Genomic DNA, 52,625 nt, shown 5'->3' with positions numbered 1-52,625 from the left:
AGGCGAGGGGCGACACTCGGACATTGGGTGACCGGCGGCGACATCGCCGCGCGCATCGTCTGGGCGCAAGACATCGTACACGGCAAGGCGATCAGGGATGCGATCCGGCTGATCACCGATCTGGTTGGCACCGGCGTCGCCAGCCAGGAATCCGTTCCGGCGGCCTTCGCCGTGCTGGAAGTCGCGCGTGGCGACCCATGGCAAGCAGCCGTCATCAGCGCCAATCTCGGCGGCGACACCGATACGATCGGCGCCATCGCTGCCGGCATGGCCGGCGCCTGCAGCGGTTTTTCCCGATTGCCGCAACAGCATATCGCCCGGCTTGTCGGCCTCGACATGTCGGAGGTTCGCGCGCTCGCCGCCGATCTCGTGGCAGCAAGGATGGCGAAAATCGGTTCCGGCAAGGACGCGGCGGAATGAGCGGCCGTCTCGTCCATGTCGGCAGTGCCGTGGTCGACTATGTCTACCGCATCGACGCCCTGCCGGCGCCCGGCATGGAAAAGACGGCATCGAGCTTTGCCCAGGTCGCCGGCGGCGGCTTCAACATGATGGTGGCGGCCAGCCGCACCGGCATGCAGGTGGTGTTCGGCGGCCAACTCGGCAGCGGGCCCAATGGCGATTTCCTGCGCGCTGCGTTCATAGCCGAGGGTATCGAGACACTGACGCCGCCATCGCCCGTGATGGACAGCGGCAACTGCGTCGCCATGATTTCGAGCGACGCCGAACGCACCTTCGTGTCGTGGCCTGGTGCGGAGAGCGTTCTCAGCCTCGACATGATGGCGCCGGTCGCGGTGGCACCGGGTGACTGGGTGTTCACCTCCGGCTACACGCTGAGCTACCCCAAGAGTCGCGATGCGCTCACTGATTGGATCGAGGCGCTGCCGACAGGTATTCCCTTCGTCTTCGACCCGACGCCGGTCATCACGGACATTCCGCGTCCCATCCTGTCGCGGGTGCTTGCCCGCACCACATGGCTGAGCTGCAACACGACGGAAGCCGCCGAGATTGCCGGCCCAGGCGATGTCGAGGGCCTCGCGGTACGGCTGCTGGGCGACCACTGCCCGAAAGCAGCGGGCGTGGTCATCCGCTCCGGGGCAAAGGGTTGCCATATCAGGTTGGCCGACGGCACGGCGCAGACCGTTGCCGGCTTCAAGGTCACCGCCATCGACACCAATGGCGCCGGCGACACCCATATCGGTGCTTTCGTCAGCGCGCTGGCGCGCGGCATCCCGCCCTTCGAGGCAGCGCGCTATGCCAATGCGGCAGCGGCCATATCGGTCACCCGCCATGGCGGCTCGTCGGCGCCGACCGACCACCAAATCCAGACATTCCTGAGCCATGCCGCCGATCCGTCGGGAGCAGGCCGGACACAGAAGGCCAATGCATAACAGCTGGAAAGCCTGACAAGCCCGGGAACCGGGCAAACCCACAGAGAGGAACCAACCATGCGCATGCCCGACTTGACTGCTCTGCTGACGGCGACTGCCGTCTTTACCTCCGCACTCGCGTTCGCCGCCAAGGCTGACGAAGTGCATGTGCTCAACTGGAAGGGATACGGCGCCGACGAACCATGGGCGGTGGAGGCTTTCGAAAAAGCGACCGGCAACAAGGTCGTCAACGACTTCTTCAATTCCGAACAGGAAATGCTGACCAAGATCCGGACCAATCCCGGTCTCTACGACGTGGTCATGATCAATGCCGCCTTCAACGACCAGGCGATGGACGGCAAACTGATCCAGCCGATCGACGTCTCCAAATTGCCGAACTACGCCGACATCAGCAAGGACAAGGCGGGATCGCCGATGCTCGTCCATGACGGCAAGGTCTATGGCGTGCCGTGGGTGTGGGGCCTCACCGCGCTCGCGATCAACGACAAATCCTTCGACAAGCCGCCGACGAGCATCGCCGAGATGTGGGATGCCGCCCATAAGGGCCGCGTCGTCATTCGCGACGATGCCGTCGAAGCGGTGCAGTTCGGCGCCATCGCAACGGGCCAGAACATCAACGACATCAAGGATATGGATGCGGTCAAGGCGAAGCTCACCTCGCTGATGCCGCAGATCAAGACCTTCTGGAGTTCGGAGAACGACTGGAACCAGATGGTCGCCTCCAACCAGATCGACATCGGCACCTACTGGAGCGGCTCGGCCGATCGCGCCAAGACGCATTTCAAATTGCCGGTCTCTCTGGTCGTGCCGCAGGAGGGTGCCGTCGCCTGGCTCGACGCGTTTTCCATTCCGGTCGGCGCCAAGAACGTCGCCGGCGCCGAGGCTTTCATCAACTACATGATCGACCCGAAATTCTACGTCGAATGGGTCACCAAGGTCGGTGCTCCTGTCTCCGCCAACACCAAGGCGGTGGAAGCGCTGCCCGAGGATGCCTTCAACCGCAAGGTCATGGGCGACCCCGAGGTGGCCAAACGCATCCAGTTCCAGGCGCCGATCACCGATGCCCAGCGCGAAGCCTATCTGGCGCTGTGGCAGCAGTTGAAGGTCGACGTGAAATAGAGCCAACATCCCGGCCAGCCGGCGGTTCGCGCCGGCTGGCGTTTCAATCCTGGGGGAGGGTATCATGGCAGCTGCGACAGCGTCGCGAAGCGGGCTGAGATCGGCATTGCCGCTGCTGGCGCCAGCCTATCTCTGGCTGACGGTGGCGATCTTCCTGCCGCTCTCGGCCATGGTCTTTTTCTCGTTCATGACCGAGCTGCCGCTGTCGGGAAAGCCGTGGACATTCACCCTTGGCAACTATGCCACCTTCTTCTCGCAAAGCCTCTATCTGACACTGCTGCTGGCCTCGCTGCGGCTTGGCCTCGAAGTGACGCTGTGGTGCGTCGTCATCGGCTATCCCGCCGCTTACGTGCTCGCCAAAGTGCTGAAGGGGCGCAGCCGCGAGGCGATCTTCCTGCTCGTCATCTTGCCGTTCTGGTCGAACGGGCTGGTGCGCATCTTTTCCTGGGCGATGGTTTTGCGCGAGGGCGGCATTCTCGACACCGCGCTCAACGCCGTGCTGCCGTTCAAGATCAACATCGACCTGATGTATTCCTATCCAGCCGTCATCATCGGGCTGGTGCATTCCTACGTGCCTTACATGGTGCTGACCTGCTATCTCACGCTGCAGGCGATCGATGACTCCCTGATTGAGGCCGGGCGTTCGCTTGGCGCTTCACGGCTACAGGTGCTGAAGCGGGTGATCATCCCGCTGTCGATGCCCGGATTGGTCGCGGGTGCGGCCCTGATCTTCGTCCCCGTCGTCGGCTCGTTCATGGAGCCGCGCATCCTCGGCGGTCGCACCGGCACCTTCTACGGCACGGTCATCGAGGACCAGTTCGTCGCCGTGTTCAACTGGCCGCTCGGTGCCGCGCTTTCCTTCATCCTGCTGGCCGTGGTGCTGGTCATCCTGGCGGTGGCGTCGCCGGTGCTGCGGAGGGCCGCGTGATGGCGACGACCCCCGTCCTCGAATGGCTTGGCCGCTTCTACATCGGTCTGCTGCTCGCCTTCCTCTATCTGCCGATCATCATCATGGCGCTGATGTCGTTCAACGTCTCGCCCTTCTACCAATTGCCGTTCGAATGGACGACCGAATGGTACGCTTCGCTGTGGCAGAACGACCAGCTGATCGCCGCCACCTGGAACAGCGTCGAGATCGCCGTCATCACCACCGTCATCTGTGTCGTGCTCGGCTCGGCGGCATCGCTGGCGCTCTATCGCTATGAGTTTCGCGGCAAGAAATTCCTGCAGGCGCTGTTGTTTCCGCCGATCGCCATTCCGTGGCTGATCACCGGCACGGCGATGCTGATCTTCTTTTTCGGCGTCGGCATCGGTCGCGGGCTGCATGCGATCCTGCTTGGCCATGTCGCACTGGCGCTGCCCTATGTCATCGTCGTCGTCTCGGCCCGGCTGCAGACCTTCGCGCCGGAGCTGGAAGAGGCGGCACGCTCGCTCGGCGCCAACCAGTGGCAGGTAACGAGGCGCGTCACGCTGCCTTGGATCATGCCAGGCGTCATTGCCGGAGGGCTGTTTGCGTTTGCAGTGTCGTTCGACCAGTTCGTGGTGTCCTATTTCCTGGCGACGCCTGGGCAGACGACGCTGCCGGTGGAAATCTACGCCGCGATCCGCAAAGGATTCACGCCCGAGATCAATGCGGTCTCGACGATCATCATTGTCGTGTCGATGGCGCTGATGCTGCTCACGGCGCGGTTCTTCAAATTCGGCGGAGAGAAATAATGGCCGGCGTGCAGGTATCTGATGTCTCGCGCAGTTTCGGCGCACACAAGGCGCTGGACAATGTCTCCATCGATTTCGCCGATGGCGGATTCTACGCGCTGCTGGGGCCGTCGGGCAGCGGCAAGACCACGCTGCTGCGCCAGATTGCCGGTTTCGATTTTCCCGATTCGGGCCGCATCACCATCGGCGGCGAGAGCGTCGAGCGGGTGCCGGTCGAAAAGCGGCGCATCGGCATGGTGTTCCAGAACTATGCGCTGTTTCCCAATATGAGCGTCGCCGACAATGTCGCCTTCGGCCTGTCGGTGCGCGGCGAGGCCAAGGCGGTGATTGCAACGGAGGTGCAGCGCGCGCTCGATCTGGTGCAGCTCGGCAAGCTTGGTGGCCGCCGGCCGCACCAACTCTCCGGCGGGCAGCGGCAGCGTGTGGCTCTCGCCCGCGCTATCGTCACCAAGCCGCGCGTGCTGCTGCTCGACGAGCCGCTCGGCGCGCTCGACAAGGCGCTGCGCGTCGATATGCAGATCGAGCTCAAGCGCATCCAGCGCGAGATCGGCATCACCACCATCTTCGTCACGCACGACCAGGAAGAAGCGCTGACGATGAGCGACCGCATCGGCATATTGCGCGACGGCAGGCTGGTGCAGGAGGGGCCGCCGGAGGAGATCTATGACAGGCCGAAGAGCGAGTTCGCCGCCACCTTCCTCGGCGACGCCAACATTTTTCGCGGCGACAGCACGGGCGATGGCATCAGGCTTGCGGACGGAACGGCGATTGCCGCTGGTGTGGGTGCCAAGCTTGCCGCCGGCGCCAGGGCGAGCTGCGCCGTGCGGCCCGAACGCATCCGCATCGCCAGGGATGCCGGAGCACCGGATGGCAACGCCAACATGCTCAAGGGACAGGTTTCCAAGCGCATCTTCGCCGGTAGCAACAGCACCTATTTCGTCGAGCGTGCTGGTCAGACGTTGAAAGTGATTGTGCAGAATACCGGCATGGAACGGCTGGCAGAAGGTCAGGATGTCGTGCTGCGCTGGTCGCCTGAAAGCACGGTGTTGATCGCGGCGAACTGATCCTCACCGGGTCTTGCCAGACCGTCCGCAATCAGGGACAGCATAGACGGGCACGACCCGGAGCATACCGATGACCCTGGAACTGACTGCACGCGACCGATCCATGCTCGACGGCGAGCATGGCCTGTCAGCGGCTGCTGCCATGAAAATCCTGGTCGCCTTTTCCAACGCGATCGGCGCGGGCAGCCTGCTCGACATTGCCGGCGCCCATATCGACGGCTGTCTCTACCACGGCAAGGCCGGTCTCGACTTCGTCGAGCGGCTGGTCGAAGGCGGTGGCCGCGTGCAGGTGCCGACGACGCTCAATGTCGGTTCGTTCGATCTCATCCATCCCGGCATGGTGAAAATGCCGGCGGCGGAAGAGGTGCCGGCGCGCCGGCTGATGAAAGCGCATCTGGAGCTCGGCTGCCAGGCGACTTTCACTTGCGCGCCTTACCAGACGCGGTTCCGGCCAAGCTTTGGCCAACAGATCGCCTGGGGGGAATCCAACGCCATCGTCTTTGCCAATTCGGTGATCGGCGCGCGCACCAACCGCTATGGCGATTTCATCGATCTGTGCTGCGCCATGACCGGACGTGCGCCGGCCTGGGGGCTGCATCTGAGCGAGAACCGGCGCGGCCGGATCTTGTTCGAACTGGCCTTTGCCGACCCCGAGCCGAGCGACAGCCTGTTCGTCGGCATCGGACTTGTCATCGGGCAGGCGAGCGGCGACCGCATTCCGGTGATTGCCGGCCTGCCGCAACCGCGCGACGAGGATCAGCTGAAGGCGCTGGGGGCGGCGGCGGCAACGACCGGTGCTGTGGCGCTGTTCCATGCGGTCGGCATCACGCCGGAAGCGATGACGCTCGATGAGGCGTTCCAGGGTCATGCGCCTGACGAGACGATCCGCATTACCCGTGCCGATATCGACCATGCGCTGGCCAGGCTATCGAGCGTGCCGGATGGCGCGCCGCTGGCGGCCGTGTCGCTCGGCACGCCGCATTTTTCGCATGAGGAATGGATGCGACTGTTGCCGTTGCTGCGCGAGGCAGCACCGGGTAGGCGCATTCCGATCTATGTCAACACCGGCCGCGCGACGCTGACGCGATTGCAGGAGGAGGGCGCGCTGGCCGGTATGGAGGCGTTCGGCCTGATCCCGGTCGCCGATACCTGCACCTATGTCACATCGATCCTGGAACGCCTCGATGGCGTGGTGATGACCAATTCCGGCAAATGGGCGCACTACGCACCCGGCAATATCGGTGTGTCCGTCGCCTTCGCCGAGATGCGGGATTGCATCCGCTCTGCTGCGGCCGGGCATGTTGTGCGGAGCGCGTCATGACGCGACCGGTGGAACGAACCGGCACTTTCCAGCTGGCCGGTGACGCTGAGGGTCAGGCGCTGGTGTTTTCGCAACCGCTCAGCTTCTGGGGCGGTATCGATGCCGAGACCGGCGAGATAACAGACCATTCGCACCCCGGCCTCGGCCGAAATGTCGCCGGCAGGATTTTGGTCATGCCGAGCGGGCGCGGCTCGTCGTCTTCATCCTCGGTCCTGGCCGAGGCGATCCGCAGGGGCACGGCGCCGGCCGGTATTCTTCTGGAGCGGCCGGACCCGATCCTGGCGGTCGGTGCCATCGTTGCCGAATTTCTTTATGACATCCGCATGCCGCTGGTGGTGTGCGATATTTCGAACCTTGTCTCCGGTGATCAGATTGATATCGGCATCGGCAAAGACCGCGGGCCGATCATCAGAGTTCACCCCGCCATCAATCCGGCAGAGCCACGCCGCCAATAGGCCGCCGCCAGCGTTTGATCGCGACCAAGCCCCAGCGTGTCGCGCCAACATTCGCGCACGATCTTGGCGGCAGCGGCTTCCGCCGCGAACCAGCCGAAGGCCGAACCGTCCTGCGGCCACGCCACCGAGCGGACAGCCTCGGCCAGCAGTCTGTCCTCGCCCGCCGCCACGCCATCCCGTGTCAGCCAATGAACCTCGATGCCCGTGCCATTGTTGATCGCTTGTCTTTCACCATCATTGGCGATCTCGACGAAGGCGACGCCTTTTGTCCCGGCCGGTAGCGTCTCCAGCAGCCGAGCCAGCGCCGGCAAGCCGGTTTCATCGGCGCCCATGACGTACCATTCTGCCTGCCGCACCGGACGGCCGACCGGGCCCATGATGCCAACCTTCATGCTGGGCGCGGCCTGCATGGCCCAGGCGGAGCCGACGCTCTCGCCGGGATGGATCAGGAAGTCGACATCGATGATGCCCTTTTCCACGTCAAGCGCGCGGATGGTGTAGACGCGCGCCACCGGGCGCCGGTCGTCGGTGGGCCAGACCGGTAAGCCATTGCCGCCCAGCACCGGCCACAGCGGATCGGGGACGTCCCTGGTCGGAAACAGCATGCGGATATGCATGCCGCCGAACTTGGCGAAGCGCGAGAGATTCTCGCCGGCCAGACGAATGCGGCGCATATTCGGAGTGAGGTCGCGAACATCGGTCACCACCATCTCGCGGAACTGGGCGAGGCTGGTTTCGCCTGAGAGATCGCCGGTCCAGACGATCTCGGGGTTTTCCTCCTTGGCGTAGACCTGTACGGCTGTGGCGAGCAGGTCCTTGATACGGGCGAGCCCGTCGCGGGCGGCAGCATTGGCCCGCATCACCAGCCGCTCCATGTCGAACGAGGCGCCGCCGAAGGCAAAGCGGAAATCGATGCGCTGTCCCTGATGCGAAGCATCGGCCTCGAAGCTCCGCAGCCTGTCGGAGATGCTGTCCATGTAGTCCGGCAGACGCCGCAGGTTGAGCCGTGCCTCGCAGGCCAGTTCACGCACCGATGCTTCGTTCATTGTCAGCCTCCGATCCTGCCGGTGAGGGCCACCTTGAAGGTGCGGCCCTTGCCCTGTTCTGTTGCCGCCGAGGTCGACCATGCGCTTTGCGGATCGGTGTAGGCGGTGTTGAAGATGTTATCGACGCCGAAATCGAGCTTGAGGTTGTCGTTGACGCGCCAGTTGGCGAAGACATTGACCAGATCGAAACCGTCATCGACGACCGGCACGGCGTTGGGATTGGTGCGGCTGGTGCGGGTGATCTTGCCGACGCTGAGATATTGCGCGCCGACGGTGAGCTGGTCCTCCAGCATGCGGAAGCCGATCGTGGCCGAGAAGCGGTCGAGCGGCGTGTTGTTCAACGCCTGGCCGGAATAGACGCCGCTGACGACCTTGGCGTCGATCAGCGCGCCGGAGAGGTTCACGAAACCCCAGCCATAATCATAAACCATCTCGGCCTCTACGCCCTTCAGGCGTGCGTCGCCGATGTTGATTGCCGTGCGCGGCAGCACGGTGAGGTCGACGTCGATGTAATCCTCGACGTCAGTGTGGAAAACGTTGACCTTGGCGCGCAGCCGATCACCCGCCGTCAGCACATCGTCATATTTCACGTTGACGCCGGCCTCCCAGTTCTTTGCCATCTCGGGCTGCAGCAGAAGATTGGGCCGATATGTATCACCGCCGCCATGCGCGCCGCCGCCACGGAAGACATCCTGCAGACCCGGCGCCCGGTAGCCTTCGGAATAGGTGCCATAGAGCTGGAAGCCATCGAATGGCGTGACGCCGACGGTGAGGCGCGGCGACCAACGATCGCCGGAGATCGAGGCTTCCTGCGGTGACGGGATGCGCGTCTCGCCATCGAGCTGGTAACCGTCATAGCGCATCGCCGCGATGACCTGCAGCCAATCCTCGTAATCGCCCTGCCACTGCAGGAAGCCGCCATAACCCTGCTGTTGGCCAGCGCCGAAATGCGCCGCTTCCGAGGAGGCCTCGAGATAGTAGTAGTCGAGTCCGTAGGTCAGCGTATGTGCTAGTCCCCAGACGTCGAACCGCGAGGAGTTCTTCACATTGAAACCTGTCGTGGCCACGTCGTAGAAGCGGAAATTGCCGATCGCCGAGGTCGGCCAGACCTGAGTCTGCTCGGCGCGGGTGCGGTTGTGATAGGCATTGGCGCTGAAGTCGATCAGCGCGTTGTCGTCGGGCTTCCAGGTGTAAGCGGCGGTGTAGGTCTGGTTGGTGGTGTCGGTGTCATAGCGGCTCAGGGTCGGCGAGGTCGAGCCGCTCGATCCGGTGATCTGGTCGTTGTAGCGCTGCCGGATGGCGCCGAGCTTCAGCTCATGGCCATCGGCCGGCCGCAACGTCGCCTTCAGATAGCCGCTGGTCACCCGCTCGCCGGTCCATGGCACGGGTGTCGCCATTGCCATCGGTGTAGCTGTCGCGGTCGCGGTAGATGAGGTTGCCGATGATATCGGCATCGTCGCTGAAGCGGTAGGCACCGGTGGTGCTGGTGGTGAAGCCGTCGCCATTGTCCTCGTAGCCGAGCTTCTCGCTCAGCGCCCAGCGCTCATCCTTCTTGAGGAAATCGCCGGCATCCTTGGTCTCGAAGGAGACGACGCCGCCGATGCCGCCGGAACCATAGGCATTCGACACCGGACCGCGAATGACGGTGGCTTCCTTGATCAGGTCGGGTTCGACATAGAACGAGCCAGAGCCATGACCGACGCGCCAGTAGTCCTGGCGGGCGCCGTCGAGGGTGACGACGACGCGGCCATATTGCTCCAGGCCGCGGATGTTGATGGCGGTTGCGGGATCGTCGCCATTCATCGAGGCAGCGACGCCCGGTGTGGTGCGGAAGATGTCGGCGGCTGTGTCGGGCTGGATGCGGTCGAGTTCGTCCTGATCGACGGCGCTGATGGCGGCCATCGATTCGATCACCGCCGTTTTGATCATCGTTGCCGAGATGGTGATCACGTCGAGCATCGTCGCCGGCTGGTTCTGCGCGACACTGGCCGGCGCCAGGCGGCCGGTCTTGGCGGCGGTCTTTTTCTCCCGGTCCTGTTCCTGCGCGCTGGCAAGAGGCACGGCGCAGAGGCCGAGCACGAAGGCGAGCGCCGTGCTCGCCATCAATGTCGTGTTTGTTGTCGTTGTCATGCAGCCCCCAAGCAAAAGCAAAACTGCTGGCGGTGGCTGAGCGGCCTTGGCTGGCATTATTGAAAATCCCTCGACCAGTCAGGTCAGGGCACGGGTCACATATTAAAACATGATGACATAAGTCAACTTTAAATTTATAGCCGACCATCTTCGAGAAGCATCTGGCACGGGAACAGCGGCATGGTCGGCAGTTTAGGCGAAGGCAAGACGACCCACTGGTCGCAACCGGGCAGGATCGCGGCGGTGCTGCTTCTGGCACTGTCGGTGCTGGCGCCTTTCTGCGGCTTCAAGGCGCTGGCCGCCGAGATCGTTGTCGATGCGCTGGGGCGAACCGTCGTGCCGGGCGCGGCGACCCGGATCGTGACGCTCGGTTCCGACGTCACCGAGATCGTCCACGCGCTGGGCGCCGGCGGGCGAATCGTCGCTATAGATCGCGGCAGCAAATATCCGCCTGAAGTCGCGCAAAAACCCAATGTCGGCTACCGCCGCCAGCTTTCGGTCGAGGGGCTGGCCAGCCTGCGTCCCGACCTGATCCTGGCCGCAGAAGACAGCGGGCCTCCTGAAGCGGTCGAGGTGCTGAAGTCGCTGGCAATCCCGATCGTCTTGGTCCCGCAGGACAACAGCCCGCAAGGCATCGAGCACAAGATCACGTTGATCGCCGCCAGCCTTGGGCTCGAGGACAAGGGCAAGGCGGTTTCCGCCGAGGTGCTCACCGCCTTTCAGGCTGCCGCGGATCTGGCGTCGCAAATTCCGCCGGAGCGGCGCAAGAAGGTGGTGTTCTTCCATGGCCTGGTACGTCTGAGCGCTGCCGGCGCGGGTACTTCTGCCGACGCCATCATCCGCTATGCCGGCGGCCTCAACCCTATGGACATCGTACAGGGCTACAAGGCGGCGTCGGAGGAAAAACTGATCGAGATGGCGCCTGACGTCATCCTGATGATGGGCGACGGCAAGGGCGGGCCGTCGGCCGAGCTGGTGTTCGGCAACCGCGCGCTGGCGGCAACGCCGGCGGCAGCCAACAAGGCGCTGGTCGTGCTCGACGGCGCCTACATGATCGGCTTCAGCCCGCGCACATCGGATGCGATCCGCGACCTGGCGAAAGCGCTCTATCCGGAAGGGGAATGATGTCGCGAAAATCGCAAGACGGTTCGGCTGGGCAGTACAATTTCGTCGCCGAACCCCGTTGCGCTTCATAAATGCTGTCCGTCCGGATTTCTCCGGATCGGCTTCCGCCCGAACAAACTTGGCGGCTCGGCCTGAAACATTGGCACGATATTCTAAGCCGCGCGGTTGACCGTGAATGCGCTCTCCAGCCTATAATTATACTAAATTCATAGACTAACTGCAAACGCTCGGAGCGCTCGCATCTTGGCCTGTGAAAATGGTTGCACAAGGGAGCGCATCGATGCCGAAAACAGAGTCCAATCCGGTCGACCTCGGCACCAGGGCCGCCGACTTCCTGCTGCCCGACGCGCAAGGTGTGCTGCACCGCCTTGCCGATTTCGACGCCAAGCCGGCCTTGCTCGTCGCTTTCATCTCCAACCGCTGCCCGTTCGTCGTGCTGATCCGCGAGCAGCTTGCCGCTTTCGCCAGGGATTATGCGGGCAAGGGGCTGCAGGTGGTGGCGATCAACGCCAACGACCACGAGGCGCATCCGGAGGAGAGGCTCGCCCATATCGGCGAGGAGGCCGAAAAATTCGGCTATTCCTTCCCCTATCTCAAGGATGCGTCGCAGCAGACGGCGAAAGCCTATGGCGCGGCTTGCACGCCCGACTTCTTCCTGTTCGGCACTGACCGGCGGCTCGCCTATCACGGCCAGTTCGACGATGCGCGGCCGGGCAACGGCAAGCCGGTGACGGGTGCCGATCTGCGCGCGGCGGTCGATACGGTGCTGGAGGGCGGCAGGCCCACTGCCAGCCAGGCGCCGTCGATCGGCTGCAACATCAAGTGGAGCGCGGGCAACGAGCCGGTGTGGTCTTCCAGCGCGGCCCGCGCGGCCTAGCGCCTGCTTCGACTTTATTCGCCAGGTCTCCATGCCCAAGCCGCAAAAATCCGCTTCCGACAGCTTGCTGCTCCAGGCCGACGTGCTGGTGCTGGGCGGCGGTCCGTCGGCAGCTTAGGCAGCAGTCGCCGCGGCCGAGGCCGGCGCCAAGGTGGTGCTGGCCGACAAGGGCTATCTCGGCACCAGCGGCGCCACCGCGCCGTCCAACACCGGCACCTGGTGCGTGCCGCCGGGCGACAACAGGCATGCCGTGGTCGAGCGACGCTGGCAGCGCACCGGCGAACTCGCCGACCCGCGCTGGATGCTGCGCTGCGTTGACACCGCCTACCGCAACCTGCTCAGGCTTTCCGAATGGGGCTATCCCTTCCCGAGCGAGGATGACGGCCGGCTCTACATCGCCAATCTGCGCGGCCCGGACTACATGCGCTTCATGCGCCGCCGCGTGCTTTTGGCCGGCGTCACCGTCCTCGACCATCATCCCGCGCTCGAACTTTTGTCGGACGGCGATGCCATCGTCGGCGCCGCCGGTGTCGCCAGGCAGATCGGCCAGGATTGGCGCGTCGACGCCAACGCGGTGGTGCTGGCGACCGGTGGCTGCGCTTTCCGCGAGCGCATCCTCGGCGCGACCGGGCTGACCGGCGACGGCTATCTGATGGCGGCGGAGGCCGGCGCCAGCCTGTCGGGCATGGAGTTCACCGGCAAATACACGCTGGCGCCCTACGGCTCCTCGTTGAACAAGGGGCTGCCGTTCCGCTGGGCGTCGTTCCATCGCGAAGATGGCTCACCGATCGTCGGGCCGACCGGCGAGCCGTTGCGCAACGGCATCGGCGACCGCGAGGAGGAAGTGGCGCGCGCGCTGATCGACGGCCCGGTCTACGCGCGGCTCGATCAGGCCGAACCAGCGCTGCAGGGCTGGCTGCGCCAGGGCCAGCCGAATTGCTTCGTGCCCTATGACCGCGCCGGCATCGACCCTTTCAGCGAGCTGTTCCGCATCACCCTGCGCGCCGAAGGCACGGTGCGCGGCACGGGCGGCATAGACATCGTCTCCGACGATTGCGCCACCGGCGTACCCGGCCTCTATGTCGCCGGCGACGCGGCCAGCCGCGAGATCATGACCGGTGCGGTGTCGGGCGGCGGCGCCGTCAATTCGTCCTGGGCGCTGGCCAGCGGCTGGTGGGCGGGCAAGGGCGCTTCGACCCATGCCAAGCGCCGGACCGGCAAGGCATTCCGCACTGAGGTGCAGTCGCTTGGCCAGGCTGGATTACGTCCTGCATCATCGCCGCGCGTCGACATCTCGGCAGGCGAAGTCATCGAGGCGGTGCGCAGTGAGGTGACGCCGCTCGACAAGAATTTCTTCCGCACCGGCGAAGGCCTGGAGAAAAGCGGCGAGCGGCTGGAGAGTGTCTGGCGCGACGTGCGCGACCATCTGCAAGGCGACGGGCTGGATAGGGTCCGTACCCGAGAGGCAGCTTCGATCGCCGCCGCCGGGCGCTGGTCCGTGGCCGCAGCGCTGCACCGCACCGAGAGCCGCGGTATGCATCGCCGCACCGATTTGCCGGGCAAGAGCCCGGCCTTCGCGCACCGGCTGGTCATCACCGGTGTGGATGCGTTCCGCATCGCAGGCGCGCCTGAGCGGCTGGCGGAGCTGGCGTCATGATCGAGATCGTCTCGGCCACGCGCTGCGTCGAATGCGACATCTGCGTCAAGGTGTGCCCGGCCAACGTCTTCGACGCGACCGAGAGCGGCGTGCCGGTGATCGCCCGCCAGGAGGACTGCCAGACCTGCTTCCTGTGCGAGATCTACTGCCCGACCGACGCGCTCTATGTGGCCGAGTTCGCCGAAGGGCCGACCGGCATCACGGAAGCTCAGGCCGACGCCCGACAGCTGTTTGGCTCCTATGCCCGCGCGCTCGGCTGGAAGCGCGGCAAGGCCGGCGGTTCGGAATTCGACCCGACGCACCGCATCCGCGTGGCGCAGTGAACCGATCGGAGACAGATATGGACCGTATCGTCGTCAGCGACATCAGCAAGACCTTCCAGCTCAAGCCGGGGCAGTTCGTCACCGTCGATGGCGAGGCGACCGACCGCGTCATCGTGCTCGACGGCGTTGACCTCTCGATCCGCAAGGGCGAGTTCATCACGCTGGTCGGCCCCAGCGGCTCGGGCAAGTCGGTGCTGCTCGACATCATTGGCGGGCTGACGCAGGCGACCGGCGGCGACGTCAAGCTCGATGGCCGGCGCATCACCAGGCCCGACCCGAAGACCGGCTATGTCTTCCAGCAATATGCGCTGTTTCCCTGGCGCACGGCGCTCGCCAACATCGAATATGCGCTGGAAGTGCGCGGCGTGGCCAAGGCTGAGCGCACGGCGACGGCCCGCCATCTGTTGTCGCTGTTCGGCCTTGCCGGCTTCGAGGACCGTTTTCCCAACCAGCTGTCCGGCGGCATGCAGCAGCGTGTGGCGATCGCGCGTGCGCTGGCCAGCAACCCGGAAGTGTTGCTGATGGATGAGCCGTTCGCGGCGCTCGACCAGCAGACGCGCGAGCTTCTGCAAGGCGAGCTGCTGCGGATCTGGGGCAAGATCAACACGACTGTCATTTTCGTCACCCACTCGATCGACGAGGCGATCTTCCTCGCCGACCGGGTGGTGGTGATGACGGCGCGGCCGGGCGCGGTGAAGGAGATCATCGATATCGACCTGCCACGGCCGCGCGACGGCGACATCCGCGCCAGCGCCGAATTCAATCTATATCGCGCTCGCGTCTGGGACGTGCTGCGCGACGAGGTCAACAAGGCGCAGAAGGACTGGACTCTGTCGCCAGCCTTCAGTCACTGAGGAACTGGACCCATGGCCTATCTGACCGAGAAGTTTGGCTCCGCTGGAGCGCTCCACCTGTTTACCGGCGCTGGCGAAACGGTAGCCGCCGCCAGGGTCCCCGCCATCAAGGCCAACGCCAAGATCCGGAGCAAGAAAGCGAGCCACGGCACATTCCTCTATGGCTTGCCGCTGCTCGGCCTGTTCTTCCTGCTGTGGGAGATCGCGCCCCGGCTCGGCTGGCTGAACCGCATCTTCTTTCCGCCGCTGAGCGAGGTGCTGGTCGCCTGGTGGGCGCTGCTCGCTTCGGGCGTGCTGATCGAGCATATCGGCATAAGCCTGCAGCGTGCCGCGATCGGCTTCGCACTCGGCGTGGTGGTGGCCATCCCGCTCGGTCTGTTGATGGGGCGCTATTCGCTGTTCGAGAAGGTTTCCGACCTTTTGGTGCAGACGCTGCGCAACACCTCGCAATTCGCGCTTCTGCCGGTGTTCATCCTGCTGCTCGGCATCGGCGAGGAATCGAAGGTCGCGATCACCTTCTACTCCTCGGTTTTCTTTCTCCTCGTCAACACGATCAGTGGCGTCAAGTCGGTCGATCCGCTGCTCATCAAGGCTGCGCGCTCGATGGGCACGTCCGACTTCGACCTTTTCCGGAAAGTCATCCTGCCGGCCAGCATTCCCTCGATCGTCGCCGGCGCTCGGCTGGCGGTGAAATCCTCGCTGTTCGCGGTCATCGGCGCCGAGATGCTGGCGGCCAAATCCGGCCTCGGTTTCCTCATCCAGAATTCGCAGCTGATGATGGAAACGGCCGACATGTACGCCGGCATCCTGACGCTGACCGTCATCGGCCTGACCGTCAATTACCTGCTCGTCTGGTTCGAGCGCTGGGCAACAGCCTGGAAGGGCCAGTCCGAGACCTCGCTCATTTAAGCGGCCCCATCATTCCAAACAGGAAGGATTTTCCCATGCCCAACATTCCATTCGACGCAATTCGCCGGCTGCTGCTGAAGGGCGCCATTGCCGTCGTCATCGGCCTTGGCGGCATGCCTGCCTTCGCACAGGACAAGCCTGACATCATCCGCATCGGCAGCACGGCGCCGGGGCACCTCAAATTCGTCCTCGCCCAGAAGGACGGCTGGTGGGACAAGGAATTCGCCAAGGACGGCATCAAGGTCGAACTGGTGACCTTCAACGGCGGCTCGGAAGCCACGACGGCATTGGCGACCGGCGCCATCGAGTTCACCTATACCGGCAACAATCCGGCGCTGCGCGTTGCTGCGTCCGGCGCCGACGTCAAGCTGATCGGCCTGTCGAGCTATGTGAAGGCCGGCGGTTCCTACATCGTCGTCAAAACCGACTCGCCGTTGAAGACGCTGCAGGATCTCAGGGGCAAGAAGGTCGCCTATCTCACCGGAACGGTGCGGCATTCGAACTTCAGCAAGGCACTGAACAGCGTCGGCCTGACCACCAATGACGTCGAAGGTCTGAACCTGCCTTTCGAGGCATCCGGCCCGGCGCTGCTGCGCGGCGATATCGACGCCATTGTCGAGACGGATTCGACGGCGGCCAAGCTGGTCGACACCGGCGAGGCGCGGGTGCTGTTCGACACCAGCACCCATCCGGAATGGAACGTGCCGAACGTCATCTCGGTCAACGGCGCCTTCGCGGCGAAATATCCCGATCTGGTCAAGCGGCTGCTGAAGATCGACATCGAGATTTCGCGTTGGGCCGACGCTCATCCGGACGAGACGATCAAGACGTTTGTGGAGGCGACCAAGTCGTCGGAAAAATCCGTCCGCAAGACCTATGCCGACGGGGTGTTCCACCAGGATCCGAAACTCACCGACGACGCGATCGCCGCCTTGCAGGGCGAGGAGAAATTCATGGCCAGCGCCGGGCTCCTGAAGGGCTCGATCGACTACGGCAAATGGGTCGACAAGAGCTTTGTCGATGGCGCCGCGGCTGAAGTCGCTGCCGTCCAATAGACTGGAAGCATCGAGCGGGGCGGGCGCGTTACTGCGCTGCCCCGTTCGTCTGGTCCGTCAAATCTCAGGGATGTTCTCCTTGAAGATCACCTGCAGCCTTGGCTGGTGCAGTTCATAGGGCAATCCCCGGACCGCATGGGTCAAAGTGTTGAGCGCTTCGCGGGCTTCGACGCGCGGGTTCTGGTCGATGACCGCGTCGAGCGTGCCGTCGAGCAGAAGGTCTTTGGTGCCGTCCGTCACCTCGTGGCCGAGGAAGACCATGGACTGGGCGCGGCCGTGCTCCTTGAGCGCGCGGGCGATGCCGGTGTTGCCGGCGCCGACATTGTAGATCGCGGCAAGGTCGGGGTGCCGTTCCAGCAGGGCCGATGCCTCCGAATAGGCCTTCTCGCGGTCGTCGAGCATTTCGCGCATCTCGACGATCTGCAGGTTGGGTGATTCCTCGGTCAGGACGTGGCGGAACCCCATCTCGCGTTCTTCGTGGCCGCGATAGGACAGCGAGCCGGCGAACAGCGCCACCTTGCCCGGATGCCCCGATCCCATGAAGCGGTTGAGCAGATAGCCGGCCAGCCGCCCGGCGGCGCGGTTGTCGATGCCGATATAGGCGACCCTGGGCACATGCAGGATGTCGGAGGCGATGGTCACCACCTTGATATCGTTGGCCGACAGGGATCGGATCGCTTCGCGCACCGTCGGATGGTCGAGCGCTATAACGCCGACGCCTTGCGTCTGTCCGCGCAGGTCCTGCAGCAGGCGGGCGAGCCGGTCAGGATTGAAGCCCTCGATGGTGGCGATATGGACATCGAGGTCGGGCCGCGCCAGAGCCTGTGCCTCGATGTGCCGGTGCAGCATCTTGATGAAGGAATTGGTGCCGGCCGGCAGCGCGAAGTCGAGTCGGATGACCTCGCCAGGCGAGGGCCGTGGCGGCGCGCCGTTCGGGCCTTCGGCGATGTAGCCGAGGCGCTGCGCCATTTCGAGCACGATTTCGCGCGTGCGCGCCCGCACGCCGGGTCGGTTGTTGAGCACGCGGTCGACGGTGGCGGCCGAGACGCCGGCTTCCCGGGCTATGTCAGTCAGGGTGGAACGCACCGTCTTTCATCTCCTGCATGCGTCAGATCGGCTGGTGACGGCTTCCCCGCCATCGGCGATTCTGATGGGAAATGATGTATCCGCCCTTAGCCTATGCGCAAGCCGCCGCGCTAAATCAAATGGTCCGGCAGGGCTGCGCAGGGCCGGGAAGGGTCGTGTGCCCTCAAACTGAAGCACCCGGCATGATGCATGGATCCCGTTTTTGTGCATTTCCTTGCCCTATTGCGATGTTGTGAGGTGTTTTGATTATTTATGATGTTGACAGCCTTGCCGTGCTGCCGTCAATATCCCTCATAAGGGCCGTGGAGGAAACGTGGCCCTGAGGGAGGAGTTTCAATGTCTGACTTGATCCGCATCTCGCGGCGCCGGCTGCTGGCATCCGGAGGAAAGGCGGCTGTGATCATGGCCGCCGCTGGTATCGCACCTCAATTCATTCGTCCCGGCCGCGCCTATGCGGCCGACGCGCTGGCGCCAGGCATGATCGGCGGCCCGACGGGCTTCGATGGAGCCGAGCGCTACCAGTATGGCGCCGACACGCCGGAAAGCCGCGCCATCGAGGCGGCCAAGGCGCTGAAGGGCGCCGGCAAGGCGCCGGCCAAGATCGTGCTCGGCCTGTCCGACGGCTCGATCGGCCAGCTCACGCAGCCGTTCCCGGCCGGTGCGCCGTCGATCAAGGAGCTGTGGGAAAAGGAAACCGGCATCGCGATCGAAATCATCGGTTTGCCGAACGGCCAGGAATTCACCAAGACGATGCAGGACATCTCCACCAAGGGTGGGGCCTACGACATCTATTCGACCGAATGGAACCGCCTCGGCGACCTCGCCGAAACCGGCGGCATCGCCAAGCTCGATGACTTTGTCGCGCAGCACAAGCCCGAATGGGACGATCCCGTCAGCGGCTATGTCAACGGCGCCAAGGGCGTGTCGCTGCTCAACAAATACCGCGGCTCCAACTATGGCGTGTCGCTGGACGGCGACTTCCAGACCTGGGTCTACCGCACCGATTTGTTCGGCGACGAAGCCGAGAAGAAGGCCTTCAAGGACAAATACGGCTACGATCTGGCGCCGCCGAAGACCTGGAAGCAGCATGGCGACATCGCCGCCTTCTTCCAGCGACCGGACAAGGGCCTGTTCGGCTCGACCGACCTGCGCAACCAGGGTTGGGGCTACACCAACTGGTACCAGCGCTATGTCTCGATGGCTTCGCCCAACCAATTCCTGTTTGGCGATGACGGCAAGCCGATGATCAATTCCGAGCAAGGCATTGCCGCCACCAACGAATATGTCGCTTCGCTCGCACATCATTCGCCGGATGCGATCTCCTGGGGCTGGCCGGAGCAATACGGCAACTTCGCCAAGGGTGGTGCGGCGATGACCTGCGCCTTCTCCAACCTGCCGAAATTCCTCGACAATGCCGGCAACAAGGATTCGGCCGTCACCGGCAAGATCGGCTCGATGCTGCCGCCAGGCCGCGAGATCGACGGCAAGCTGATCAGCCGCTCCGTGCTGTGGTTCTCGCTGACCGGCATGGTCTCGTCGCAGTCGAAGAACCAGGAGGTTGCCTATCTCCTGCTGCAATGGCTGGGCTCGGCCCGTATCTACGCCTGGATGAGTGCCAACCCCGGCGGTTATCTGGACCCGTTCCGGCTTTCGGACTTCTCCGATCCGCTGGTGCGCCAGACCTATCATGCCTACCACATGGACGTTGTGCGCGAGACGGTGGCGCGCACCGTGCCGACCATCAACTATCCCGGCGCGACAGCCTTCCACAATGCGCTCGACGAGAACCTCATGGCGGCGCTGACCAAGGCCAAGACATCGGAGCAGGCGATGGCCGATACGGAGGCGGAGTGGAAGAAGATCGTGCGGCGCACCGGCGAGGACAAACTGCTCGAAGCCATCAAGACCAACAAGGAGGCCTGGCCGACAGTTCTCGACCCGATCGTCTGATCCATCTCCCTGGATCACATCGAAGGAGGGGAGGAGCCTGCTTTTCCCCTCCGCCCACAACGCCACCAGCAAAGCCGCCAGATGAAGCGTTCCGTTCCTTTCCTGATATTCCGCTATGCCGCGATCTTCGCGGCCATGGCGGTGACGCTGGTGCCGATCCTGTGGATGGTATCGATGGCGTTCAAGCCGATCGCCGAATGGTCGGCGACCGGCGCCGACCTGACCTGGTGGCCGAAGAACCCGACGCTCAGCAATTTTCGTTTCGTCTTCGGCGAGTCAACCAACAATTTGATCGTCGCGCTCGACCGTACCGCGCTGAAGCCGATCCTCGCATCGCTGCTGTCGGCGGTTTTCGGCACGGTGATCGCCATGTCGGCGGGCACTGCCGCGGCTTATGGGCTGTCGCGTTTCGGCTCCGGCCAGAACCTGCCGCTGGCGCTGATCCAGCTCAGGATTTTTCCCCCGATGGCGGTCATGATCCCGGTGATGATCATGTGGGCTTTCCTCAACTTCACCGACAGCTGGTGGGGCCTGGCGCTGATCTACGGCATCGTCACCTTGCCGTTCGCCTTCTGGCTGATGAAGACCTTCTTCGACGACATGCCGCGCGAGATCGAGGAGGCAGCGCTTGTCGAGGGCTGTTCGCGGCTGCGCGTCTTCACCCGCATCACGCTGCCGATGATGCGCGCGCCGCTGGCCAGTGCCGCGCTCTTCGTCTTCATCCTCAACTGGTCGGACTATCTGATCGCGCTGCTTCTGACGACGCGCGAATGGGTGACCATCCCGGTCTACATGGCCTCGCTATCCTCCTCGATGACCGGGCAGCTCTATGGCGCCAAGGCGGCGCTTGGCCTGATCGCGGCCGTGCCGCCGGTCATCATGGGCATCGCCATCCAACGCCATCTGGTGCGCGGGTTGACATTCGGGGCGCTCAAGCAATGAGCGCGGTGACTGTCATGACTTCCAAGGATGAGGTGAAAGCCGTCGGAGCAAAGCCGGTTTCGCGCGATGAGGGCGCAAGGCTGGGTTTCCGGCTGACATTGCCTGCGCAGATCCTGGTGCTGTTCATCTCGGCCTTCCCGCTGTTGATGCAGCTCTACATCAGCGTCACCGACTGGTCGCCCCTGTCGGGCACCGGCTGGTGGAACGCCTGGTCGATGTGGAACAGCTTTGCCAACTACACCGATCTCGCCGCCGACGCGCGCTTCTGGAGCGCGCTGAAGCGTACGGCCATCGTCATGATCGTCTGCGTGCCGGCGGAATTCCTGCTTGGGCTGGCGCTGGCGACACTGTTTGCCGACGATTTCCCGGGCAAGCGCGTCTTCTATTCGATCCTGCTGATGCCGATGATGGTGGTGCCTGCCGTGGCCGGCTACATGTTCTTCATGCTGTTCCAGTCGGGCGGCCCGGTGAACGACATCTTGTCGGCGCTCACCGGATCTCCCGTCACCATCGCCTGGCTGTCGGATCCGACTCTGGCGCTGATTGCGGTGATGGTCGCCGACATCTGGCAATGGACGCCGCTGATGTTCCTTATCCTGCTTGCCGGCCTGGTCGGCGTGCCGGAGGACCAGATCAAGGCGGCGACGCTGCTCGGCGCCAATCCGTGGCAGCGCTTCGTCACCATCGTGCTGCCGAAGATGAAGACGATCATCATCATCGCGTTGGCGATCCGGGTGATCGAGAACTTCAAGATCTTCGACACGCTCTACATCATGACCGGCGGCGGTCCAGGCGTCGCTACCGAAACCATCTCGGTCTACATCTACAAGCTCACCACGCAGGACCTGATCTGGGGCTATGTGGCGGCGATCGCGCTGGCCATTTTGGTCGTGCTGTCGATCGTCGCGGTGTTTGCCATGAAGCGCATGGCGCGTGCACGCGTGGTACCGGCATGAGCGCCATCCACCTGCAAAACCTGGTCAAGAAATTCGGCGACTTCACCGCGCTGAAGACCATGGACCTGGCAATATCAGATGGCGAGTTCATGGCGCTGCTCGGCCCGTCGGGCTGCGGCAAGTCGACGACGATGAACATGATCGCCGGCATGGAAGAACCGACCGGCGGCAAGATCCTGTTTGGCGAGCGCGACATGGCCGGCGTGCCGATGGGCCGGCGTGGCGTCGGCTTCGTGTTCCAGAACTACGCCATCTTCACGCATATGACGGTGCGCCAGAACCTTGCCTATGGACCAAAAATGCGAGGGGCTGCCAAAGCCGAGATCGATCGCCGTGTCGGCGCCGTCGCCGAGATGCTGCAGCTTTCGCCGCTGCTCGACCGCAAGGCCGACAGGCTGTCGGTCAATATATTGCAACGGGTGGCGATCGGCCGCTCGGCGATCATGGAGCCGGCGATCTTCCTGCTCGACGAGCCGCTCTCCAATGTCGACGCCGCTTTCCGGGCCGTCATGCGCACCGAACTGAAGCAGCTGCAGCGGCAGTTCCGCCAGACCATGGTGTATGTCACCCACGATCAGCTCGAGGCGATGACCATGGCCGACCGCATCGCGGTCATGGATCATGGGGTTTTGCAGCAGGTCGGCACGCCGCTCGAGGTCTACAACGATCCAGCCAATGTCTTCGTCGCCCGCTTTATCGGTGCGCCGGGCATGAATCTGCTCAAGGGCAGGCCGGCGGAGAGCGACCGCGGACTGGTCGTCGATCTCGGACCGTTGGGCGTCACGCCGCCGCTGCCGGGCGAACTCGCAGCGGCCATGCGTGGTGCACGCGGCGAGGTGCTTTACGGATTCCGGCCTGAACAGGCGACGTTGGTGCAGAATGGGCAGGGCCTCGCAATGCCGGTGACCTTTGTCGAACGGATCGGTGCGCGCACCATCGTTCATCTCGGCCAGGGCGAGGCGGCTGTGAAAACGGTGTTCGACAATGATGTCGGGCTGGCTATCGGCGACACCGCTGTCATCGCTCCCACTACGTCGTCGGTGCGCGTCTTCGACGCCGCTACCGGCCTTGCGATGAAGGCAGGTTGAGATGGCCGATATCGTCTTCCGTAATGTGACCAAACGCTACGGCAATACACTCGCCGTCGACGACGCCTCGTTCACCGTCAACGACAATGAGTTCTTCTGCTTCTTCGGTCCGCCGCTGTCGGGCAAGTCGACCATCCTGCGCCTGGTGCTCGGGTTGGAGACACCTGACACCGGCGAAATCCTGATCGGAGGCAGGCCGGTCAACGCGATGTCGCCGGCCGAGCGCAACGTGGCTATGGTGTTCCAGAACCTGGCGCTGTTTCCGCATATGAGCGCGCTCGAAAATGTCCGCTTTCCCCTGGTCGAACGCCGGGTCGCCGAGGCCGAGATCAAGCGGCGGGTCACCGACGTCGCGGCGAAGCTGCATATCGGCCATATCCTGCACAAGCCGCCGGGACAGCTTTCGGGCGGGGAGCGGCAGCGCGTGGCGATCGCCCGGGCTCTGGTGCGCGATCCCAATGCCTATCTGATGGACGATCCGATCTCGGCGCTCGACGCCAGGCTGCGCGAAGAAACGCGCGTCGAGCTGAAGCGCATCCAGCGCGAACTCGGCAAGACGCTGATCTACGTCACGCACGACCAGGAAGAAGCGATGTCGGTCGCCGACCGCATCGCCATCCTGGAGGACGGCAAGATCAGGCAGATCGGTACGCCGGCAGAGATTTACGACCGCCCGGCCAGCACCTATGTGGCAAGGCTGCTTGGTTCGCCGATGATGAACATCCTCAGATCGGCGCGCGGCGAGGGCGGTGTCGAAGCGGCTGAAGGCACGATCCGCATCGAAGACAAGACAGCGCCCGCCGACGCCGTGGAGATCGGCCTGAGGCCGGAAGACATCAAGGTCAGACCGTGGGCGGATGGGGGCCCGGGCCGCCCGGCGCGAGTGTTCGAGGTCGAGCCGCTTGGCGGCTACACCGTGGTGACGCTCGCTGCCGGGCAGGCGCGGCTGAAGGCGTTGCTGCGCGGCCAGCCCGACATCCGGCCGGATGCCATGGTGGCGATATCCTGCGAGCCGGCCAGAGTGCATTATTTCGAACAGAGCGGCGGGGCGTTGGCACGATGACGGCCGCCGCAAGGAAAGAGTTTCGGGAGGAAGAGATGGCAAGCAAAGGCTTCGAGCCGGACGTGAAGGTCCGCACGAAGGAATACAAGATCGGCTGTGTCGGCGCAGGCATGATCATGGCCGAGTGCCATCTCGCCGCCTACAAGGAAGCCGGGTTCCCGGTGGTGGCAATCGCCTCGCGCACCAGGGCCAGCGCCGAGAAGGTGGCGACGCGCTGGGGCATTCCGACCGTCCACGACACACCGGAAAAACTGATCGAGGACGAAAATGTCGAGATCATCGACCTTGCTTTCCCGCCCGACCTGCAGCCGGCGCTGATCCGTCACGCGCTGAAGCAGAAGCACATCAAGGCGATCCTGGCGCAGAAGCCGTTGGCCTTGTCGGTCGACGAAGCGGTCAAGCTGCGTGACGAGGCGGCCAAGGCCGGCAAGATCCTCTCGGTCAATCAGAACATGCGCTACGACCAGTCGATGCGCGTCTTGAAGCAGATCATCGACAGCGGCGCGCTGGGCGACATCGTCTTCGCCCAGATCGACATGCACGCCATCCCGCACTGGCAGAGCTTTCTCGAGGATTATGACCGGCTGACGCTCGCCAATATGAGCGTGCATCATCTCGACGTGCTGCGCTTCCTGTTCGGCGATCCCGACGAGATCACCACGCTGACACGCAAAGACCCGCGCACGACATTCGACCACTCCGACGGCATCACCGTGTCGACGCTGCGCTTCCCGTCCGGCGTGCTTGCCGTGTCGCTGGAGGATGTCTGGTCCGGTCCGCGCCAGGATGGCTACAAGGACGACCAGCACATCAACTGGCGCGTCGACGGCAGCAAGGGGGTCGCGAAGGGCACCATCGGCTGGCCGACGGGCGCTGCCTCGACGCTGACTTACGCTTCGACCGAGACGACCGGCGGCGAATGGGTCAGCCCGAGCTGGGACACGATGTGGTTCCCGCATGCCTTTATCGGTGTGATGGAGCAGCTCCAGCACGCGGTGAAGACCGGCACGCCGCCGGCGCTGTCGGTCGCCGACAACGTCAAGACCATGGCGCTGGTCGAGGCGGGCTACCGCTCGATCGACGAGGCCCGCATGGTCAAGCTTTCCGAAATCGCTACCTGATCACCGCAGCTGAAACACCAGACAACTGAATCGCTTACAGGGAGGAATTCACACCATGATGCAGGCAGGTATTTTCACGGGCTATTTCCCGTACGGCCTCGAAGAGACGGCGAAGAAAATCCGCGGGCTCGATTTCAACACGGTGCAACTCGACCTCCACTTCAAGGATGTCGACCTGTCGGCCGGGCAGATCACCAAGGACAAGGCCAAGAAGGTGCGCGACGTCTTCCGCGATCATCACCTGCCGGTGTGCTGCATTTCCGGCTACACAAATATCATCCACCCGGACAAGGCCGAGCGCGACAAGCGCGTCGGCTACCTCAAAGAGATCATCCGCAACGCCCGCCATTTCGGCAGCCCGTATGTGATCTCGGAAACCGGCACCTACAACACAGAATCCGACTGGGTGCATCACCCCAAGAACAAGACCGAGGAAGGGTTCGAGGAATGCCGCAAAGTGGTCGCCGACCTTGCCCAGACGGCCTATGACCACGGCGCGGTCTTCCTGCTCGAAACCTATGTCAACAACGTCGTCGGCTCGGTCGAGGAGACGGTCAAGATGTTCGCGCAGGTCGATCACCCCGGCCTCGGTCTGCTGATGGACCCGACCAATTATTTCGAGACGCATAACATCGACAGGATGGACCAGATCCTGAACCAGGTGTTCGACACGCTGACCGACAAGATCAGAATAGCTCACGCCAAGGACGTCAAGCGTTCGGGCGGCGACAAGTCCGAGAAGCACGCCGATATCGGCGACGAGGACGCGCTGGAGAGCCATACATTCCGTGGCGTCGGTGAGATCGAGTTGCCGGCACCGGGCCTCGGTTCGCTGAACTACGACCTCTATCTCCAGCGGCTGGCGGAAAAGCATCCGAACATCCCGGTGATCATCGAGCATCTCTCGGAAGACGACGTGCCGCGCGCCAAGAAATTCCTCGACGGGAAGTTCCGCGCCAACGGTCTGTGACGGCCTTCTCGCGCCGCTGGTTCGCGGCGGCGCGGTTCGGTTCCAAAGTAAGGGAGGAGAAAAAATGTTGAAATTCGCATTGAAACTGGCGGCTGCCGCAACGCTGCTCGCCGGTGTCTCATTGAGCGCGCCGGCAATGGCGCAGGATGGCCAGAAGACGTTCTACCTGCTGTCGCATGGCGGTCCGTCGGATGCGTTCTGGCTGGACTGGAATGCCGGCGCGACCAAAGCCTGCGATCAGCTCAAGGTGACGTGCAAGATCTCATTCAGCGGCGCCGACATGGCGGCGCAGAAGGAGGCCTTCAATTCCGCGCTTGCGGCCAAGCCCGACGGCATCGCCACCACGTCGGCCCAGCCGGGCTTGTGGACGGAAGAGGTGAAGGCGGCCAAGGCAGCCGGCATCCCGATCGTGTTCTTCAACACAGACGACCCGGCGACCGGACGGCAGGCCTATGTCGGTGCCGATCTCAAGGAGGCGGGCGTCATCTGGGCCAAGTATCTTGTTGACCACAAGATGGTGAAGCAGGGCGACAAGGTGTTCCTGCCGGTGGAAGTGCCTGGCGCCAGCTATCAGCAGCTGGAGACCGAAGGCATCGCCAGCGTCTTCGATCCGTTGGGGATCAAATATGATGTGGTCGATTGCGGCACCGACCCGGCCGGCATCATTGCCAAGATGACCGACTACATGGTGGCCAACAATCCGCCGGCGATCATCGCGCTTGGCGATTCCGTCGCGGCCAGCGTCAAGCGGGTGTTCGACGGCGCCGGCGTGCCGGCCGGCAAGATCCCGGTCGTCGGCTGGGGCAATTCCAAGGAAACCGCGGAAGCCGTCAAATCCGGTTTCGTCAACGCGGCCGCCTGGCAGTTCCCGTCTGCGCAGGGCTTCATGCCGGTGGCGCTGCTCGGGCTCGCCGCTTCGGGTGAGCCGATCGGCTACGACATCCATACGTTCAGCCTCTACGACGCCTCGAGCGTCGAACCGATCCTGAAACTCTACGACACGAAGTGAAAACCGGTGCCCGCGGCGCAAGCCGCGGGCGTCTCTTCAAAGCATGGTTCAAGCAGTCATGATGATCGCCGCAGAAGACGAAATGCCTGTCGGGAAACGCAGATCGAGCCTTATACGCTCGCCGCAATTCTCCTCGCTCGTCATCCTCATTGTCCTGCTCGCGGTGTTCGCCATTGCCGATGCCAATTTCCTGTCGCCGCTCAACATCTCCAACATGATGGCGTTCCTGCCCGAGCTCGGCATCATCGCGCTCGGCATGACGCTGCTGTTGACGGCGGGCGAGTTCGACCTGTCGGTCGGCGCCGTGTTCGGGCTGGCCCCGGTCGTCGTCATGCTCCTGGTGCAGAACGGCGGCGTGGATATAGGTGCCGCCCTTCTGGCCGGGCTTCTGCTGTGCATCGCCATCGGCGCCATCAACGGGCTGATCGTCACCAAGATCGGCATTTCGTCCTTCCTGGTCACGCTTTCGATGCTGCTCGTGGTGCGTGGGGCAGCGCTCTACATCACACAGGGCTTTCCGCTGAAATCCTGGGACCAGCCGGGTTTTTTCGTGACGCTGCTGGCCGGCAGCTTCAATGTCGGCTCGTTCCGGTTCTACACCTCGCTGTGGTGGTTCATCGGTCTCTCGCTGCTGGCAATCTATGTGCTGCGCTATGCCAAGCTCGGCAACTGGATCAGCGCCATCGGGTCGAACCGCAACGCGGCGGTGGCGCGTGGCGTGCCGGCGGACGCCGTCAAGGTGTGGCTGTTCATCCTGACTTCGGTTCTGGCGGGGCTGGCCGGCATGATCAGCGCCTTCCGCATTTCGGCCGCTTCACCGGTGGCCGGCACCGGCTACGAACTCGAAGTGATCGCCATGGTGGTGGTCGGCGGCACGGCGCTGACCGGCGGACGCGGCACGATCCTCGGCACCATCGTCGGTGCGCTGATGCTGCGCGCGATCCGCAACGGCATCGTGCTGATCGGCGTGCCGGGCCTCGCCTACAATATCTTCGTCGGCCTGATCATCCTCGCCATGCTCATCCTGCACGCTTTGCTGCAGAAGAACGCCGCAAGGGGCTGACGATGGAAGTTCTCCGGCTGCAGAATCTGCAAAAATCCTTCGGCAGCGTCCGCGCGCTGAAGAATGCGTCCTTTGCCCTCAAGGAAGGCGAGGTGGTGGCCCTGCTCGGCGACAACGGCGCCGGCAAATCGACGCTGATCAAGGCGATTTCCGGTGTGTTTCCGATCGACCGTGGCGACATCTATGTGCGCGGTGAAAAGGTTTCGATCCGTTCGACACGCGACGCGATGGACCTCGGCATCGAGACCATCCACCAGGATACGTCTCTGGCGCCGGATCTCAGCATCGCGCGCAATCTTTTCCTTGGGCGCGAGCCGGTCAAGCTGAAATGGCTGGGCGTGTTCGCGCCGCTCGATTTCGCCAAATTGCGAGACGCGGCGTCGGCGCTGTTGAAGCGCGTCGGCATCTCGAAAAAACTCGACGCCGATGCGCTGGTCTCGACGCTATCGGGTGGCGAGCGGCAGTCGATCGCGATTTCTCGCGCCATGCAGTTCGCTGCCAAGGTCATCATCCTCGACGAACCGACCAACAATCTCGGTGTCGAGGAAACCCATGGCGTGCTGCGCTTCGTCAAGGAGGTGCGTGACGCCGGTCATTCCGTGCTCTTGATCACCCACAACATCCATCACGTGTTCCAGGTCGCCGACCGCATCATCGTCATGCGCCGCGGCGAGATCGTCGCCGAGCAGACGGTTGCCGATACCGATCTCCTGACCGTGGAAAGCATCATCACCGGCGCCGACATGTCGGCCCTGCTGAAAGAGACGAGAGCGAAGTGAAGAAGTTGGCCGTCACATGGTAGAACTTTACGGCAAGACGCTTTCGCGCCGGCAGGTGTCGGAACGTTCGGGCATGCTGTCGCAATTTGCCGGCGTGCGGCTGATGACGCTTGGCGACGGGGTGGAACGCGGCATCCGCATGCTGGAGTTCCGCACCGGCTCGGGCCTGCGCTTCACGGCACTGGTCGACCGGGCGCTCGACATCGCTGACTGCGACTTCAAGGGCCAGGCGATCGGCTGGCATTCGCCGAGCGGTTTTCGCCACCCCGGCCTGCACGATTATGAGGGGGAAGGGGGGCTCGCTTGGGCGCGTTCGTTTTCAGGGCTGCTTGTCACCTGCGGCCTCGACCACATATTGGGCCGGGAAGAAGTGCCGGCCGATAGCTACAACTACCCGGGCAGGAAGACCGTGATCCATTCGCTGCATGGCCGCGTCGGCACCATTCCGGCGCGGCTGACCGGTTATGGCGAGACCTGGGACGGCGACCGCTGCGTGCTGTGGGCCGAAGGCACCGTGCAGCAATCGGCAGTGTTCGGCGAGGATCTGCATCTGATCCGGCGTATCGAGGCCGATGTCGGCGGCAACGAGATCCGGCTGTCGGATCGCGTCGTCAACCACGGTTTCAACCGCACGCCGCACATGTATTTTTACCACGTCAATGTCAGCCATCCCTTGCTCGACGAGGGTTCGCGCTATCTGGCGCCGATCCGCGACGTCGTCTGGGCTGGCCATGCCGGCGAGCGCTACCAGGCGCAGAAGGTGGGTTACCGCACGATGCCGGCGCCGCAATCGGGTTTCAGCGAGCAGGTCTGGCAGCACGAGATGGCGGCGGACGCCAATGGCGAGGTGCCGGTGGCAGTGGTCAACGATCAGCTCGGGCTCGGCTTCGAAGTGGTGACGCGCAAGGACCAGCTGCCTTGCGCATATCAATGGCAGAATTTTCAGGCGGGGCAGTATGCGCTGGGCATCGAACCCTCGACGCATCATGTGCTCGGCAATCTCGCGGCGCGCGAGCGGGGCGAGATGATCTGGCTGGAGCATAGTGAAAGCCGTTCTTACGACGCAGTGTTCCGGGTGCTCGACGGCGCCGGCGCGATCGCCGAGGCCGAAGCAAAGATCGCGTCGATCGCCAGGCAGCCGCAACAGGATTATCCTGTGCCGTCGGGTAATTTTCCGGGATTGGCGGACAGGGCATGAGGCGAAACGAATGCTCCGGCTGGCGGGCCGGAAATCGGAGGTCGATGTGATGGAGAAAAAGCGCGACTACAGCCTGGTCGGGGAAAGCACGCGCATCGCGATCGAGACCGGGCTGGCCTCGGCCGAGTGGTATCACACCGATGTGCCGCGCAAGGCGATGAAAGAGCTGATGCAGCGCTCGGACGGCCCGGCGATCCGCGACACGATCATCTGGATCGTTGCCATATTGGGTTCCGCCGCCGGGATCGCCTGGTTCTGGGGCACGTGGTGGGTGGTGCCGTTCCTGCTCGTCTATGGCGTGCTCTACGGCTCGTCCAGCGACTCGCGCTGGCACGAGTGCGGCCACGGCACCGCCTTCCGCACACGCTGGATGAACGATGCCGTCTACCAGATCGCCAGCTTCATGCTGATGCGCAATCCGGTGACCTGGCGCTGGAGCCATGCCCGCCACCACACCGACACGATCATCGTCGGCCGCGACGCCGAGATCGCGGTGATGCGTCCGCCGGACCTGCTGCGCGCCGCACTCGCCTTCACCGGTGTTCTCGATTTCCGCTATTCGCTGCCGACGCTGGTGCGCAATGCGTTCGGCAGCATCTCGCCGGACGAGAAAAGCTTTATTCCCGAGATGGAGCTTCACAAGGTGGTCACAGCCGCGCGCTGGCATGTCGCCATCTATGTCGGGGCGATCGGGCTGGCGCTTTATCTGTGGTCGTTCCTGCCGCTGGTGCTGATCGGCCTGCCGCGCCTCTACGGCAGCTGGCACATGGTGCTGACCGGCCTGCTGCAGCATATCGGGCTGGCCGACAATGTCACCGACCACCGGCTGAACACGCGCACCGTCTACATGAACCCCATCAGCCGCTTCATCTATTGGAACATGAACTATCATGTCGAACATCACATGTTTCCGATGGTGCCCTATCACGCGCTGCCGAGGCTGCACGAATTGATCAAGCACGATCTGCCCGAGCCGAACCCTTCGATGTGGCATGCCTATCGCGAGGTCTGGCCGGTGCTGCTGAAGCAGCTTCAGTACGAGGATTATTTCCTCAAACGTGAATTGCCGCCGACGGCGCGGCCGTACCGGGACGAATTCCATGCACTGACCGTTCCGGCGGCGGCGGAATAGGGAAAAGCAGATGGCCGACTGGGTTGAAGCGTGTGGCGTCGACGATGTCGAGGAAGAGGATGTCATCCGCTTCGATCATGGCGGCCGTACCTTCGCCATCTATCGCAGTCCCGATGACGAGTACTTCGCAACCGACGGATACTGCACGCATGAGAAGGCGCATCTGGCCGATGGGCTGGTGATGGACGACATCATCGAATGCCCCAAGCACAATGGCCGCTTCAACTACAAGACGGGCGTGGCTCGAGGCGCACCGGTATGCGTCAATCTCGCCACCTATCCAGTGAAGGTCGAGGCTGGCAAAGTGATGATCCAGATCGGCTGACCTGCCGCCGAATGCAACTGAGGGAACCCTTTTGATGAGCCGAAAAAGACCGACGGTGGCGGATTTGCGCGCCATGAAGGGCAAGCGACAGCTGACCATGCTGCGTGTGCTGACGATGGACGAGGCCGAGGCCGCGGAGCGCGCAGGGGTCGACATCGTCTCGGTGCCGCCCGAATTGGTGCTCAACCCTGAGTACCGCGACGCGGCGCCCAGCCTGTTCACCATGCCGGGCGACAATTTCTACGAGATCGGCACGGCGGACGATTTCGTGCGCTGGGCCTTCCGGCTCTACAAGGCCGGCGCCGACGCGGTCTATTGCAGCGCCGGCTACGCCACGATCAAGCGGATGGCCGATGACAATATCCCGGTGATCGGCCATGTTGGCCTCATTCCTTCCCGCGCGACCTGGACTGGCGGCTTCAAGGCGGTCGGCAAGACCGCCGACACCGCCATGGATATCTTCGCGGCGGTGAAGCAGCTGGAGGCTGCAGGCGCCATCGGCGCCGAGATCGAGGTGGTGCCGGTCGAGGTGGCCAAGGCGATCTCGGAGCGGACGTCGCTGATCATGCTGTCGATGGGAGCGGGTACCGGTTGCGATGCGCAATATCTGTTCGCCGACGACATTCTCGGCCAGAACCGTGGCCACATGCCCCGTCATTCCAAGGTGTATCGCAATTTCGCCGCCGAATATGATCGTTTGCAGGCCGAGCGTATCGCCGCGTTTTCGGAATATGTTGCCGACGTGAACAGTCTCGCCTATCCCGAAGACAGGCATGTGGTGCATATGGATCCGGCTGAACTCAGCCTGTTCATGAAGAGGGTCGACGGGGCGTGAAATCTCAAGGCAATGATGCGACGGACGAGGCCGCGCCGGTTCATATTCTCACGCTTTCCTGCGAGGATCGGCCGGGGATCGTCGCCGCCGTCACGGCGGAGCTTGCCGCGAACGGCGCCAACATCGCCGAAAGCAGCCAGTTCTGGGACCGGCAGACCAATCGCTTTTTCATGCGGATCGCCTTCATCAGCCCGCCAGGCTCGACCGGGGACAGTCTGGCGCGGGCCCTGGAATCGAGCGTCGACCGCTTCGGCATGAAGACCGCGCTGGTCGATCAGGGACGCCGCCCGAAGATCATCGTCATGGTCTCCAAGTTCGACCACGCGCTTCTCCATCTGCTGTACCAGATCAGGGTCGGCTGGCTGAACGCGGAGGTTGCAGCCGTCGTCTCCAACCACGAGGATGCCCGCCGCTTCGCCGAGCTGGAGGGCATTCCCTACCACCATTGGCCGACCACCAAGGAGAACAAGGCCGAACAGGAACAGAAGCTGCTGGACCTGGTGCAGCGGACAGGGGCCGAACTGGTCATCCTGGCGCGCTACATGCAGGTCTTTTCAAAAGGTCTGTCGGACCGGCTGTTCGGACGGGCGATCAACATCCACCATTCGTTCCTGCCGAGCTTTAAGGGCGCCAAGCCGTACCACCAGGCTTTCGACCGCGGCGTCAAGCTGATCGGTGCGACGGCGCATTACGTCACTTCCGACCTCGACGAGGGCCCGATCATCGATCAGGAGACCGAACGCGTCACCCATGCGATGAGCGCCGAGGATTTCGTCGCTGTCGGGCGCGACATCGAAAGCCGGGTACTGGCGCGCGCCGTCAAGCTGCATCTCGAAGCCCGCGTCATGCTCAACGGCCACAAGACCATCGTCTTCTGAGAAGCCGCGTCAGGCCGGCCAACTGGCGCCGGCGAGCGCGGCGTAGAGCGCTTCGGCGTCGATACCGAGCGGCCGGTCCTCTTTCAGCATGGGGACGAGAGCGCGGATTGCCGTGTGAATTGCGGCGGTGCGCGGCGCCAGCGTGAAGCCGTCGCGCAGGTCGACGGCCTGCGCGGCGGCCATCAATTCGAAGGCGATCAGCCGCCGCCACAGCGCGATCATCCCTGCGCATTTCGCAACCGCCAGAGGTGTCTGCGTGGCGTGATCCTCGACGCCCTCCGACACGGCCAGAAAGTCGAGCATCACCGGATTGGCCTTGTGGCGGATGGCGGCCAGGATCGAGGTCACTGTCTTCTGTAGCGGTACGAAGCCGGCGGAGGCGCCGCCGACCGGCGACAGATATTTCGGTAGGCCATTGCGGCCCGAACCGGTGAGCTGGATGAAGCGCGCGGCACTGGCCGCGGCACATTGGGCGATCGCCAGGCCGAGCGTCTCAAAGGCGAGCGCCAGTGCGGCGGTGTGGAAATTGCCGGTCGACAGTACCAGTTCATCATCGCCCAGCACCAGCGGGTTGTCGGCGGCGGCGTTGAGCTCGATCTCGACAGCCTGTCTCGCCTGGCCGATCGCCTCGATCAGTGCGCCATGGACCGACGGCATGCAGCGGATCGACAGCGGGTCCTGCAAGGTGGTCGGTGCCGGCGCGTCGTCTCGGACGAGCAGATTGTGCAGCACCTTGGCTGCTTCCTGCTGGCCGGCTGCCGGGCGCGCCATATGCAGGCGCGGGTCGAGGATGGTGCGGTTGGCACCAAAACCTTCCATGGTCAAAGCCCCGGCATGCTGTTGCTGGGCCAGGGCAGTGAGGGCATCCGTCACCGCAAGTGCGCCGCTGCCGGCGGAAACCGCCGATGCGTTGATCAGCGATAGCCCGTCCTTGGGCGCCAGGCTGATCGGGGCGAGGCGCGCCATCATCAGCGCCTTGGCCGCCGGTATGCGACGGCCCTGATAGTCGGCTTCGCCTTCGCCGGTGAGCATGCGGGCGAGTGCCGTCATCAGCACCAGGTCGCCGGCTCCGATCGAACCGAGCGAGGGCATGACGGGATGGACGCCGGCATTGAGCGCGTCGAGCAAAGCAACGAAGACGGAAGACGAAAGGCCGGATCCGCCAACCGACAGCATCGCTGCACGCGCGGCCATGCTTGCCCGCACGGCATCGACCGGCAATCCTTCGCCGACGGCGCCGCTGCGTCCCTCCAGCAACTGGCGCTGGAAGGCTCCGGCATCGCCCTCTACAGCAGTGCCGAGATTGGCGCCGAGCCCGGTGTTCAAGCCATAGATCTGCTGGCCGGACGCTGCAGCCTGGTCGAGCACTCTTCGTGCCTTCTCCAGCCTGCCGATGACATCGGGTCCGATCTCCACCTTGCGCCCATCGCGGGCGACCGCAGCGACATCGCCGACGCCGACGCCGGTTCCGGTGAGGACGAGCGCGCTCATGCGAAGCGCAGTCTCTGGCCGATGCCTTGCGCCTGCGCCTTGGCCAGCATCGCCTTGCCCAACGCGATATCAGACAGCGACAGGCCACGATGCCAGAACAGGATCGTTTCGTCGTCGCTTTCGCGCCCGACTTTCAGGCCGGCGGCGATCTGGCCGAGTTCGGCATGCAGCGTCTTCTCGCTCAGCCGCCCGGTCTCGACATGGGCGCGTAGCGAGCCGAACTTGCCGCCCTTGCACTGGCCCCAATCGTCGACGACCATTTTCTGCATGATGTCGGTCAACGACAGTTCCACCGCGCTCATCGTGCCATAGGGCACGACCAGCGCGCCGGGCTTGATCCATTCGGTCTTCAGCAACGGCTGCGGCTCCGGCAGCCGCGAGGCCTCGACGACGATGTCGGCGCCCTCGATGCAGCTTTTCCAGTCGGCCACCGCTGTGACCGTCTTGCCGAGATCGGCTGAGAGTTCGGCGGCAAAACCGTCGCGGCTTTCCGGGCGGCGCGAATGGACGCGAATCTCGTCGAAGTCGAAGAGATGGTCGAGCAGGCGCACATTCCAGTAGGCGGTGCCGCGCGCGCCGATATGGGCCAGCACCTTGGAATTCCTGCGCGCCAGATGCCTGGCGCCGATGGCGGTGACGGCGCCGGTTCGCATGTCGGTGATGACGGTGGCGTCGAGGATGGCGCGCGGCGCGCCGGTGCGCGGGTCGAACAGGTTGAGGATGCCGAATTCGGAAGGCAGGCCATGCAGGTAATTGTCGACATAGTCGCCGACGATCTTGACGCCGGCCGTGTCGAGCGGCGCGACGTAGCCGCGCAACACGTTGAAATGGCCGTGGAAGGACGGGTCCGGCTCGAGATGGACGCGCGGTTCGATCACCGTCTGGCCCTTGCCTTGCGCCACCAGGCCAGCCTCGACGGCGGCGATGATTTCGCCATCGGTCATGGCAAGGGCATCGATGTCGAGGGCATTGAGGTAGTCGATGTAGATGGGCTTCATGTTACGCGTATACTCTCCTTGACGGCCCCATCCATTCCATAGCAGGCCATGGCGGCACACGAAAGTTTGTTGCGACGTCTCTGGACGTCGCCGGGGAGATGCTGTTCAAACCGGTTCCGTCATGACTGCCATTCCCGAGATCGCAACCTTGTCCGAAACGGCCACCCATGCGCGGCGCGTGGCGTTGATCGTCGCCATCGCCTTTTTCATGCAGTTGCTGGATTCGACGATCATCTCGACATCGCTGCCGCAGATGGGCGCCTCCTTCGGCGTGTCGCCGGTGGCGATGAGCATCGGCATCACCGTTTACATGCTGACCATGGCGGTGTTCGTGCCGCTGTCGGGCTGGCTCGCCGACCGGTTCGGGGCGCGCAACATCTTCCTGCTGGCGATCGTCCTGTTCACCCTGGCTTCGCTCGCCTGCGGCCTCTCGCAAACCCTGACCCAGTTCGTCGCCGCACGTGTCGTGCAAGGGCTCGGCAGCGCGCTGATGACGCCGGTTGGGCGCATTCTCGTCCTGCGCAATGCGTCGAAATCCGAACTGCTCAACGCCACGGCGCTGATCACCTGGCCAGCACTGTTTGCGCCGGTGGTCGGGCCGGTGCTCGGCGGCTTCATCACCACCTATCTGTCCTGGCATTGGAATTTCTTCATCAACATCCCGCTCGGCGCGGTCGGGCTGGCGCTGGTCGCCCGTTTCATCCCAGGCGACCGCGAGGCCGACCCCAAGCCGCTCGACTGGCCCGGTTTTTTCCTGACATCGGCGGGACTTGCCTTGCTGCTCTACGGTCTCGAGCGTATCGCGCATCCCGAGGACGGCGTGCTGCCGACAGCGCTGCTGATCGTAGCCGGCATCGTCCTCGGCTGGCTGGCGGTGCGCCATCTCAGGCGCGCGCCGCATCCGCTGCTCGATCTCTCCTCGTTCAAGGTGCTGACCTTCGCCATCTCGACGCTTGCCGCCGGCACCATTTTCCGGGTGGCGATCAACGCCACGCCGTTCCTGCTGCCGCTGCTGTTCCAGGTTGGCTTCGGCCTTTCGCCTGTCGATGCCGGCTTGATGATCCTGGCCTATTTCCTTGGCAATCTCGGCATGAAGACGGTGACCACGCCGACGCTGCGCCGTTTCGGTTTCCGCTCGGTGATGGTCGTCAACGGCATCATCGCCTCGGCCTCGATCATGGCTTGCGGAGCGATCTCGCCGCAGACGCCGCAAGCGCTGGTGGTGGCGCTGATGCTGATTGCCGGCCTGTCGCGCTCGATGCAGTTCACCGCCCTTAACACGCTGGCCTTCGCCGACATCGATGCGTCGCAACGAAGCTCGGCGGCGACGCTGTCCTCGATGCTGCAGCAGGTGGCGATGCTGTTTGGCGTCGCGGTGGCGGCGGCGATCCTTAATCTGTCGCAGATCGTCAGGGATCGCCCCGCTCTCGATCTTGTGGATTTTCGAGTAGCCTTTCTGGTGATCGGCGCCATCGGGCTGGTGGCGGCGTTGCGTTTTCTCGTGCTCCCGCCAGGTGCGGGCGCTGAGGTTTCCGGGCACTCGCCGGGAAATTCAGATCGATTTTTCCGCCTGATGCGGAGATAAATTCCGTCCTGTCCCTTTGCCTTGGTGCAGCGCTTTCGCGTGCGGCCGCAATGGCGCAACCAATTGCCAAAAGCGCAGAGTTTTCCGCGCATTGCGCCAGCTTCGGCAATCGATGCGTCCACTCGATAAATATCGCAGCCGGCCTGGGTTCCGGGCGCGGATTCATTTGACGAACCGGCGTTGGGCCGATTAGCGTTCTTTCCCAGGGATGGCAGCGCTGCCATCGGGGCAAACGCAGACATGAACACCATCGGCTGGCCAAATTTCAGGAGCCTGAACCAGGAAGGCATTGTCTTTGCCATCGCCGTGGTGCTGTTCGTTGCAGCGGCTATAGGCCTGCCAGGTTTCATCGACCCCAACAATCTCGTCGCCATCGTCCGCTCCGTGTCGGTGCTGGGCATCCTTGCGCTCGGCATGGCCGTGGTCATCATCGGCCGCGGCATCGACCTCTCTGCCGTCGCGATCATGGCGATGTCGGTCGCCTGGTACCTGCAACTGCTGAATTCGGGGACGCCGGACGGGCTTGCCTTCGCCTATGTGCTGGCCGGTGTGCTGGCCATCGGCCTGCTCAATGGTTTTCTCGTCGCCTATGCCGACGTGCCGGCGATCTTCGTGACGCTGGCGACAGGCTCCTTCGTCTTCGGCTATGTACGCTCGCAACTGATCACGCAGGATGCCGTGCCGGTGCCGCAGGGCCATTGGGTCGAGTTGCTCGGTGGCCTGCGCTTCCTCGACATTCCCATCGAGGTTTTCGTCTTCGCAGGGCTGGCCTTCCTGTTCTTCCTGTTCCTGCGCTACACCAAATGGGGCCGCTATATCTATTTCGCCGGCGATAATCCGGTGGCCGCCCGCAACATCGGCATGCCGGTGCGGCCGATGCTGGTGCTGCGCTATGTGCTTTCCGCCTTCGTCGCACTGGTCGCCGGCCTGCTGACGGCGGCCAGCCTGCATTCGATCAATACCCGCGTCGTCAATTCGACGCTGCTCTACGATATCGTGCTGGTGGCGGTTATCGGCGGCATCGGCCTGTCCGGCGGGCGCGGCGGGGTGCGCAACGTGCTGGTCGGTGCGGCACTGATCGGCATCCTGCTCAACGCCATGACCATCATCGACATTCCGCTGCTCTACCAGAACCTGATCAAGGCAGCGATCCTGCTCGGCGCCATCATCGTCGACGGCATCATCAATCCACGTGACGAGCAGACCGCCCAGCAGGGCGACATTTAGACCTGAACTGCGGCGGACGGTTGGGGCCGGCCGCTGATAACAACGACCAAAGCAAAAGGATCCGACATGAAACTGATCAAGACACTCATGGCCGCCGCCACGGCGCTCGCTGTCACCGCCTTCGTGGCGCCAACCTTCGCCGCCGACGATCCGGGGCCGGCTGCGTACGCGCAGGCGCTCAAGGGCAAGCGCGTCATGCTGGTGCCGCTGGCAATGGGCTTCGACCTAGCGCAGGGCTGGGCGCACTATCTGAAGACCGAAGTCGAGGCCTGGGGCGGCGTGTTCGAGACGCGCGACCCGAACTGGGTCGTCGATGCCGGCGCGCAGGCGATCACGGACGCCATCTCCTCGGACACCAGGCCGGATGTGCTGATCATCCACGCGCCGGACCTCAACTCCTATTCCAAGCTGATGAAGAAGGCACAGGCCGCCGGCACCTATGTCATCCTGGTCGACAATCCCGCCAACTTCCCGGCCGACGCCTTTATCGGCAGTGATTGGGACCGGCTTGGCCAGCTCGAGGCCGAAGCGGCGATCAAGGGCTGCGGCCCGAACTCGTCGAAGAAGATCGGCCTTGTGCAGGGTGACCAGGCGAACTCCTCCAGCCTCTATCAGTATGCCGGCATCATGAAGGTGCTGGACAAGAATCCCGACTTCAAGGTGGTGGCCAAGCCCGATTCCAACTGGGATGCGACGACCTCGCGCAACGTGACGACGACGATGCTGCAGCAGAACCCGGATATCTGCTCGATCATCGATTTCTGGGATGGCGACGCCACCGGCGCGTCCGCCGCGATCCGCGATGCCAAACTCGACGGCAAGGTGTTCCTGGTCACCACCGGCGGCGGCGAGAAGGCGGCCGATTGCGACAAGCTGGTCGACGGCACCTATGGCGCTGTGGTGATGACCGATCTTGCTCGCCAGTCGGGCGACATGAACGCCATCATCAAGTTCCTGCTGCAGAGCGGCCAGCCGGCCGGCACCTCGCACACCTACATCTACACGCTGGAGAAGGCGACGACCAAGGCCGACCTCAAGCCCGACAGCTGCTGGGACCTGAAGGCGCTGCAGGCACAAGCGGCGGCGGCAAAGTAAGCCGCACCTTTTCGACTGAAGTACAAGCGAGGTGACCGGAAGGATCCGGTCACCTCGTCCCCTCATGGAATAGCAGCAGCCGATGTCCTTTCGCGAACGCCTCCAGTCCTGGCGCTACAATCTCGTGCCCGACCATGTCGTCGGCGAGATACTGACCAAACGCTGGACCGACAACGCCATTCCGTTCCTGGCGCTGGTGGCGACATTGGCGACCTTCGGCTCGGTCATTCCCGGCTTCTTCAAGCTGACCGCTTTGCAGGAATCGACCCGCCAGCTCGGCGAGTTCTCGATGGTCGTCACCGGCATGACGGTGGTGATGCTGGGTGGCGGCATCGATCTGTCGGTCGGCTCGATCTTCGCGCTGTCGTGCTTTTCCGCCGTCTATGTCTTCTTCATCCTCGAACAGTCGATCTGGCTGGCGCTGGCCGCATCGCTCGCCACCGGCCTCATCTTCGGCGCCATCAACGGCTACCTCGTCGGTTATCTCCGCTTGCGCGCCTTCCTCACCACGCTGGTGACCTTCATCTTCGGCCGGGCGCTGTTCGACATCCTGGTCACCACCTATGCCGCCGATGTGCAGCTCTCGACCGCGACATCGGATGTGCTCGACTTCATCGGCGACAGCACCTTCTGGGGGCTGTCCGTCTCGGTGTGGCTGGCGATCATCCTGGCCATCGTCACCCATATCGCGCTGACGCGTTCGCGGCCCGGCTGGCACGTGCTGGCGGTCGGCGGCTCGAGGCGCTCGGCGCATAATGCCGGCATCCGCGTGCGTCGCACCGTGTTCATGACTTATGTCTTTTCCGGCTTCTGCGCCTCGATCGGCGGCTTCCTCATTGCTTGCCGGCTGAGCGGGGCAGGGCCGGGAACCGGCCTCAACCTCGAGATCATGGCGCTGACGGCGGCGGTGGTCGGCGGCGTCAGCCTCGGCGGTGGCCGAGGCTCGGTGATCAAGGGGCTGATGGGCGCCATCATCGTCTTGACCATGACCAATGGGCTGATCCGGCTGGGCTACGGCACCGGCACCAACCAGATGGTGCTCGGCATCATGTTGGCGGTGGCGGTGACCATCGACATCCGCTGGCTGAAGAACCGGCACAAGGTGCTGAATGAGGTCTATGTCGCGCCGGTCTATCTCAAGATGGGCGAGACACAGTCGGCCGCACTCGGCTCGGGCACGCCATACGAACTCGACAACAGGCTGTCGGCCGCAGAGCATATCGGGCTTGGCGAGCTGGAGGGGCCGGAAGACGTCATCCTCGACCGCGACGACAATCTCTATTGCGGCACGCGTCATGGCGAGATCGTCCGCTTCTTCGCGCCGGACTATGTCAGGTCGGAGGTGTTTGCCCACATCGGCGGTTTCCCGCTGGGGCTGGCCTTCGACAAATCAGGCAATCTGATCAGCTGCGTCGGCGCGATGGGGCTCTACTCCGTCTCGCCGGATCGTGAGGTCAAAAGACTGTCGGCCGAAACGTCGCGCTCGTTGACCTCGATCGTCGACGATGCACGGCTGCGTGACCCCAATGACTGCGACATCGCACCCGATGGGCGCATCTATTTCACCGACTCGACCAAGCGCTACGATGCGCATGACTGGGCGCTGGATTCGATCGAGAACCGCGCCACCGGCCGGCTGCTGGTCTACGACCCGAAGGACGGCTCGACGAAGACGTTGCTCGACGGCTATCGCTACACCAACGGTGTGTGCATGGCGCATGACGGCAAGTCGCTGTTCTTCGCCGAAAGCTGGGCCTGCCGCGTGCACCGCTATTGGCTGGAGGGGCCGAAGGCCGGCACCGCCGAATGCGTCATCCGCGACATGCCGGGCTATCCCGACAACATCAACCGCGCCTCCGACGGCAATTACTGGATGGCGTGGCTCGGCATGCGCACGCCGAGCTTCGACCTGTCGCTGCGCCATCCCGACATGCGCAAGCGCATGACGCGCCGGCTGCCGCAGGACGAATGGCTGTTCCCCAACATCAACACCGGCGGCGTGGTGAAATTCACAGAGAAGGGCGGCATCGTCGAGGCGATGGGCGACCTCACCGGCGGCGCGCACCCGATGGTCACCTCGATGCGCGAGCACAAGGGGTATCTGTTCGTCGGCGGCATCCTCAACAACCGCATCGGCCGCTACAAGATTGCAGGCGCCGACCCGAACTGGACCAGCCCCGCTTCCTATTGGGGAGCAAAGCCATGATCCTCGACCCGGTGCTCGACCTGTTCCGCGGCAAGGCGGTGACCATCCCGCCGCTCGACGGCGCTTTTCGCCCCAATACGCGGCTGGATGATGCGCCGGCTTTTGCCGAGCTGACGGAACCGGATAATCTGCTGGTTACCGGTGACAGGCTGCTGGTCTCCAGCGGCAACGCCATCCATTCGATTGCTGCTGGAGCGCAACCTGTCGTGGTCGAGACCTTTCCGTCTGCCGTCACCGCGCTGGCGCTGTCGCCATTGGGCGAACTGACGGTCGGGCTGGAAAGCGGCAAGTTGCTGATTGGCGGCAGCGACGTTTCACTGCCGGCCGGGATCAGCTGCATCACCGCACTAGCCTATGCGGATGACGGCACGCTGTGGCTGGCGAACGGCTCGGCCGAGCATGCGCCATCGCAATGGGCCGCCGATCTGATGAAGAAGGGCGCGTCCGGTTCGCTCTGGAAGCGAGACGCGGCAGGCGGTGATTTTCGCAAGCTTGCCGGCGACATTGCCTTTCCCTACGGGCTGCATCCTGTCGGCAAGGATGTGCTTGTCAGTGAAAGCTGGCGCCATCAGTTGGTGCGTTTCGGCGGCGCGACGGGCAGCCGTTCGACGGTTCTGACGCATCTGCCGGGATATCCCGCACGGCTGTCGCCGTCCGCCGATGGTGGGGCCTGGCTGACCTTGTTTGCGCCGCGCAACCGGCTGATCGAATTCGTGCTGCAGGAAACGCATTACCGGCAGGACATGCTGAGCCAAGTGCCGCCGGCCTACTGGATCGCGCCGGCACTGGCGTCCAGCCGCAGCTTCCTCGAGCCGCTGCAATGCGGCGGCATCCGCACCATGGGCATCCACAAGCCGTGGTCGCCGAGCCGCTCCTATGGGCTGGTGGTCAGGCTCGACCAGAAGATGCAGCCGCTGTTCAGCCTGCACAGCCGCGCCAACGGCACGCGTCATGGCATCTGCAGCGTTGCGGAAAAGGACGGCCGGCTGTTTGTCGCCTCCAGAGGCGGCGACTGCGTGCTGGCGATCGACCTCGCTTCGGGAGGTTTCTGATGGAACCGATCGTTCGGCTGGAAAACGTCACCAAGAATTATCGCGGCGTGCCCGCGGTGAAGAACGTCAGCTTCGAACTGCGCAAGGGCGAGATCCATGCGCTGCTCGGCGAGAACGGCGCGGGAAAATCGACGCTGACCAAGATCATCGCCGGTGTGGTCGATGCCACCTCGGGCAAGATGTTCCACAAGGGCCAGGAAATCGCCTACGCCTCGCCGCACGCAGCGCTTGAAGCCGGCATCGCGATGGTGTTCCAGGAGACCAGCCTGGTGCCGTCGATGACGGTGGCGCAGAACCTTTATCTCGGCACCGAAAAGTTCCTCAACCGGCTGCGCGGCACCTACATTTCAGCGCAGCAGTTCCTGCAGTCGCTGAATTTTCCGGTCGACCCCAACGCCATGGTGGCAACGTTGGGCGCCGCCAAGCGGCAGATGGTCGAGATCGCGCGCGCCGTCCACCACAATGCCGAGATCATCATCTTCGACGAGCCGACGGCGACGCTGACGCCGGAGGAGAAGCGGCACTTCTTCGCGCTGATCCGCCGGCTGAAGGCGGGCGGCGTCTCGATCGTCTTCATCAGCCATGCGCTGGAAGAGGCGCTCGATATCGCCGACCGCATCACCATCCTGCGCGACGGCGAGCTGGTCATTACCGACGACACATCCGCCTTCGACCGCGACAGGATCGTTTCCGCCATGGTCGGGCGCACGCTATCGGGACAGATCTACCGCCAGCGCGACGAAGCGAAGCTGCGCAAGGCGGGCAAGAAAGTGCTGTCGGTGCAGGACATTTCGATGAGCAATGTCGTGCGCAACACCTCTTTTTCGATCTTCGAGGGCCAGATCACCGGCGTGTTCGGGCTGATCGGCTCCGGCCGCACCGAGACATTCAAGATCGTCTCAGGCATCTACAAGCGGGATTTCCTGCGCGGCGGCGCGATTGAACTCGATGACAGACCGGTGCGCTATCTCGTGCCGAGCGAAGCGGTGGCCGACGGCATCGTCTATGTCACCGAGGACCGCAAGAGCGAAGGCATCTTCGAGACGATGGGCATTGCCGAAAACCTGTTCGGCGGACTGCTGGCGGCGGGTCGCGAAAAGGCCTGGGTGATCAACACGCAGGAGATGCGCGCGCTCTCGGCCGAATGGACGAAGACGCTGAACATCAAGGCAATCAACGACAATGCGCGCGTCGTCGAGCTGTCAGGCGGCAACCAGCAGAAGGTGGTGATCGGCAAGGGGCTGGTGCAGAAGCCGCGCATCGTCATCTTCGACGAGCCGACACGTGGCGTCGATGTCGGCGCGATCGCCGAGATCCACCAGATCATCAACCGGCTGGCCGATGAGGGGCTGGCCGTCGTCGTCATCTCGTCCTACCTGCCGGAGATCATGAACCTGTCCGACCGCATCCTGGTCTGCCGCCAGGGCCGCATCGTCGAGGAGTTTTCGCCGGCGGAGGCCACGGAGGAGAAGATCATGTACGCGGCCGTGCATTAGATTCAGGTGAGGCCGGCCTGCAAATGGCGGTTTCCTGCGCTTCCGGTGCTCACGTACGAAAAGTACGCTCCGCTCCGGTTCTCGGAACTCACCATTTTCGACTCGGCCTGACCTGAATCTAGACGCCGGCGCTGGAAAAGTGAATCGGACGAGTGGATTGGCCGCAATTGCTCAAGACCTGATTCAATTCACGCAACGATCCAACGAAGGAAAAACCCCATGGCCACCACAAAACTCCTCAGCGATGCCGAGGTCGAAAAGATTCCCGCCGTGAAAGCCGTGTTCGACGACATCCGCGCGACGCGCAAATCCGATTTCGTCAACAATTTCTGGCGCGGGCTGGCCAATGATCCTTCGGCGCTGAAGCGGATCTGGGAACAGTTGAAGGTGGTGATGGTCGCCGACAGCGCCATCGATCCGCTGACCAAGGAGATGATCTACATCGCGGTGTCGACCGCCAATGGCTGCTCCTACTGCGTCCACTCGCACACGGCTGCAGCCCGCGCCAAGGGCATGACCGATGCGCAGCATGGCGAACTGGTGTCGATCATCGGGCTCGCCGGCCAGACCAACCATCTGGTGACGGCGATGCAGATTTCAGTCGATCCGCAGTTCGAGGTGAAGTGAGGCGTCACACTGGCCGGTAAACCTTCTCCGCCGTGTTCCAGAAGATATCCGCCTCGGCCACCGCACCATGCTTGGCCACCGCGTCGCGGTGCGCCTTGATCAGCTCAGCGTGGCTGGTCCACAGCTTCTCGATCGGGAAGTTCGAGCCGAACATCAAATGGTCGGCACCCAGGATATCGATCGCGTTGTCTACGACATAGGCGATCAGCAGGGGATCGTTGCGGTGGACGAAGGTGCCGAGGCCCGACAGCTTGGCGTAAAGATTGGGCGCCGCCGACAGCGTTTGCAGGCCTGCCTTCCAGGCCTCGGTGGTTTCCGGTTCCATGCCGGTCAGCATGCCTGCATGGGTGAGGATGAAATTCGTTTCGGGGTTCTCGCCGACCAGCGTCAGGCCGTCCTTCATCTGGGCGGGGAAGAGCTGCAGGTCGAAGGACAGGCCATAATCCTTGAGCCGCGCCACATTGGCGCGCACTTTCGGGTCGATCACCTGATCGGCGAAGGCGGCGAAGCGGAAGGCCGGGGTCTCGTGCCAGTGCAACTGCATGCGCACGCCGCGCAGCAGCTTGTATTTCATCAAGCGATCGATCTGAGGCCTGATATCGTCGACGGTCATGTCGGTGTAGCCGACGATGGCATGCGGCCAGCCGGTTTCGTCGGACGTCTTCTGCAGGAAAGCGACTTCCTTCTCGAAATCCTCCTTGGCCCAGTTGGTCTGGACGTAGACGGCCTTCTCGACGCCTGAATCCCTCTGGTCTTCGAGAAATTCCTCGATCGGATAGTCGCGCCGGATCGGTTCGTAGGGGCCGAAGATGCGCGGCACCATCGGTCCGACCAGCCATGGCTGGTCCTGTTGGCGCCAGATGTGAAAATGTGCGTCGATGGTTTTCTGCATCATGAAACCCTCTTCCAGATTGTCGCCGCCGCCGGAGCAGGGCGGGCGAGCGACAGGATGAAATCGGTGAGACCGGCAAGCGACGAGCCGTCGACGAGATCGTCGAGGTCGGGCAGGATGGCGCGAAGTGCCGCCGTTGCCGGCCGGAAGCGCGGGTCGCCGGCCAAAGGTGTAGCCAGCGACAGCCGGAAGGCGCGGACGCTCAGCCGCCGCATGGCTGTCTCCAACTCGGCATGATCGCCGCGTTCCAGCGCGTCGGACAGGATGACGATAGCGGCACCGCGTGCAAAGGCTGAAAAGCGCGGCACCGATAGGAAGGCGAGCAGCGTCGGGCCCATGCGGGTGCCGCCGTCCCAATCGTCGACCTGGGCTGCGGCGCGGGCCAATGCCTGGTCGCGGTCGCGGATGCGCAATGCCGCGGTGATGCGGGTCAGCCGCGTGCCGAAGGTGAAGATTTCGGCGCGGTCCGCGCCTTGCACGGCGGCATGCGCCAGCTTCAGATAGTCCGCGGTGTGCAGCTTCATCGAGCCGGAAACGTCGATCAGGAGCAGCAGCTTGCGCGGCACGGTCTGGCGGCGGCGCAGCAGCGGCGAGGGTACGTCGCCATCGGCGCTGACGATTTCCCGCAGCGACCGGCGCAGATCGAGCTTGCCGCGCGAATGCGTGCGCACGGTGCGGAACGAGCGGCGGACGGGCAAGGCTGAAGCGAGCCTGCGGCGGAAAGCGGCAAGGTTGTCGTCGTCGCGCTTGAAATCGCGGGTACTCAGTTGTTCGGCTCCGGAAGAGAGTTTGCCACCTTCCTGATGGCTGATGACCTCGATCTCTTCCTGGCTCGCACCGCCATCATCCTTGATGCGGGTTTCCTCGTCGGCGTCGCCTTCGACTATGGCAGATGTGTTGCCATAGAAATGGCTCTGGAAATGCGCTTCGAATTCGTCGCGGCGGTCGGGCGGCGGCGCCAGGGTGGCGAGGGCCGCCTCGCGGATGTCGGCCATCGAGCGTGGACCGAGCAACGTCACCGCCTGCATGAAACAGGAGACTTGCTCGGGGGCTATGGCAAAGCCGTAGCGGCGCAAGAGCCTGGCAAAACCCAGGAATGGGGAGGCGGCGCGGGGGAGGCTTGTTTCCCGCATCATTCTGTGTCGCCCCCCTCTGTCCTGCCGGACATCTCCCCCTCAAGGGGGGAGATTGGCAGCTTCGGCGCTTCGCTCTGTTCGGCGACGTCAGCGATTAGCGAAAGCGGGGATGACATCCGATCTCCCCCCTTGAGGGGGAGATGTCCGGCAGGACAGAGGGGGGCGCTGTCCCGCCAGCCTTGCGAAATGACCTCCCGCGTCACGCCAGTGCCTCCTCGACGATCCGTCCAAGCTCCGGCGCAATGTAGGAAAGGTCTTCCTCGTCCTTGATCAGCACGCCGATGGCGCGGCGGAAGGCTTCCGGCCACGGGCTGCCGCCCTTCTCCAGGATGGTCGCGGCATTGGCCCATTCGACGGCCTCGGCAATACCCGGCGGCTTGGCCAGCGGCCGGGCACGGATGGTCTGCACGGCCGCCGCCACTGCGCGCGCCGTTGCTTGCGCCACATCGCCGGCGCGCAGCATGATGATGGCGGCCTCGCGCTCGGCGTCGGGATAGCCGATCCAGTGGTAGACACAGCGGCGGCGCAGCGCCTCGGCAAGCTCGCGGGTGCGGTTCGAGGTCAGGATGACGATCGGCTGTGCCGTGGCGCGGATTGTGCCGCGTTCGGGAATGCTGATCTGGAAATCGGAGAGGAATTCCAGAAGCAGCGCCTCGAATTCATGGTCCGAGCGGTCGATCTCATCGACCAGCAGCACCCGCTGCTCCGGCGCCTTCAGCACCTGCAGCAGCGGCCGGGCGATCAGGAAACGGTCTTCGTAGATGTCGATCTCATGCTCGCCGGCGTGGCGAATGGCGAGCAGCTGGCGTTGATAATTCCATTCGTAGAGCGCATGCGCAGCGTCGATGCCTTCATAGCATTGCAGCCGCACCAGATCGCGGCCGAGCAGCGCGGCGATCGCCTTGGCCGCTTCCGTCTTGCCGACGCCTGGTGCGCCTTCGAGCAGCAGCGGCTTCCCCAGCCGGATCGCCAGGAAGATCGCGGTCGCAAGACTGTCGTCGGCCAGATAGCGCGAGGCGGCAAGATGCTGCGCCACCGCCTCCGGTGAGATTGCGACAGTCTCGGCGCTTGTCCCGTTCATTCCAGCCTCAGTTCGCCGCTTGCGCCTTCAGCGCGCGCAGGACGCGCTCCGGCGTGATCGGCAGTGTGTCGATGCGCACGCCGACGGCGTCGAAGACGGCATTGGCGACCGCCGGGATCTGCGGGTTGGCGCACATTTCGCCCGGCCCCTTGGCGCCGTATGGCCCGTCCGCCGATGGCCGCTCCAGCACGATGATCTCGGTCTCGGCGAGGTCGCCGGGGCCGGGCATCAGATACTGGTTGAAGTCGGTGCCGCCATGGTCGCGGTTGGGATAATAGGGCTCGGTCGTCTCGTAGAGCGCGTGGCTGATGCCCATCCACGAACCGCCGACCAGTTGCTGTTCGACCATTTTCGGGTTCAGCGCGCGGCCGATCTCGAAGACGTTCTTCACAGTCAGCACGGTGACCTCGCCGGTCTCGTCGTCGACCTCGACCTCGGCCACGGTGCAGGCATGCGCGTAGCAGGTCGACGGCTTCATCGCGCCGGTCTCTTTCTCCGGATAGGAGCGCGGAATCAGGAACATGCCGCGGCCCGAGATCGAGCGGCCGCGCTTGAAATGCGCCGACAGCGCGACATCGAAGATCGAGATCGATTTTTGCGGGGCGCCCTTGACCAGGATGTTGCCCTGGCCGTCTGTCTCGAGGTCGGAGGCGTTCACCTCCAGTTCCTCGGCGGCCACTTCCAGCATCACCTGCCGCGCTTCCCTTGCCGCCTGGATGACGGCGTTGCCGGCGCGGTGCGTGCCGCGCGAGGCGAAGGTGCCCATGCAGTGCGGGCCGGTGTCGGTGTCGGCGGTGTCGACGACGACGCGGTCTGTCGGCACGCCGATGGTCTCGGCGCAGATCTGCGCCATGATCTGCTTCATGCCCTGCCCGAGATCGACCGATGACAGCGTCACCATGAAATTGCCTGTCGGCGTCGAGTGCACCAGTGCCTGTGTCGGGTCGCCGCCGAGGTTCATGCCGGTGGGATAGTTGATCGCGGCAACGCCGCGTCCGCGCCTGATCGCCATCTCAAGCTCCCTTCACGTAGGAGGACATCGCCAGGTACTTTTCCGCCACCGGCCAGTTGGCGGCGCGCGAAGCTTCCTGCATGCATTCGATCAGTGCGGCGCCCTCTGTCGGCTGGCGGTGCGCTTTCATATCATCGTCGCGATAGGCGTTGATGAAGCGGAATTCGAGCGGATCCATGCCGATCAGCCGCGCCAGCTTGTCCGTCTGCACCTCCAGCGCGAAATCGCCGATGGTGACGCCGAAGCCGCGCATGGCCGACGACGGCGTGCGGTTGGTGTAGACGCAGTAGGTGTCGATCCAGACGTTCGGAATAGTGTAGGGGCCGGGATAATGCCCCGCGCCCTTCTGCGCGCCATAGGGCGAGTGGCGCGAATAGGCGCCGGCATCGGTGTATCCGGTGACCTTGCGCGCGACGATGCGGCCATCTTTCATGACGCCGTCCTTGATGACGACCTTTTCAGCGGCGCGCGGCGACGAGATCTGCATCTCCTCCTCGCGGCTGTAGATAAAACAGACTGGTCGTCCTGTTAGTTTTGCGCCGAGGATGGCGATCGGCTCGACGATGACGTCGACCTTGCCGCCAAAACCGCCGCCGACTGTGCCGCCGACGAAATGCAATTTGCTGCCCGGCATCTGCAGGATGATCGAGGTGTTGTCGAGCGTGAAGAACATCGCCTGCGTGTTGGTGTAGCAGGTGAAGCGGTCATTGCCCTCGGGCGCCACCACGCAGCCGGTGGTCTCGGTCGGCGCGTGCTCGATCGGCGAAGACTGGTAGCTCTGCTCCAGTATGTGGTCGGCGCCGGCGAAGCCCGCCTCGACATCGCCGAAGCGCACCTTACGGCACTCGCCGCTATCATAGAGGTAATAATTCTGGCCGTGATATTCGTTGACCAGCGGCGCGTCGGGTTTCAGCGCCTCTTCCATGTCGAAGACGGCCGGCAGCACCTCATAGTCGACCTTGACCTTGGCTGCGGCCTCTTGTGCCGCGCGCTCGGTTTCGGCCAGCACCGCCACCACGGCCTCGCCCTTCCAGCGCACCTTGCCGTCGGCAAGCACCGTCTCGTCCTCCGGCCCGATCTGGATCAGGATCAGGATGGTGTAGACATTGTGCGGCACATCCTTGGCGGTCAGAATTTTCACCACGCCTGGATGTTTCTCCGCCTCGGAGGTGTCGATCGAGCGGATGCGGGCATGGTGATGCGGGCTGCGCACCATCTTCAGGTGCAGCATGCCGGGAAAGTTGCGGTCGGCGAAAAAGGCGGTCTTGCCGGTGACATGGCCGGGTGAATCCGAGCGCGGCCGCGGCTGGCCGATCTCGTGCAGATCATCCTTGCGGACATCGGCGAAGTAGCTCTTGCGCAGTTCCATTTTTTGTAACCTCAAGCCGCGTTCTGAGAGTTGGACCGCGCGGCGGTGAGCACCGCCTGGATGATCGGCTCGTAGCCGGTGCAGCGGCAGATGTTGCCCGACAGCGCCTCGACCACCTCGTCGCGGCTGGGATTGGGCGTGTGGTCGAGCAGCGCCTTGGCCGCCATGATCATGCCCGGCGTGCAGAAGCCGCATTGCGTGGCGAACGTGTCGAGGAAGGCGCGCTGCAACGGGTGCAGCACGCCGCCTTCCGCAAGACCGGATGTCGTGGTGATGGTTGCACCATTGCAGGTCTCGGCCAGCGTCAGGCAGGAGAGCCGGAGTTCGCCGTCGATGATGACCGAACAGGCACCACAAGTGCCCTGATGACAGCCGCCCTTCGGCGAGGTGTCACCGATCTTGTCGCGCAGCGCCTGAAGCAGCGTCGTGCCGCTGTCGATGAATTCGGCCTTTTCCGAGCCGTTGAGCGTGAATTGAACCGGAACCTTTGCCATGTTTTCCTCCCAGCGCGCCTGCCCGAACCAGCGGACAGACGCGCGCCCCCGAACAAATATTATGCGAGCAGCAACCGCCCGAGATGAACCGGCAGGACTTCGGCGCGATACCAGGCGCTGGCGATCGGGTCGGTGATGGGCGAGGTGCCATCACCGGCCGCGGCCAAGGCCGGCGCGATACCGTCAGCGGTCAGCGTTCGGCCGATCAGCGCTTTTTCCGCCGCCCTGGCGCGCATGGGCCGATCCGCCATGCAGCCGAGCGCGATCCGCGCCGAGGTCACGGAGCCATCCGACGACAGTTCCAGAGCACCGGCTATGCTGAGCACGGAGACGCCCTTGGGCTTTACCCTCGACACTTTCAGGAAGCGGAAACTGTCGGCCTTCGGAAGCGTGAAGCTCACGGAAGTGACGACGACGCGGCTGCCGCCCCGATTGGCCAGAAAAGTCTCGATCGGCGTTTCACCGTCATCGGTGCTGACCGTCGCATCGAGCGCCAGCAGGGCAACAGCGAAATCGCCATACGGGCTCGGGGCAAAAAGATTGCCGCCGACGGTCGCCATGTTGCGGATGGCCGGGCCTCCGACGGCACGGGCGGCCTTGGCGAGCGTGCCAAGCTCCGGATGGTCGGCGATCGCCGCCATCGTCACCGAAGCGCCGATGCGGACTTTATCGCCGGCAACGGCGATGGTGGACAAAGACGGCTCGGTCGACCTGACAAGGCCGGAAACCGAAACGTCGCCTTCATTGGCCGCGCGGACAACCAGCGTGCCCCCGCCGAGATAGCGTGTGCCCTGGGCTTTCAGTGCCGCGCTAGCGTCCTTCACCGTTGCAAAAGTCTGCAGTGCCAGCGCCATGGTTGGCTCCTGTCAGCTCTGGCCGGCGAAATGGCTTTTCAGGGCGTTGAAGCCGCCCTGAAAGACATTGGCGCCCATGCCCTCGGCCAGCTTGTCTGCCTCCTCGGGCGCGGCGTCGAAGCTGGCGGTCCATTCGGCGTAGGTGCGGTCGCCATCGGTCACGCGCCGCAGCTGCAGGGTCGCCTTGTGGTTGGTCAGCGGCTGCGGCGTCTCGAGGATGGAGTAGCTGACCAGGTAATTCTGATCGGAGAAGTCGAGCAGCTTTTCGCGCAGGCGGGTGCCGCTGGCGAGCTGGAAATTGCGCACGCAGCCGATCGTGGTGGCATCCTTGCCGTCTTCAATGTGGCTTTCCACCATGCGCGGATGCCAGTCCGGCAGCCCGTTGAAGTCGCGTATGCGCGCCCAGACCTTTTCGACCGGCGCGTCGATGACGCTGGAGATGGTGACTTTGGCCATTCAAAATGTTCCCTTGCAAAAGCGATCCGGTGCAAGGGTAGGGCGGCCATTTCAGCGACGCTTATCAATGCGTCTTGAGCGCCTATCAAGGAGTCTGAAAAAGGGCGGGGAGTCTGAAAA

General features: G+C 63.8%; 51 protein-coding genes and 1 pseudogene. 38 read left to right on the top strand and 14 right to left on the bottom strand.

The window, feature by feature from the left end; genetic code table 11:
* The 8 genes from EN990_RS17935 to EN990_RS17900 all read left to right on the top strand — a co-directional run.
* Positions 1-420: ADP-ribosylglycohydrolase family protein (locus tag EN990_RS17935; protein WP_206526346.1), on the top strand; the 420-nt coding region annotated here is incomplete at its 5' end.
* A complete protein-coding gene (locus EN990_RS17930) occupies positions 417-1,388 on the top strand; it encodes a PfkB family carbohydrate kinase (protein ID WP_013530804.1) in 972 nt (323 codons plus the stop codon). The genes EN990_RS17935 and EN990_RS17930, both read left to right, overlap by 4 nt.
* 57 nt (positions 1,389-1,445) lie before the next feature.
* On the top strand, positions 1,446-2,507 hold the full coding sequence (locus EN990_RS17925) for an ABC transporter substrate-binding protein (protein ID WP_013530805.1): 1,062 nt from the start codon (positions 1,446-1,448) through the stop codon (positions 2,505-2,507).
* 64 nt (positions 2,508-2,571) lie between these two features.
* Positions 2,572-3,435 carry an ABC transporter permease gene (locus tag EN990_RS17920; RefSeq protein WP_013530806.1) on the top strand — a complete coding sequence of 288 codons (864 nt, stop codon included), beginning with the start codon at positions 2,572-2,574 and terminating at the stop codon, positions 3,433-3,435.
* A complete protein-coding gene (locus tag EN990_RS17915) occupies positions 3,435-4,223 on the top strand; it encodes an ABC transporter permease (protein ID WP_127369618.1) in 789 nt (262 codons plus the stop codon). The genes EN990_RS17920 and EN990_RS17915 overlap by 1 nt, the downstream gene beginning before the upstream one ends.
* Positions 4,223-5,287 (top strand): ABC transporter ATP-binding protein, encoded by a 1,065-nt coding sequence (locus EN990_RS17910; protein WP_127366982.1) that lies wholly within the window; start codon positions 4,223-4,225, stop codon positions 5,285-5,287. Before EN990_RS17915 ends, EN990_RS17910 begins: the two co-directional genes overlap by 1 nt.
* 70 nt (positions 5,288-5,357) lie before the next feature.
* A complete protein-coding gene (locus EN990_RS17905; protein WP_127384741.1) occupies positions 5,358-6,608 on the top strand; it encodes an aconitase X in 1,251 nt (416 codons plus the stop codon).
* Positions 6,605-7,063, top strand: a complete 459-nt coding sequence (locus tag EN990_RS17900; RefSeq protein WP_013530810.1) for a DUF126 domain-containing protein — start codon at positions 6,605-6,607, stop codon at positions 7,061-7,063. Before EN990_RS17905 ends, EN990_RS17900 begins: the two co-directional genes overlap by 4 nt.
* Here EN990_RS17900 and EN990_RS17895 read toward each other — a convergent pair.
* The 3 genes from EN990_RS17895 to EN990_RS36170 are packed head-to-tail and all read right to left on the bottom strand — an operon-like array spanning position 7,024 to position 10,239.
* Entirely contained in the window at positions 7,024-8,109 is a 1,086-nt protein-coding gene (locus EN990_RS17895; RefSeq protein WP_127369415.1) for a siderophore-interacting protein, read from the bottom strand. The two genes, EN990_RS17900 and EN990_RS17895, sit on opposite strands and share 40 nt — an antisense overlap.
* Before the next feature lie 2 nt (positions 8,110-8,111).
* Positions 8,112-9,494 carry a TonB-dependent receptor gene (locus EN990_RS36175; protein ID WP_245461021.1) on the bottom strand — a complete coding sequence of 461 codons (1,383 nt, stop codon included), beginning with the start codon at positions 9,492-9,494 and terminating at the stop codon, positions 8,112-8,114.
* Entirely contained in the window at positions 9,424-10,239 is an 816-nt protein-coding gene (locus tag EN990_RS36170) for a TonB-dependent receptor plug domain-containing protein (protein ID WP_245461022.1), read from the bottom strand. The genes EN990_RS36175 and EN990_RS36170 overlap by 71 nt, the downstream gene beginning before the upstream one ends.
* A 180-nt stretch (positions 10,240-10,419) precedes the next feature.
* Between EN990_RS36170 and EN990_RS17885 the strand changes: the two genes are divergently transcribed.
* The 8 genes and pseudogenes from EN990_RS17885 (at position 10,420) to EN990_RS17855 (ending at position 17,039) form a co-directional block, all read left to right on the top strand.
* Positions 10,420-11,364, top strand: a complete 945-nt coding sequence (locus tag EN990_RS17885) for an ABC transporter substrate-binding protein (RefSeq protein ID WP_127388343.1) — start codon at positions 10,420-10,422, stop codon at positions 11,362-11,364.
* Positions 11,365-11,644: 280 nt separating this feature from the next.
* Positions 11,645-12,241, top strand: coding sequence for a thioredoxin family protein (locus EN990_RS17880; protein ID WP_024501572.1), 597 nt, complete (start codon positions 11,645-11,647; stop codon positions 12,239-12,241).
* 130 nt (positions 12,242-12,371) lie between these two features.
* Positions 12,372-12,923: pseudogene (locus EN990_RS36665) on the top strand (FAD-binding protein); the annotation flags it as partial.
* A gap of 3 nt (positions 12,924-12,926) precedes the next feature.
* On the top strand, positions 12,927-13,898 hold the full coding sequence (locus tag EN990_RS36810; RefSeq protein ID WP_348629887.1) for an FAD-binding protein: 972 nt from the start codon (positions 12,927-12,929) through the stop codon (positions 13,896-13,898).
* Entirely contained in the window at positions 13,895-14,221 is a 327-nt protein-coding gene (locus EN990_RS17870) for a ferredoxin family protein (RefSeq protein ID WP_013530816.1), read from the top strand. Before EN990_RS36810 ends, EN990_RS17870 begins: the two co-directional genes overlap by 4 nt.
* Before the next feature lie 17 nt (positions 14,222-14,238).
* Complete coding sequence (locus EN990_RS17865; RefSeq protein WP_024501570.1) at positions 14,239-15,075, top strand: ABC transporter ATP-binding protein; 837 nt, start codon at positions 14,239-14,241, stop codon at positions 15,073-15,075.
* A 12-nt stretch (positions 15,076-15,087) separates the two neighbouring features.
* Positions 15,088-15,984, top strand: a complete 897-nt coding sequence (locus EN990_RS17860) for an ABC transporter permease (protein WP_127388342.1) — start codon at positions 15,088-15,090, stop codon at positions 15,982-15,984.
* A 35-nt stretch (positions 15,985-16,019) separates the two neighbouring features.
* Complete coding sequence (locus tag EN990_RS17855) at positions 16,020-17,039, top strand: aliphatic sulfonate ABC transporter substrate-binding protein (RefSeq protein WP_127384738.1); 1,020 nt, start codon at positions 16,020-16,022, stop codon at positions 17,037-17,039.
* A gap of 57 nt (positions 17,040-17,096) precedes the next feature.
* Here EN990_RS17855 and EN990_RS17850 read toward each other — a convergent pair whose 3' ends face one another.
* Positions 17,097-18,125 (bottom strand): LacI family DNA-binding transcriptional regulator, encoded by a 1,029-nt coding sequence (locus tag EN990_RS17850; protein ID WP_024501567.1) that lies wholly within the window; start codon positions 18,123-18,125, stop codon positions 17,097-17,099.
* Positions 18,126-18,461: 336 nt separating this feature from the next.
* On the opposite strand from EN990_RS17850, the gene EN990_RS17845 reads away from it, so the two are divergent.
* The 15 genes from EN990_RS17845 to purU all read left to right on the top strand — a co-directional run bounded on the left by EN990_RS17845 (position 18,462) and on the right by purU (position 33,434).
* Entirely contained in the window at positions 18,462-20,075 is a 1,614-nt protein-coding gene (locus EN990_RS17845; RefSeq protein WP_127370032.1) for an extracellular solute-binding protein, read from the top strand.
* A gap of 81 nt (positions 20,076-20,156) precedes the next feature.
* Positions 20,157-21,017, top strand: coding sequence for a carbohydrate ABC transporter permease (locus EN990_RS17840; RefSeq protein ID WP_024501565.1), 861 nt, complete (start codon positions 20,157-20,159; stop codon positions 21,015-21,017).
* The gene (locus tag EN990_RS17835; RefSeq protein WP_127369094.1) at positions 21,014-21,973 is read left to right on the top strand and encodes a sugar ABC transporter permease; all 960 of its coding nucleotides are present in this window, start codon (positions 21,014-21,016) and stop codon (positions 21,971-21,973) included. Before EN990_RS17840 ends, EN990_RS17835 begins: the two co-directional genes overlap by 4 nt.
* The gene (locus EN990_RS17830; protein WP_127369093.1) at positions 21,970-23,061 is read left to right on the top strand and encodes an ABC transporter ATP-binding protein; all 1,092 of its coding nucleotides are present in this window, start codon (positions 21,970-21,972) and stop codon (positions 23,059-23,061) included. Before EN990_RS17835 ends, EN990_RS17830 begins: the two co-directional genes overlap by 4 nt.
* A 1-nt stretch (position 23,062) precedes the next feature.
* On the top strand, positions 23,063-24,124 hold the full coding sequence (locus EN990_RS17825) for an ABC transporter ATP-binding protein (RefSeq protein ID WP_127369092.1): 1,062 nt from the start codon (positions 23,063-23,065) through the stop codon (positions 24,122-24,124).
* A gap of 35 nt (positions 24,125-24,159) precedes the next feature.
* Positions 24,160-25,245 carry a Gfo/Idh/MocA family oxidoreductase gene (locus EN990_RS17820; protein ID WP_127369091.1) on the top strand — a complete coding sequence of 362 codons (1,086 nt, stop codon included), beginning with the start codon at positions 24,160-24,162 and terminating at the stop codon, positions 25,243-25,245.
* A gap of 55 nt (positions 25,246-25,300) precedes the next feature.
* Positions 25,301-26,215 carry a sugar phosphate isomerase/epimerase gene (locus EN990_RS17815; protein ID WP_013530826.1) on the top strand — a complete coding sequence of 305 codons (915 nt, stop codon included), beginning with the start codon at positions 25,301-25,303 and terminating at the stop codon, positions 26,213-26,215.
* 64 nt (positions 26,216-26,279) lie between these two features.
* Positions 26,280-27,224: a substrate-binding domain-containing protein gene (locus tag EN990_RS17810; protein ID WP_127369090.1), complete on the top strand. Its 945-nt coding sequence runs from the start codon at positions 26,280-26,282 to the stop codon at positions 27,222-27,224.
* A 61-nt stretch (positions 27,225-27,285) separates the two neighbouring features.
* Positions 27,286-28,287: an ABC transporter permease gene (locus tag EN990_RS17805; RefSeq protein ID WP_127385410.1), complete on the top strand. Its 1,002-nt coding sequence runs from the start codon at positions 27,286-27,288 to the stop codon at positions 28,285-28,287.
* Positions 28,284-29,066 carry an ATP-binding cassette domain-containing protein gene (locus tag EN990_RS17800; protein ID WP_024501560.1) on the top strand — a complete coding sequence of 261 codons (783 nt, stop codon included), beginning with the start codon at positions 28,284-28,286 and terminating at the stop codon, positions 29,064-29,066. The genes EN990_RS17805 and EN990_RS17800 overlap by 4 nt, the downstream gene beginning before the upstream one ends.
* Before the next feature lie 16 nt (positions 29,067-29,082).
* The gene (locus EN990_RS17795) at positions 29,083-30,264 is read left to right on the top strand and encodes an aldose 1-epimerase family protein (protein ID WP_013530830.1); all 1,182 of its coding nucleotides are present in this window, start codon (positions 29,083-29,085) and stop codon (positions 30,262-30,264) included.
* Positions 30,265-30,274: 10 nt separating this feature from the next.
* On the top strand, positions 30,275-31,396 hold the full coding sequence (locus EN990_RS17790) for a fatty acid desaturase family protein (protein ID WP_127369031.1): 1,122 nt from the start codon (positions 30,275-30,277) through the stop codon (positions 31,394-31,396).
* A 10-nt stretch (positions 31,397-31,406) separates the two neighbouring features.
* Positions 31,407-31,721, top strand: a complete 315-nt coding sequence (locus tag EN990_RS17785; protein ID WP_013530832.1) for a MocE family 2Fe-2S type ferredoxin — start codon at positions 31,407-31,409, stop codon at positions 31,719-31,721.
* Positions 31,722-31,755: 34 nt separating this feature from the next.
* Positions 31,756-32,556, top strand: coding sequence for a 3-methyl-2-oxobutanoate hydroxymethyltransferase (locus EN990_RS17780; protein ID WP_127366970.1), 801 nt, complete (start codon positions 31,756-31,758; stop codon positions 32,554-32,556).
* Positions 32,553-33,434: a formyltetrahydrofolate deformylase gene (purU, locus tag EN990_RS17775; protein WP_127369030.1), complete on the top strand. Its 882-nt coding sequence runs from the start codon at positions 32,553-32,555 to the stop codon at positions 33,432-33,434. The genes EN990_RS17780 and purU overlap by 4 nt, the downstream gene beginning before the upstream one ends.
* Positions 33,435-33,443: 9 nt before the next feature.
* On the opposite strand, the gene hutH is transcribed toward purU, so the two are convergent.
* Together hutH and EN990_RS17765 are read right to left on the bottom strand one after the other, a co-directional pair.
* Positions 33,444-34,925 (bottom strand): histidine ammonia-lyase, encoded by a 1,482-nt coding sequence (gene hutH, locus EN990_RS17770; RefSeq protein WP_127369029.1) that lies wholly within the window; start codon positions 34,923-34,925, stop codon positions 33,444-33,446.
* The gene (locus EN990_RS17765) at positions 34,922-35,923 is read right to left on the bottom strand and encodes an ornithine cyclodeaminase family protein (RefSeq protein ID WP_027160708.1); all 1,002 of its coding nucleotides are present in this window, start codon (positions 35,921-35,923) and stop codon (positions 34,922-34,924) included. The genes hutH and EN990_RS17765 overlap by 4 nt, the downstream gene beginning before the upstream one ends.
* A 121-nt stretch (positions 35,924-36,044) precedes the next feature.
* Here EN990_RS17765 and EN990_RS17760 point away from each other — a divergent pair, with 121 nt between their 5' ends.
* The 7 genes from EN990_RS17760 (at position 36,045) to EN990_RS17730 (ending at position 45,211) form a co-directional block, all read left to right on the top strand.
* Positions 36,045-37,508 carry a DHA2 family efflux MFS transporter permease subunit gene (locus EN990_RS17760; protein WP_127369550.1) on the top strand — a complete coding sequence of 488 codons (1,464 nt, stop codon included), beginning with the start codon at positions 36,045-36,047 and terminating at the stop codon, positions 37,506-37,508.
* A 240-nt stretch (positions 37,509-37,748) separates the two neighbouring features.
* Positions 37,749-38,735: an ABC transporter permease gene (locus EN990_RS17755; RefSeq protein WP_013530837.1), complete on the top strand. Its 987-nt coding sequence runs from the start codon at positions 37,749-37,751 to the stop codon at positions 38,733-38,735.
* A 66-nt stretch (positions 38,736-38,801) separates the two neighbouring features.
* Positions 38,802-39,830: a sugar ABC transporter substrate-binding protein gene (locus EN990_RS17750; RefSeq protein ID WP_013530838.1), complete on the top strand. Its 1,029-nt coding sequence runs from the start codon at positions 38,802-38,804 to the stop codon at positions 39,828-39,830.
* An 82-nt stretch (positions 39,831-39,912) separates the two neighbouring features.
* Positions 39,913-42,036: an SMP-30/gluconolactonase/LRE family protein gene (locus EN990_RS17745; RefSeq protein ID WP_127385517.1), complete on the top strand. Its 2,124-nt coding sequence runs from the start codon at positions 39,913-39,915 to the stop codon at positions 42,034-42,036.
* On the top strand, positions 42,033-43,088 hold the full coding sequence (locus EN990_RS17740) for a hypothetical protein (RefSeq protein ID WP_127385518.1): 1,056 nt from the start codon (positions 42,033-42,035) through the stop codon (positions 43,086-43,088). The genes EN990_RS17745 and EN990_RS17740 overlap by 4 nt, the downstream gene beginning before the upstream one ends.
* Positions 43,088-44,584 carry a sugar ABC transporter ATP-binding protein gene (locus EN990_RS17735; protein ID WP_013530841.1) on the top strand — a complete coding sequence of 499 codons (1,497 nt, stop codon included), beginning with the start codon at positions 43,088-43,090 and terminating at the stop codon, positions 44,582-44,584. Before EN990_RS17740 ends, EN990_RS17735 begins: the two co-directional genes overlap by 1 nt.
* Before the next feature lie 219 nt (positions 44,585-44,803).
* Positions 44,804-45,211 carry a carboxymuconolactone decarboxylase family protein gene (locus EN990_RS17730; RefSeq protein WP_127369128.1) on the top strand — a complete coding sequence of 136 codons (408 nt, stop codon included), beginning with the start codon at positions 44,804-44,806 and terminating at the stop codon, positions 45,209-45,211.
* Between the two features lie 4 nt (positions 45,212-45,215).
* On the opposite strand, the gene EN990_RS17725 is transcribed toward EN990_RS17730, so the two are convergent.
* From EN990_RS17725 to EN990_RS17685, 8 genes are all read right to left on the bottom strand, one after another.
* Positions 45,216-46,103, bottom strand: coding sequence for an amidohydrolase (locus EN990_RS17725; protein ID WP_164753885.1), 888 nt, complete (start codon positions 46,101-46,103; stop codon positions 45,216-45,218).
* A complete protein-coding gene (locus EN990_RS17720; RefSeq protein ID WP_127369130.1) occupies positions 46,103-47,239 on the bottom strand; it encodes a VWA domain-containing protein in 1,137 nt (378 codons plus the stop codon). Before EN990_RS17720 ends, EN990_RS17725 begins: the two co-directional genes overlap by 1 nt.
* Positions 47,240-47,438: 199 nt before the next feature.
* Positions 47,439-48,320, bottom strand: a complete 882-nt coding sequence (locus tag EN990_RS17710) for a MoxR family ATPase (RefSeq protein ID WP_013530845.1) — start codon at positions 48,318-48,320, stop codon at positions 47,439-47,441.
* A gap of 7 nt (positions 48,321-48,327) precedes the next feature.
* Positions 48,328-49,332 (bottom strand): molybdopterin cofactor-binding domain-containing protein, encoded by a 1,005-nt coding sequence (locus EN990_RS36655; protein WP_013530846.1) that lies wholly within the window; start codon positions 49,330-49,332, stop codon positions 48,328-48,330.
* 1 nt (position 49,333) lies between these two features.
* The gene (locus EN990_RS36650; protein WP_127388341.1) at positions 49,334-50,701 is read right to left on the bottom strand and encodes a xanthine dehydrogenase family protein molybdopterin-binding subunit; all 1,368 of its coding nucleotides are present in this window, start codon (positions 50,699-50,701) and stop codon (positions 49,334-49,336) included.
* A gap of 11 nt (positions 50,702-50,712) precedes the next feature.
* Complete coding sequence (locus EN990_RS17695; RefSeq protein ID WP_127370349.1) at positions 50,713-51,195, bottom strand: (2Fe-2S)-binding protein; 483 nt, start codon at positions 51,193-51,195, stop codon at positions 50,713-50,715.
* A 59-nt stretch (positions 51,196-51,254) separates the two neighbouring features.
* Positions 51,255-52,049 (bottom strand): FAD binding domain-containing protein, encoded by a 795-nt coding sequence (locus EN990_RS17690; protein WP_063172536.1) that lies wholly within the window; start codon positions 52,047-52,049, stop codon positions 51,255-51,257.
* 12 nt (positions 52,050-52,061) lie between these two features.
* On the bottom strand, positions 52,062-52,505 hold the full coding sequence (locus EN990_RS17685; RefSeq protein WP_127370659.1) for an SRPBCC family protein: 444 nt from the start codon (positions 52,503-52,505) through the stop codon (positions 52,062-52,064).
* Between the last annotated feature and the right edge of the window lie 120 nt (positions 52,506-52,625).

The organism is Mesorhizobium sp. M7A.F.Ca.US.005.03.1.1, assembly GCF_003997975.1.
Lineage (GTDB): Bacteria > Pseudomonadota > Alphaproteobacteria > Rhizobiales > Rhizobiaceae > Mesorhizobium > Mesorhizobium ciceri.
The sequence above is the reverse complement of the archived record's forward strand: the minus strand, read 5'-3'. Positions and strand labels throughout refer to the sequence as shown.

Excerpts from the sequence above, each read along its gene's own strand:
- EN990_RS17930 (WP_013530804.1), top strand. The coding sequence starts at position 417 with ATGAGCGGCCGTCTCGTCCATGTCGGCAGTGCCGTGGTCGACTATGTC.
- EN990_RS17925 (WP_013530805.1), top strand. The coding sequence starts at position 1,446 with ATGCGCATGCCCGACTTGACTGCTCTGCTGACGGCGACTGCCGTCTTT.
- EN990_RS17920 (WP_013530806.1), top strand. The coding sequence starts at position 2,572 with ATGGCAGCTGCGACAGCGTCGCGAAGCGGGCTGAGATCGGCATTGCCG.
- EN990_RS17915 (WP_127369618.1), top strand. The coding sequence starts at position 3,435 with ATGGCGACGACCCCCGTCCTCGAATGGCTTGGCCGCTTCTACATCGGT.
- EN990_RS17910 (WP_127366982.1), top strand. The coding sequence starts at position 4,223 with ATGGCCGGCGTGCAGGTATCTGATGTCTCGCGCAGTTTCGGCGCACAC.
- EN990_RS17905 (WP_127384741.1), top strand. The coding sequence starts at position 5,358 with ATGACCCTGGAACTGACTGCACGCGACCGATCCATGCTCGACGGCGAG.
- EN990_RS17900 (WP_013530810.1), top strand. The coding sequence starts at position 6,605 with ATGACGCGACCGGTGGAACGAACCGGCACTTTCCAGCTGGCCGGTGAC.
- EN990_RS17895 (WP_127369415.1), bottom strand. The coding sequence starts at position 8,109 with ATGAACGAAGCATCGGTGCGTGAACTGGCCTGCGAGGCACGGCTCAAC.
- EN990_RS36170 (WP_245461022.1), bottom strand. The coding sequence starts at position 10,239 with ATGACAACGACAACAAACACGACATTGATGGCGAGCACGGCGCTCGCC.
- EN990_RS17885 (WP_127388343.1), top strand. The coding sequence starts at position 10,420 with ATGGTCGGCAGTTTAGGCGAAGGCAAGACGACCCACTGGTCGCAACCG.
- EN990_RS17880 (WP_024501572.1), top strand. The coding sequence starts at position 11,645 with ATGCCGAAAACAGAGTCCAATCCGGTCGACCTCGGCACCAGGGCCGCC.
- EN990_RS36810 (WP_348629887.1), top strand. The coding sequence starts at position 12,927 with ATGGAGTTCACCGGCAAATACACGCTGGCGCCCTACGGCTCCTCGTTG.
- EN990_RS17870 (WP_013530816.1), top strand. The coding sequence starts at position 13,895 with ATGATCGAGATCGTCTCGGCCACGCGCTGCGTCGAATGCGACATCTGC.
- EN990_RS17865 (WP_024501570.1), top strand. The coding sequence starts at position 14,239 with ATGGACCGTATCGTCGTCAGCGACATCAGCAAGACCTTCCAGCTCAAG.
- EN990_RS17860 (WP_127388342.1), top strand. The coding sequence starts at position 15,088 with ATGGCCTATCTGACCGAGAAGTTTGGCTCCGCTGGAGCGCTCCACCTG.
- EN990_RS17855 (WP_127384738.1), top strand. The coding sequence starts at position 16,020 with ATGCCCAACATTCCATTCGACGCAATTCGCCGGCTGCTGCTGAAGGGC.
- EN990_RS17845 (WP_127370032.1), top strand. The coding sequence starts at position 18,462 with ATGTCTGACTTGATCCGCATCTCGCGGCGCCGGCTGCTGGCATCCGGA.
- EN990_RS17840 (WP_024501565.1), top strand. The coding sequence starts at position 20,157 with ATGAAGCGTTCCGTTCCTTTCCTGATATTCCGCTATGCCGCGATCTTC.
- EN990_RS17835 (WP_127369094.1), top strand. The coding sequence starts at position 21,014 with ATGAGCGCGGTGACTGTCATGACTTCCAAGGATGAGGTGAAAGCCGTC.
- EN990_RS17830 (WP_127369093.1), top strand. The coding sequence starts at position 21,970 with ATGAGCGCCATCCACCTGCAAAACCTGGTCAAGAAATTCGGCGACTTC.
- EN990_RS17825 (WP_127369092.1), top strand. The coding sequence starts at position 23,063 with ATGGCCGATATCGTCTTCCGTAATGTGACCAAACGCTACGGCAATACA.
- EN990_RS17820 (WP_127369091.1), top strand. The coding sequence starts at position 24,160 with ATGGCAAGCAAAGGCTTCGAGCCGGACGTGAAGGTCCGCACGAAGGAA.
- EN990_RS17815 (WP_013530826.1), top strand. The coding sequence starts at position 25,301 with ATGATGCAGGCAGGTATTTTCACGGGCTATTTCCCGTACGGCCTCGAA.
- EN990_RS17810 (WP_127369090.1), top strand. The coding sequence starts at position 26,280 with ATGTTGAAATTCGCATTGAAACTGGCGGCTGCCGCAACGCTGCTCGCC.
- EN990_RS17805 (WP_127385410.1), top strand. The coding sequence starts at position 27,286 with ATGATCGCCGCAGAAGACGAAATGCCTGTCGGGAAACGCAGATCGAGC.
- EN990_RS17795 (WP_013530830.1), top strand. The coding sequence starts at position 29,083 with ATGGTAGAACTTTACGGCAAGACGCTTTCGCGCCGGCAGGTGTCGGAA.
- EN990_RS17790 (WP_127369031.1), top strand. The coding sequence starts at position 30,275 with ATGCTCCGGCTGGCGGGCCGGAAATCGGAGGTCGATGTGATGGAGAAA.
- EN990_RS17785 (WP_013530832.1), top strand. The coding sequence starts at position 31,407 with ATGGCCGACTGGGTTGAAGCGTGTGGCGTCGACGATGTCGAGGAAGAG.
- EN990_RS17780 (WP_127366970.1), top strand. The coding sequence starts at position 31,756 with ATGAGCCGAAAAAGACCGACGGTGGCGGATTTGCGCGCCATGAAGGGC.
- hutH (WP_127369029.1), bottom strand. The coding sequence starts at position 34,925 with ATGAGCGCGCTCGTCCTCACCGGAACCGGCGTCGGCGTCGGCGATGTC.
- EN990_RS17765 (WP_027160708.1), bottom strand. The coding sequence starts at position 35,923 with ATGAAGCCCATCTACATCGACTACCTCAATGCCCTCGACATCGATGCC.
- EN990_RS17760 (WP_127369550.1), top strand. The coding sequence starts at position 36,045 with ATGACTGCCATTCCCGAGATCGCAACCTTGTCCGAAACGGCCACCCAT.
- EN990_RS17755 (WP_013530837.1), top strand. The coding sequence starts at position 37,749 with ATGAACACCATCGGCTGGCCAAATTTCAGGAGCCTGAACCAGGAAGGC.
- EN990_RS17750 (WP_013530838.1), top strand. The coding sequence starts at position 38,802 with ATGAAACTGATCAAGACACTCATGGCCGCCGCCACGGCGCTCGCTGTC.
- EN990_RS17745 (WP_127385517.1), top strand. The coding sequence starts at position 39,913 with ATGTCCTTTCGCGAACGCCTCCAGTCCTGGCGCTACAATCTCGTGCCC.
- EN990_RS17740 (WP_127385518.1), top strand. The coding sequence starts at position 42,033 with ATGATCCTCGACCCGGTGCTCGACCTGTTCCGCGGCAAGGCGGTGACC.
- EN990_RS17735 (WP_013530841.1), top strand. The coding sequence starts at position 43,088 with ATGGAACCGATCGTTCGGCTGGAAAACGTCACCAAGAATTATCGCGGC.
- EN990_RS17730 (WP_127369128.1), top strand. The coding sequence starts at position 44,804 with ATGGCCACCACAAAACTCCTCAGCGATGCCGAGGTCGAAAAGATTCCC.
- EN990_RS17725 (WP_164753885.1), bottom strand. The coding sequence starts at position 46,103 with ATGCAGAAAACCATCGACGCACATTTTCACATCTGGCGCCAACAGGAC.
- EN990_RS17720 (WP_127369130.1), bottom strand. The coding sequence starts at position 47,239 with ATGATGCGGGAAACAAGCCTCCCCCGCGCCGCCTCCCCATTCCTGGGT.
- EN990_RS17710 (WP_013530845.1), bottom strand. The coding sequence starts at position 48,320 with ATGAACGGGACAAGCGCCGAGACTGTCGCAATCTCACCGGAGGCGGTG.
- EN990_RS36655 (WP_013530846.1), bottom strand. The coding sequence starts at position 49,332 with ATGGCGATCAGGCGCGGACGCGGCGTTGCCGCGATCAACTATCCCACC.
- EN990_RS36650 (WP_127388341.1), bottom strand. The coding sequence starts at position 50,701 with ATGGAACTGCGCAAGAGCTACTTCGCCGATGTCCGCAAGGATGATCTG.
- EN990_RS17695 (WP_127370349.1), bottom strand. The coding sequence starts at position 51,195 with ATGGCAAAGGTTCCGGTTCAATTCACGCTCAACGGCTCGGAAAAGGCC.
- EN990_RS17690 (WP_063172536.1), bottom strand. The coding sequence starts at position 52,049 with ATGGCGCTGGCACTGCAGACTTTTGCAACGGTGAAGGACGCTAGCGCG.
- EN990_RS17685 (WP_127370659.1), bottom strand. The coding sequence starts at position 52,505 with ATGGCCAAAGTCACCATCTCCAGCGTCATCGACGCGCCGGTCGAAAAG.